Genomic DNA, 55888 nt, shown 5'->3' with positions numbered 1-55888 from the left:
GCCCCTTGAAGCGGCCATGCAGGGTCCGGGCAAGGCTGCCGGATGGTTTTTCTTCGCCATAGTCCTTTTCAAGAAAATCAAGGTTTGATGCGATCTTGGAACAGCAGAAACGCAGAGAACGCGGCATGCGCTGGTCGAGGATCATAAACTGGGCAATCTCGGATGGACCGGTGCGTTGGCCGTGGGTCATGCGATAGCCGCCGCCGGCTCCGACCGACCGAAGGATCGTGTCCCATTGGACATTGTCCAGCGAAGAACCGACCGAAAAAGAAGTCGGCAATAGGACGTAGTACTTTACGTCCAGGATTCGGCCGGTGTTGTCGGCGCGCTCGATGAAAGTGCCCAGTCGCAGGAAATCATAGATATCGTTGCGCAACATGGTGCCGTGGGTTGCTCCGCGGGCAAGGGCCGTCGATTGCCGGATCATGTCCAGCACCGCAGGCAGGTCGCGTTCATTGACTTTGCGGCCCAGCGCCTCGTCGATGCGCATCCAGCCGGCGTTGATTGCGGCCCAGACCTCGTGGGTCAGCGCGGTGCGCACAAGGCGGGCATTGTCGCGCGCCTGTTTCATCACGGCGCGCACCGAGGATGGGTTGTCGATATCGCGCAGCATCCAGTCGATGGTGGCGTCCTTTGTCACCTCGCCATGCTTGTCTGCAAAACCCGCCGCAACCCCGGCGGTCTGCATGATCGACGCCCATTCATCATTCGAGGCGTGGGACCGTGTCAGCGCGATCCGTTGCCCGGTTTCCAGCAGGCGTGTCGTGTTCTCTGCGCGTTCAAGATAACGTGCCATCCAGAACAGCCCGCCAGCGGTTTTTCCCAGCATCGCGTCAGTCCTCCAGCACCCAGGTGTCCTTGGTGCCGCCACCTTGGGACGAGTTCACCACAAGCGACCCTTTCTTCAGCGCCACACGGGTCAGGCCGCCGGGGGTGATGTTGATCCCCTCGGGCGAGACAAGCACGAAGGGACGCAGGTCCACGTGGCGCGGCGCCAACCCCTTGTTGGTGAAGATCGGCACAGTCGATAGCGCCAGCGTCGGCTGGGCGATATAGTTGCCGGGGTTTGCCTGAAGCTTCTTGCGGAAGGTCGCCAGTTCCCGTTTGGACGAGGTCGGGCCAATCAGCATACCGTATCCGCCCGAGCCATGCACCTCTTTCACAACCAACTCCGCGAGGTTGTCCAGCACGTATTTCAGCGACTCAGGATCGGAACAACGCCATGTTGGAACATTCTGAAGGATCGCTTTTTCGCCGGTATAGAATTCGACGATATCGGGCATGTAGGAATAGATCGCCTTGTCATCGGCAATCCCCGTGCCGGGTGCGTTGGCGATGGTAATGCCCCCGGCGCGATACACATCCATGATGCCCGGCACGCCAAGCGCGCTATTGGGATTGAAGTTCAGCGGGTCGAGGTATTCGTCGTCGACGCGGCGATACAGCACGTCGATCGGCTTGTAACCGCGTGTGGTGCGCATCGCGACGCGCCCGTCGACAACCCGAAGGTCATGGCCTTCGACAAGTTCCGCGCCCATCTGGTCGGCAAGGAAGGCATGTTCGTAATAGGCCGAGTTATAAATCCCCGGCGTCAGCACCGCCACGGTTGGCTCATCGGTTGTCATCGCGGGCGCGCAGGCGGCCAGTGACCGGCGCAGGTTGCGCGGATAGTCCGACACCGGCTGCACCCGCGTGGCGGTGAACAGTTCGGGGAACATCTTGAGCATGGTCTCGCGATTTTCCAGCATGTAGCTGACCCCGGATGGGGTGCGGGCGTTGTCCTCAAGCACGAAGAAATCATCCGGCCCGGTGCGCACAAGGTCGATCCCGACGATATGGGTATAGACGTGTCCTGGCGGTGTCACACCCAGCATCTGCGGAAGAAAGGCTTCGTTCTGCGAGATCATCTCCTCCGGCAGGCGGCCTGCTTTCACGATCTCGCGCCGGTTATAGATGTCGTGCAGGAAGGCGTTGATGGCGCGGACACGCTGTTCGATGCCGCGCGACAGTTTTTGCCATTCGCGATGCGAGATCACGCGGGGCACAATGTCAAAGGGGATCAGCCGTTCCTCGGCTTCCGCTTTGCCATAGACGTTGAAGGTAATCCCGGTCAGGCGAAAGACTTCTTCCGCCTCGCGCTGTTTGGCGCGCAGTCGTGAAACATCTTCGTTGCCGAACCAGCGCCCGATTTCGGCATAAGGGTCTCTGAGGGACCCGTCTTCCGTTGTCATTTCGTCAAATATCTGGGTCATAATCAGATCATGGCCGAGTCGTGACAAAAGGCAACACCTGCCGAACGCCGAGGCGTCAAACGACCGACGGTCGCCTTCGTTTTCAGCAAAAAGATTTCACAACGCAGTTGACTCAGTGTTTTCGACTTCGTAATTGTTCACGTGAACATTTTTGTGGGCGGTAATGCTTGCCGCTGCGGTGATATTCGAAAGGGCCCGGGGATGAGTGTGGCGCTCGACGAAAGATGCAAACGCCTTGTTGCGGCGCTTGGGGTGGCGCGGCCGGATGATGTGACCGAGGTCACGCCTTTGACCGGCGGGGTGGCGTCCGACATCGCGAAAGTCGACGTTGCAGGGCGCCGGATCTGTGTGAAATTCGCGTTGCCCAAGCTGAAAGTGGCCGAGGACTGGAACGCCCCGGTACATCGCAACCGCGCCGAATACGAATGGCTGCGGGTGGCATCGGAAATCGCGCCAGACAGCGCGGTTCGCCTTTATGGACGTAGCGAAGAGCAGCACGGCTTTGCCATGGAGTTCCTCGACGGCGATGCGATCTATCTTTGGAAGTCGGTGCTGCTGGACAAAGTGCCGCCCAAAGGTGAAGCGGCAGCAGTTGGCGACCTGATCGGTCGCATTCATGCAGCTTCGGCCCGGCCGGGGTTTGACTCGGCCCCGTTTCAGAACCGGGATGACTTTCGGGCGCTCAGGATTGAACCCTACCTGACCTTCACGGCGACCCGCCACGAGGGGCTAAGGGCCGCGCTGACCGGCCTGGCAGACATGTTGTATGCCGACGACAAGGTACTTGTTCACGGTGACGTCAGTCCCAAGAACATCCTGTTCCGTGGCGGTCGTCCGGTGGTTCTGGACGCCGAATGCGCAACGATGGGTGACGCGTCTTTCGACCCGGCGTTCTGCCTCAATCACCTTGTCCTGAAAGCCATCCATCTGCCTGTCATGCGCGACGCCTATCTCGAAGAGGTGCTGGCGTTCTGGGCAGCCTACGAACGGCATGTCGACTGGGAATCGGTGGCGCGTCTTGAAGCGCGGATCGCGGCGCTGTTGCCGGCTTTGATGCTGGCGCGGATCGACGGCAAATCACCGGTGGAATACCTGACTCCTCCGGGCAAGGCGCGGCTGCGGATGATCGCGCCGCCATTGATCAATTCACCCAAGAACACGCTGGCGGGTTTCGTCGAAACCGTGGCCGGACAATTGAAGGAACTGGATCGTTGAGCATTATCACCAAGGTCAAAAGCCGCCGGGTCTGGGACTCGCGCGGGAATCCGACTGTCGAGGTCGACATTTCCCTGTCTGACGGCAGCCTCGGCCGGGCAATTGCTCCCGCTGGCGCATCCCGAGGCACCCGTGAGGCGATTGACCTGCGCGATGGCGGTTCGGCCCTGAGCGGCAAGAACGTGGCGCGGGCGCTTGCGGCGGTCGATGAGGTGATTGCTCCGGCGTTGGTAGGGCGGGATGTGCGCGATCAGCAGGGCATCGACGATGCTATTCTTGCGCTTGATCCTTCGCCGCTGAAGGAAAACCTTGGCGGAAACGCGACCGTGGCAACGTCGCTGGCTGTGTTACATGCGGCTGCTTCTTCGGCCCGGCTTCCGCTCTGGCGCTATGTCGCGGAAATGGAAGGCACCACTCCCGCCATCCCCTTGCCAGAGATCCAGATTTTTGGTGGCGGCGCGCATGCCGGACGACGCGTCGATATTCAGGATTTCATGATCATGGTGCCGGGCGCATCCTCGTTTGACGAGGTTATGGAAGTCACCAACGAGGTCTATTTCGCCGCCGGTTCGATCATGGCGCAAAAGGGCAAGATGGCGGGTGTTGCTGATGAAGGTGGCTGGTGGCCGGTTTTTGACAGCAACGAAGAGGCGCTGGAAACGCTGGTGGCCGCCATCGAAAAGGCGGGGGAGACGCCCGGTGACCGTGTCGTAATCTCGCTTGACGTGGCTGCGTCGGAATTTGGCAAAGATGGTCGCTATCGTCTTGCCCTGGAAGACCGCGAGATGGACTCGGGCCAGCTGATCGACATGCTGGGTGGTTGGCTGGATGCCTATCCCATCGCCTCGATCGAAGACCCGGTGGGCGAGGATGACACAACCGGAATGGTCGAGTTCACCCGCCGCTTCGGTGAACGTGTGCAGATTATTGGGGACGATTACCTTGTCACCAACGCCGCCTTGGTCGAGCAGGCTGCAGCGTCAGGGGCCTGCAATGCAGTTCTTGTGAAAGTGAATCAGGCTGGGACAGTCAGTGAATCGCTTGCGACCTTCCGTGCGGCGCGCAAACACGGGTGGGGCGCAATCGTTTCGGCCCGGTCGGGCGAGACTGAGGACGTGTCGATCGCACATCTGGCGACGGCACTGGGCGCTGGCCAGCTCAAGGTTGGGTCGTTCACCCGGTCCGAGCGGATGGTCAAGTGGAACGAATGCCTGCGCATCCAGGATGAACCCGGATCGGGCAGCTTTGCGGGGGGCGCGGCATTGGCGCGGACCTGGTGGGGCCGGAAAAACGGAAAGGAAACAGCCGCATGAAACTTCTTCGTATTGGCGCCGAAGGTCAGGAAACCCCCTGCGTAATGGGTGCAGACGGGACCGCGCGTGATGTCAGCGGGCTGATCGCCGATTTCGGTCCCGAGACATTTGCAACGCTTATTGAGACACTTTCCGGCGTCGATTTTGCGGCGCTGCCCCCGGTCGAGACTGATGGTGCGCGCATCGGTACGCCGATGACACAGCCGCGCAATATCTATTGCATCGGGCTGAACTATTCCGACCATGCGGCCGAAGCCGGTCTGCCGATCCCCGAAGAACCGATCCTGTTCAACAAGGCGTCGGGCACCTTCTGCGCGCCCAACGATCCGCTGCTTTACAGCCCCAAAATGACCAAGCTTGACTGGGAGGTCGAGCTGGGCGTGGTGATCGGCAAGCCCGCATTGAACATCTCGAAAGAGGAAGCGCTGGATCACGTGCTGGGTTATACCTTGGTCAATGACGTGTCCGAGCGCGCATGGCAGATGGAGCGATCGGGTCAATGGGCCAAGGGCAAGAGTTTTCCCAATTTCTGCCCGACCGGTCCGTGGATCGTGACCGGGGACGAGGTTGATGATGCCAAGGCGCTGGGCATGTGGCTGGACGTAAACGGCAAGCGGATGCAGACCGGCAATACAGACACGATGATCTTCGATGTCGCCACGATTGTCAGCTACCTGAGCGAGTTTCTGCGGCTGGAACCGGGGGATCTGATTTGCACCGGCACGCCTCCGGGTGTAGGGGCAGGCATGACGCCCCCGGTCTGGCTCAATCCTGGCGATGTTGTTTCTCTTGGCATTGACGGGCTGTCAGAGCAAAGTCAGACCGTGATTTCACTCTGAGGATTCCGTAATGACCCTTCGCTCGCAAAAATGGTTCAACAACCCCGATAATCCCGGCATGACCGCGCTGTATATCGAGCGCTACCTGAACTTCGGGATCACGCGGGAAGAGTTGCAGTCGGGCAAGCCGATTATCGGGATCGCCCAGACCGGGTCAGACCTGAGCCCCTGCAACCGCCACCACATTGAGTTGGCCAAACGCGTGCGCGAAGGGATCGTTGCGGCCGGCGGCATCTGTTTCGAGTTTCCGGTGCATCCGATCCAGGAAACCGGCAAGCGGCCGACCGCGGCACTGGATCGGAACCTGGCCTATCTCGGGCTGGTGGAAAGCCTTTATGGGTACCCGATTGACGGGGTTGTCCTGACAATTGGCTGCGACAAGACCACGCCTGCGCTGCTGATGGCGGCGGCCACGGTCAATATTCCTGCTATCGCTCTGTCGGTCGGTCCGATGCTGAACGGCTGGCACAAAGGGGAGCGAGCGGGATCGGGCACCGCGATCTGGGCCGCGCGCAAGGATCACGCGGCGGGCGAGATCGACTATGACGAGTTCATGGACATTGCCGCAGCCTCTGCGCCGTCGGTGGGTTATTGCAACACGATGGGCACCGCTTCGACGATGAATTCGCTGGCCGAAGCGCTGGGCATGCAGCTGCCGGGCAGCGCCGCAATTCCCGCGCCTTATCGAGAGCGGGGTCAGATGTCCTATGAAACCGGGCGACGCATCGTCGAGATGGTGCATGAGGACCTGAAGCCGTCCGATATCATGACCCGCGAGGCGTTCGAGAACGCCATTGTCGTAAACTCGGCCATCGGCGGTTCGACCAACGCTCCGATCCATCTGAACGCGGTGGCGGCGCATTTGGGGATCGAGCTGACCAATGACGACTGGCAAGAGATCGGACACGAGATTCCGCTTCTGACAAACCTTCAACCGGCAGGCAAATACCTGGGCGAGGATTTCCATCGCGCCGGCGGCGTACCGGGCATCTTTGCCGAGTTGCTGGGCGCGTCCGCCCTGCCGCATCCCGGCGCTGTCACGGTGACCGGGCAGCCGGTGGCCACGGTCTATGCCGATGCTGCCGTCACAAACCATGACGTGATCCGGCCCTTTGGCGAGCCGTTGAAACCGGCGGCCGGGTTCCTGAACCTGAAGGGCACTTTGTTTGACAGCGCGATTATGAAGACATCGGTCATCTCCGAGAATTTCCGCAAGCGTTACCTTTCGAACCCAGATGATCCCAACGCCTTTGAAGGCCGTGCCATCGTTTTCGACGGCCCCGAAGACTACCACCACCGCATCGACGATCCATCGCTTGAGATTGACGAAACCTGCGTGCTGGTCGTGCGTGGCACCGGGCCGGTTGGCTATCCCGGCGGTGCCGAAGTGGTGAACATGCAACCACCCGCCGCACTTATCAAACGTGGCATCGACGAATTGCCCTGTATCGGTGACGGGCGGCAGTCCGGCACTTCGGGCAGCCCCTCGATCCTGAACGCCTGTCCCGAGGCGGCGGTTGGTGGAGGTCTGGCGCTGGTGCGGACCGGGGACATCCTGCGGATCGACCTCAAGACTGGGCGCGCCGACATCAAGATCTCGGATGAAGAACTGGCCGAACGCCGTGCGACATACGAGGCCGACACCGCGCCACGTTTCCCCGAGCATCAGACCCCGTGGCAGGAAATCCAACGCGGAATCGTGGACCAGTTCGACAAGGGCATGGTCCTGAAGCCGGCGGTCAAGTACCAGCGCATCGCGCAAACCAAGGGGATACCGCGTGACAACCACTGACAAAGGTCGTTTGACAGGGCAGGTCGCCGTGGTGACTGCTGCCGGTCAGGGCATCGGCCGCGCCGTGGCGGACCGCCTGCGTGCCGAGGGCGCGACGGTTTTTGCCTCGGATCTGAACGCCGAACTTCTTGCCGGTTTCGGTGGCGAAACCGCGGCGCTTGATGCTACCGATTATGACGCGGTGCAGGCCTATTTCGCCGGGTTTGAGCGGATCGATACGCTGGTTCACGCGGTTGGCTATGTTCATCAGGGCACGATCGAGGAATGCAGCCCCGCCGACTGGCGCCGGTCCTTGGCGATCACGCTGGACAGTGCCTACAACGTGGCCGCAGGCGCAGTGCCAAAGATGCGTGCCCATGGCGGCGCGCTGACCTTCATCGCCTCGGTTGCTTCGTCGTTGAAGGGATTTCCGAAGCGAGTTGCATACGGCGCAGCCAAAGGCGGTGTCATCGGTCTGACCAAAGCAATGGCAGCGGATTATGTGGCCGAGGGGCTGCGTTGCAATGCGGTCTGCCCCGGCACAGTCGACAGCCCCAGCCTGCACCAGAGGATCGAGGAACTGGCCGAGCAGTTCGGCAGTCGCGACAAGGCATGGGATTTCTTCATCAGCCGCCAGCCGTCAGGCCGTTTGGGAAAGCCCGAAGAAATCGCCGGCATCTGCGCTTTCCTTGCCAGCGAAGATGGCAGGTTCATCACTGGCCAGACACTTCAGGTAGATGGCGGCATCACCATCTGATCGGGCCGGGACTTAGTCGTCAAACAGGTGCGGCAGGTCGGCGATCCGACGAGCCCGGTCTTCACCAACTGACAGAAAATCCATCAGTGCCGCGGCGCGATCGTCGATGTCGTCGCTCTGGCGTAAACGCGCGTGGTTTTCAAAATTCGCGTCGCGGATGTGGTCGCTTTCCAGCACGATATCCTGCCGGATCGTTGGCAAAAGCCGTTCGATCGTGTCCTGCGGCGTCCGCTCCCCGGCAAGCCCGATCCGGGTCGCATGGCCGATCAGGTAGTCATCGGTGAAATCGCACTGGATCTCAAGCAGCCTGGTCTTGGAGCGATCTCCGAAAAAGTCGTGTAACAGGTCGATCGAACTGGAATCCATGCAGATCAGCAGCCGGTCAGTGGTGTAGAAGTCAAACAGCATCCGCGTCAATGCGCGGCGATGGCGGGTGCGCTTTTCCAGGGTCGACTGGATCCCGCCAAGGTCAGGCAGCGATGTGCCGTCTTCATTGAACAGGTATTCGATGGCCGGAATGCCGGTTTCCTCGTGGATGCGCCAAAGAAGGCGCTTGGCCACGTGCCATTTCTTGCAGACGATGATCAGCAGTTCTCGGTTGCGGCCCAGAGTGGATTCAGATTCCCAGAACCGCGACGCAAATCGCCTCCCGATCCGCCCCCGACCGGTCAGGAACTTGAACAGGTTCGGCCCCTCGCCGGAAATCTCGAATTTGACGCCCTTGGCGGCATAAAGCTGCCCCAACCTCTCTTTCAGCTCAAGGGCCTCGGGGCTGATCTTGCGGGCAAACAGGAAATCCTGATTCAGAAGCAGGTCGTAGTGGTCGTTGTAGAAGGTCAGCGGCATCCCGTAGTCGGTGAACATCAGGAATGTCAGTGTTCGCCTGCGAATCTCGCTTTCCGGGATCAGATGGGGCACCAAAGTCTGGAAAAAGGTTTCGTCCGGGATCCATGTGGTGCGGAAAAAGCGCATCACATCCTTGCGGCGAGCGATGAAGTCCAGGATCCACTCGATCGTCTGTCGGCGCAGGCACCACCATTGGCTGCCGATCATGACCTGAATGTCATCGGGAATCTTGCGCGTCAGTCCCAGTTTCTTCTGAAGATGGAACATCCAGTAAAACCGGCGTTTCTGGGTGCGCTCATTAAACCAGTGGCGATAGATCAGCCGCTCTTCCTTCCAGCCGGTCTTGATCCAGTCGCTGTCGAAATAGTCGAAGCTTTCGATGAAATCCGCGTCGTTTTCATCTAGGAAGTCATGCACGTATTCCGACGATTTGATTGCCATGCAGTCGCCGGACAGCATGTAGAAATGCGTGGCGCGCGGGAAGGTCTCGACAGCAACTTCGAGCGCGTTGATCGTGGCCTGGACCAGAGACCATTCCCCCCAGCCGCATTTGATCCGCTTTCTGGCAAAGGTGACGTTGGGATTGTCGTCCAGCGCGTCTCGGATCAGGGTATAGTGTTCGGGCTTTGCACTGGCGTCGAAATGGATCGCAATATAGTCGCCTGTCGCGGTCAGGCGTTGCGCTTGCAGGATGATCGACTCGGGATCCTTATGGCATAGAAGGATATATGCAATTCTTGCCATCTGGGAAACGCCGGTCCTTGTTCTGCTCGATTGTTTCCTGATTATCAGGAACGGTGATTGAATAAACCAGTATTGTTTGCTTTTTTGTTTGCAAATCAATTCGAAACCGCTGCCAAGCGGTCTGAATGCGGAGGCATCGCAATATGGGATTTCCCGGAACCTGGATGACTGAGTCCGAAAGCGTCGTTTACAGGGTCGTCCCGAAATGCGCCTGCTCGACCATCGGGCAGATCATGTATTACTCTGACCATGGCCGCTATTTCGATGGTGATATTCACGACGCCAAGGACGGGATGCACAAATGGGCGCTGGAGGACAGCCAGCCGCTGATCACCGAAAATGTGACCCAGCACAAGTCCTATGCCTTCACCTGCGTTCGCAACCCTTATACCCGTATCCTCAGCTCGTTTTTCGACAAGATTTGCGGCATTCAGCGCAACGGAAAACGCTATCGCGGAAATCTGGTGCCGATGCTGATTCAGAAATACGGGATCGAAGTCGGTGGCGATGACGGCAAGGCCGAGTTCGACCAGATTCAAAGCTTCCGCCGCTTCCTTCTGTTTGCCCGCGATACCATCCGCTGGCGCCGTCCGATGGAGCCTGACATTCATTGGTCGGCGATGTCGGGCCATGTTTCGACTTTCATTGTAAATGGCGGGCGCTACGACAAGATCTTCTGGACCGAAAGTTTCAACGACGGGATGCAGCAGGTGCTGGATGCCATCGACACGGCGCATTCCGTCGATTTGGCCAAGGTGCCGCGTTTCAATGAATCCGAAGGTCACGGACCCAAGCGCGCTCATCCCGTCGAGGACTATTTCGACGATCTGTCGATGCACTTGGTATATGAAATCTACAAACGCGATTTCGACCTGTTCAAATATGACTTCGAAGACCCGTCGAACAAGATGCCCATCGGCGAGATCGACCTTGATGAGGTCCACGCCAAGCTGGGCGACTGATCAACGGGTCTGAACGCGGTCAGAGCTTGTTCAAAAGCGCTGGGGTCGGCCACGCATCAGCGGGCAAACCCAGACGTTGCTGTTCTTTCTGAACGGCCGCGCGGGTCTTGGCGCCGAGGATGCCGTCAACCTTGCCGACATCGTGGCCGCGCGACTTCAGTTTCTGCTGCAACTGCTTCATCTGGCCACTGGACAGCCCCGGCTCGGGCGAACCCGCATCATAGACCGGTGCGCCTTCCAGTCGCGTGGCGAAATAGGCCGCTGTGGTCACGTAGACAAAGCTTTTGTTCCACTCGAAATAGACGTTGAAATTTGGATATGCCAAAAATGCCGGTCCCTTTCGGCCCTGCGGCAGCAGCAGCGACGCCGGCAGGTTCGCCAGCTTGCCATAACGCGGCTTGACACCCATCTGCGCCCATTCGCCGGTCGAAAGGGTTGTGTCCAATCCGCTTTTCGACCAGTCCAGATTGGCCGGAACGCTGACCTCTTGCAGCCACGGCTCGCCTTTGCGCCAGCCAAGATGCTGCAGCATCTTTCCACCGGACATCAGTGCGTCCGGGGCCGAGGTCTTCAGGCGAACCTTGCCGTCTCCGTCTCCATCGACGCCGTTCTCAAGGATGTCAGCCGGAAGCATCTGGACCATGCCGATCTCACCCGCCCATGCACCTGTTGTCTTTTGTGGATCGAAATCTCCACGTTCGTAGAGTTCGAGCGCGGCAAAGACCTGCGGTCGGAACAAGGCAGGGCGGCGGCAGTCATGCGACAGCGTCACGAGCGAATTCAATGTGTTGAAATCACCCTGAAAAGCACCGTAGTCGGTTTCAAACGCCCAGAACGCCAGAAGCACACCGCGCGACACGCCGTAGTTCCGCTCGATCGTGTCAAAGACGGATTTGTATTGCTGTGCTTTCTTTTGGCCGACATTGATCCGGTTCTGGCTGATCAGACGGCGTGAAAAGTCGATGAACGGCATCTGGAAAACACCCTGCGCCCGGTCTGCCTTGATCGTTTTTGGGTCGTGGCGGACGCTGGAAAAGAACTTGTCCACCGTTTTGCGGGCGTGCCCCTTGGCCAAGGCCTCGGCCTTGAGATCACCCACGAAGCCGTTGAACGAACCGCCACAGGGTGTATTGGCATGGGCAAACTGGGTGGAAAGCGCAAACAGGGCCGCTGAGAAAAACAGACGCATGGGAAATCCTCATATCAAATCGTTGGGGAAAGGTTAGCAGGTCAGCCTTTCGCTTCAAGCATCACAACAGAGTCAGGATCAGGGCGATCACCAACAGGCCACCCCAAATCGCCCACAGAACCCGGATTGCGGCATCAATATCCGTAGCCCCCAAAATGCGCTTACCTTCTGGATTAACAAACGGGAATTCGCGCAGTGCGCCATCATAGGATCGCGGGCCGGACAGCGCCACGCCAATGGCGCGGGACATTGCGGCCTCGGGCCAGCCTGCATTTGGTGAACGGTGCTGGCGCGCATCCAAGCGAATGGCGGACCACTCACCCAGAAGTCCCCAACCGACAGCGATCATGATGGCGGTCAAACGGGCTGGAATGAAATTCAACAGATCGTCCAGCCGCGCCGCCGCCTTGCCAAACTCCTCGTAACGGTCAGTGCGATAGCCGATCATGCTGTCGGCGGTGTTGATGGCCTTGTAGATCAATAGTCCGGGCAATCCGGCGACTAGGAACCAGAATGCCGGTGCGACAACGCCGTCCGAAAGGTTTTCCGCGGCGGATTCGATGGCAGAACGCGACACAGCACTTTGGTCCATGTCGGATGTGTCGCGGCTGACGATGCGCGCCACCATCAGCCGCCCGTCCCCCGTCGAAAGGCGCAGCGCGTCGGCGACCGCCTGCACATGATCGACTAGCGATCGCTGCGCCAGAAGGATCGTGGCGACAACCACGGTGACGACCCAGCCCAAAGCCGAAAGAACCGCGCCAAGAACCGCCATCCCGACAACAAGTGCAACGACAACCGCTGCGCCTTTTTCGCGCTGATTTGCGCCTTGGTTCCAATTGCGATCCGCCCAACCGATCAGCCGGCCCATCAGAACGGCCGGATGTGGCAGGCGTGACCACAGCCAGCGCGGTTCCCCAAGGGCGGCGTCCAGACACAGCGCAAGGACAAGCAGGAAAGAGGTACTCACAACGCCGCCTCCAGTTGTTCCCAGCGGTCCGGGGCGGGAAGACCAAGTCGCAGCCAGGTTTTTGAATAGGGGAAAATGCGAGACCAAACATGGGCGCGGGCAAGCCGCTCTTGCCAGGTGGCGGCGTCATCGACCGCGTACAGGCGGAACAGGCTTGTGCCACCCGCAAGTTCCGCCCCGGACTTGGCCATCAGGCGGTCAAGCCTGGTAGCGTCGCGTGTCAGACGTGCGCGTGTGGAAGTTGCCCAGTCCAGGTCAGACAATGCCCTTGCACCAATGTCTAGCGCGGGGCCTGAAACCGACCATGGCCCCGTCGCGTCCGCCATCGCGCCGATGATGTCAGGTGCCGCAATCACAAAGCCCAGCCTCAGCCCGGCCAGCCCCCAGAACTTGCCAAAGCTCTTTAGAACCAGCCCGTCCGCCGGATTCAGATGCGGCAACAGCGATTTGCCGGGCGCGACGTCGCAAAAACTCTCGTCGACGACTGTGAACGGTGCCGAGGCCTCGTCCCGACGCCACAGCCGACCATCGGGATTGTTGGGATGAACAATCACCTGAACATCGGCGTCACGCTCCGCCGGGGACCAGCGTGCCGCGTCAAAAGCGGCGGCGTGTTCGTTGTACGTCGGGGCGGGAATATGGACGTTTTGTCCTGGCAAAACGCGCGGCAGGGCGGCTATGGCGGCTGATGCACCGTGAACCGGCAGGATGTCGAACCCTTCTGGTACGTCCCAGAACTGACGTGCGGCGTCGATCAGCCGAGTCTGCGCTGCCCTGTCAGGAAGTGAAGTCCATGCGTCGGAAGGAAATTCGTACACCGGGTAGGGCAGTGGGTTGATCCCCGTCGACAGGTCCAGCCAGTCATGCCTTGCGCCTCCAAACCGCAGACAGGCGGCGTCGATCCCGCCTCCGTGATCGCGATTCCTGGTTTCAATCGGCACGTCAGTTCCCCTGCGCAATTCCTTCGGCTCACGCCATCAAACGCAATCAACGACGTTTGGCAAGCCATGGCCGATCGTCGGGCGTGTTAAGGATTCGTTAATCAATCCGTTCAATCTTGAGATAACGCCGCGATATTATGTGCGTGAACCGGGATTGCCCCCGGATCGGGGAATGATGCGAGTATTGATTGTAGTGGGTGAGCCAGCGCTCGGGACTGTCTGGATGCGGCATCTGCAACGGATGGGGGCTCAGGTCGACTTGGCAGTATCGATCGAGCAGGCCATCGACAAGCTGCGCCGCGCAGGATTCGACGTTGTCATTCTGGACCTCGACTTGCCCGGCGGCGGCGCGCTGTCAGTGGCCGACTATGCGGGATATCGCCGCCCGAAGGCGCGGGTGATCTTTGTCACCAACAGCAGTTTCTTTTCCGACGGGTCGGTGTTTTCGCATTGTGCCAATGCCTGTGCCATGGTGCGCACCGGAACCTCTGCCACGGATCTTGCTGCGCTCGTCGAACACTATGCCGACGCGGACTAGCTGTTGGCTGCAACTACCTGTTCCCGGACCGTGCCGCCTTCGTCTCGTCTGTGGGGGGCATCAAAACCCGCAAGTCTGACAAGGGGTATTGTCCTGTTCGGATTGATGCTTTCATGGCTATAATAATAGTGGCGGATGATGTGATCGAAGTTCACGGTTTCGGCGACTCCGGGCATTTGGAACAGCTCGCGCGTAAAGCCCCAAATGTTCGGGAAATCCACGATCCGGTTGCGGCTGCATTTGAAATGGATGTGATACACCGCGTCGAAACGAACCAGAGTCGTAAACAGGCGCCAATCGGCTTCCGTCAGGGTGTCACCCATCAGATAGCGCTGTGACTCCAGACGATTTTCAAGCCAGTCAAGTGTGTCAAACAGCGGGTAGATCGCGGCATCATAGGCGGACTGGCTGCGCGCAAACCCGGCTTTGTACACACCGTTGTTGAGCGTGTTATAGATACGCTCATTGACCGCCTCAATGTCGTCCCGAAGGGGGTGGGGGAAGAAATCAATCTTGTTGCCAGTGATTCCGTCAAAGGCGGAATTGAACATGCGGATGATCTCGGAACTTTCATTCGAGACAATTGTATTTCGCGTCTTGTCCCACAGGATCGGCACCGTCACGCGACCCGTGTAGTGCGGATCGGCACGGGAATAGAGTTCATGCGCGAAGCCATAGCCGAACAGATCGTCTCCGGTCGCCCCTTTGTCGTCGGTGTCAAATGTCCAGCCATGATCCAGCATGTCAGGATGAACGACAGATACCCCGATATGGTCCTCAAGACCCTTCAGTTGCCGGAAGATAAGGGTGCGGTGTGCCCAAGGGCAGGCCAGCGATACATAGAGGTGATACCGTCCGCTTTCCGCCTTGAAACCCTCTTGTCCGCTTGGACCGGCCGAGCCATCTTCTGTGATCCAGTTGCGAAACTGTGATGGTTTCCGCTTGAATGCGCCGCTCTTGGATTTGTCCAGCAGCGGCCGGATTTCCCATTTCCCATCTACAAGTTGGCCCATCGCAGAATCTCTCCGGTTGTTTTTCGGCTTCACTGCTTCTCATCTAGGTCGCGTCACCTGCGCCGAAAACGCAACACAGCGCAAATCAGTTGTGTGCTGGCGCACAGGTTTCACAAGTTCTTCATGGGAATGCTTGACGGAATCACCCGTACGGCCTCGAATGTAGGCTGGGATGGAGAAACCGCGATGACCACCTTTCTGCCAAAAGAGGTCCAGGCGGGGCTGGATGCCGCGCGCAAGAAAGACCTGAAAAAGAAAAGCCGCCTGCGCGTCGAAGCCGGGGGAGAGATGTTCAGGGTCCTGAAATTCCGCAGCGATGGCTTTACGCTTGATATTCAGGACGCACCGCATTTGCGCGGTTTCGTCGATCTGTACGACGGTGCGCGCCACATCTACCAATGCCTGATCGTCGCGTCCGAGGCCGAAGGTGACTTGATGCATTACGAGTTCAAGCGCTCGACTGCGGCATCCGACTCGGCGCCGCTGGATTTCTATCGCGACGAACACACGCCCGTCGCGCTTTTGACAAACGAAAGCTAACTGCTTCTAGCGGCTGCGGGTCAAGTCGAGGAACACATCCTCAAGGTCTGCCTGCTCGGTCTTTACGTCGCGAATCGTGATCCCGGCGTCGCGCACCGCGCGCAGCACGTCTTCGGCGCTGGTCTGGCGGGCGTGATAACTGAGCGCGATGGTGCCGTCGTCGCGCAGGGTTACGTCGATCCCGTCTGCTTGCGGCAAAATCTTGGCTGGGGATGCAGGGTCGATGACCATGGTCTTGGCATCGATCTGGCCCAGCAGGTCCGATGTCGCGGCCTGCGTGATCTTCTGGCCTTGATGGACAATCGCGATTTCGTCGCACATTTCCTCGGCTTCTTCGAGATAATGTGTTGTCAGGATGATGGTCATGCCGCGCTCGCGGTTCAGTTTTCGGACGTTCTGCCACAACATCTGGCGCAGCTCGATGTCGACCCCGGCGGTGGGCTCGTCCAGAACCAGAACCTGCGGGAAATGCACCAGCGCCTTGGCCAAGAGCAACCGCCGACGCATGCCGCCCGACAGGGTGCGGGCATAGGCTTCGGCCTTGTCGGACAGGCCGACCATTTCCAATATCTCGTCTGAACGCCGCTGCGATTTTGGCACCCCGTAAAGCCCGGCCTGAACCTCAAGCGCGCCGCGCGGGGTAAAAAACGGGTCCAGGTTCAGCTCTTGTGGCATGACCCCGATCGCGGCGCGGGCCTGGCGCGGGTTCTGGTCCTGGTCGAAGCCCCAAATGCGAACCGACCCCGCCGTTTTGGTCACAAGCCCGGCCATGATGTTGATCATCGTCGACTTGCCGGCGCCGTTTGGCCCCAAAAGGCCGAATATCGAGCCTGCAGGAATATCAAGATCGACACCCTTCAGCGCCTGTTTTGCCGGTTCGTGGCGTCCGCCCCGATAGGTCTTTTGCAACCCGCGAATTTCAATGGCGTTCTGCGTCATGCGTGCACTTGCCCCCGCGTCCCTGTTCGCTCATATTCGCGCATAGCCAAACAGACCGCCAACGACAACCAGAAGGACATCGCGGAATGACCATCCAAGCGCCGGAAACCAAGATCGTGGACAGCTACAAGGTTGCCTGTGACGGCGGCGTGGGCGCCCTGGGCCATCCCCGCGTCTGGCTGCAGATCCCGAATGAACACGGTTGGGTCGAGTGCCCCTATTGCGACTGCAAGTTCGTTCACAAGGACCACGCGGACGCTGCCTGATCCTGCCGGATAGACTCTGAAAACTCTCGCAACACAAAAAGGGGCGAATCCGCGCCCCTAAAGATGTGTCTGTGCGTGGTGCCTGTCGGGTTGCTCAAGGTGCGGTGTGGCGTTGAACTGCGCCAGCATCGGGCGGTCACCGACCAGGTGCAGTCGGTGGACCGACGTGTTCTGGATCGCCAGCGCCATCTGTGACCATCCCATCAAGTCCAGCCCCAGCACCCTGCGCATGACCAGACTGATTACTCCGCCTGAGGTGACGACGACCGCGCGGCCGTGACCGGCGGCGATGTCATCCAGCGCATCCGTCACGCGTTTCTCGAAATCTGCATAGCGTTCCGGCACGTCCGCGATTTCGTCCCGCATCCAGGCGCCGAACACCTTTGGAAGATGGGCGACATATCCCTCGCGTGTGTCGGGCAGTGGGATACCCTGCTGATCGTCCAGAAGCTGGGCCATGGTGAAATAGGACAGCTCGTTCAGGCGGGGATCCTGCACGATCTCGACCGCGTCGCCCATCATCCCACGCGCCGTATCGACCTGCCGGTTCAGTGTGCCGGCATAGATGCGCTGAAAGTGATCGCCCGTGGCGCGCATGTGGTCGCCCAGCCAGCGTGCCTGTGTCCAGCCAAGATCGGACAGCTGGTCATAGCTGGTTTCATCCTTCGCGGCCGAATTCGCCTGGCCGTGGCGGACAAGGGTGATGTTGGGCATGATCCGGTCCTTTGCTCTTGCCACCCTTTGCTAGGTCCAATGACGCCTAAAGGGAAGGGCGGTTTCCTATGCGCTGTCCTTTCGTCCTGTCGGAACATCCGGTGGCGCAAATACAGGCCGGGATGTCGGAATGGGGGTCTCGTTTCCCTTTGCGGATGAACTAGACTGTCCCAAGCAAGGAGGCGCGGGAAATGAGCGAAAGAATCCGTTTCATTCTGGATGGCAATGAGGTTGAGGCCGAGGCAGGTCAGACGATCTGGGAAGTCGCGCATGGCCGTGGCCTGGTGATCCCTCATCTGTGCCACAAACCCGCGCCGGGGTATCGGCCCGACGGCAATTGCCGCGCCTGCATGGTCGAGATCGACGGCGAGCGCACTCTGGCGGCATCCTGTATTCGCGAGCCGTCCGAGGGGATAGTGGTCACCACCAACTCGGCCCGCGCGGAAGGTGCGCGCAAGATGGTGGTCGAGATGCTACTGGCAGATCAGCCCGCGCGCGACGCAGCGCATGACAAATCCAGCCACCTTTGGGAGATGGCTGATCTGAACGGCGTCAGCGACAGCCGCTTCCCGAAGCTGGAAGAGGGGCGGATCCCGCTGCTGGACGACAGCCACGTCGCCATGCGAGTCAATCTGGATGCCTGTATCCAATGCGGATTGTGCGTGCGTGCCTGCCGCGAGGTGCAGGTCAATGACGTGATCGGTATGGCGGGGCGGGGGCACGATGCCTATCCCACATTCGACATCGCCGACCCGATGGGCGCATCGACCTGCGTCGCCTGCGGGGAATGTGTGCAGGCCTGCCCGACCGGGGCGCTGATGCCAGCGACGGTACTGGACGATACCCAAGTCGGTGACAGCGCCGATTTCGACAGCGAAACCGAAAGCGTCTGCCCGTTCTGCGGCGTGGGGTGCAAGGTGTCGCTCAAGGTAAAAGACGGCAAAGTCAAATTTGTTGAGGGGCTGAATGGTCCCGCCAACGAAGGCCGTCTGTGCGTCAAGGGCCGGTTCGGTTTTGACTATATCCACCATCCACACCGCCTGACCAAGCCGCTGATCCGGCGCGCGGATGCGCCCGCGAAAGGTTTGAATGTCGATCCCGGCAACCTGCTGACCCATTTCCGCGAAGCGACGTGGGACGAGGCGCTGGACCTGGCCGCAAAGCGGTTGGTCGACCTGCGAAAGAGCGACGGCGGTGAGGCGGTTGCCGGGTTTGGTTCGGCCAAATGCACCAACGAAGAAGCCTATCTTTTTCAGAAGCTGATCCGTCAGGGATTTGGTCACAACAACGTCGACCACTGCACGCGGCTGTGCCATGCCTCGTCCGTGGCGGCGCTGATCGAGAATGTCGGTTCGGGGGCGGTGACGGCCACATTCAACGAGATCGAAAATGCAGATGTCGCCATCGTGATCGGGGCCAATCCGATCGAGAACCACCCCGTCGCGGCGACCTATTTCAAACAGTTCACAAAGCGCGGCGGCAAGCTGATCGTGATGGACCCGCGCGGGGTCGGCCTGCGGCGGTTTGCCACCGAAATGGTACAGTTCCGCCCCGGCGCAGACGTGTCGATGCTCAATGCCATCATGCACGTGATCGTCGAGGAGGGCCTATACGACGAGGCCTATATCGACCGTTTCACCGAGAATTGGGAAGCCGAGAAGGAACACCTTAAGGCCTTTTCGCCTGAGGCGATGTCCGAGATCTGCGGCGTGTCACCAGAACAGCTGCGACGGGTGGCGCGGACATTCGCTGGTGGCAAGGCGGGGCTGATCTTCTGGGGCATGGGTGTCAGCCAGCATATTCACGGCACCGACAATTCGCGCTGCCTGATTGCGCTGGCGCTGATGACCGGCAATGTCGGCAAGCCGGGCGCGGGGCTGCACCCCTTGCGCGGGCAGAACAACGTGCAGGGGGCGTCGGACGCGGGTCTGATCCCGATGTTCCTGCCCGATTATCAGACCGTGACCAGCGCCAAGATTCGCAAATCGTTCACCGATGTCTGGGGCAGCGGGGATTTCTCGGACCAGAAGGGCCTGACCGTGACCGAGATCATGGACGCGGTGCATGAAGGCCAGATCCGGGGAATGTATATTCTGGGTGAAAATCCGGCCATGTCGGACCCGGATGTCGACCATGCCCGCGATGCGCTGGCCAAGCTCGATCATCTGGTCGTGCAGGACATTTTCCTGACCGAGACGGCAAACTATGCCGACGTGATCCTGCCGGCTTCGGCGCTTTATGAAAAGGACGGGACCGTGTCCAATACCAACCGGCAGGTCCAGCGCGTGCGCGCGGCCGTGCCTCCGCCCGGCGACGCGCGGGTGGATTGGGAAATCACCGTCGACCTGGCCCAGCGGATCGGATTGCCCTGGAACTATGCGGATGTGTCAGACGTATTTGCCGAGATGAAGCTGAACATGAAGTCGCTCGATAACATCACCTGGGAGCGGCTTGAGACGCAGTCGATCACTTATCCGTCGCTGTCACCCGAGGACCCCGGTCAGGCAATTGTCTTTGGCGATGGTTTCCCGCGCGACGACGGGCGCGCACGGTTTGCTCCGGCCAATGTGATCGCGCCGGATGAAGCGCCGGATGCCGAATACCCGATGATCCTGACCACAGGACGTCAGCTTGAGCATTGGCACACCGGGTCGATGACACGGCGGTCCAAGGTACTGGATGCGGTTGAGCCAGAGGCAAATTGCTCGCTTAATCCCAAAACGCTGCGGCGGATGGGGGTCGAACCCGGTGACTTGGTGCGTCTGACCACCCGGCGTGGGTCAATCGATGTCATGGCCCGGGCGGACCGGGCGGTGGCCGAGGACATGGTGTTCTTTCCCTTCGCCTATGTCGAAGCGGCAGCCAACATCCTGACCAATCCTGCCCTTGACCCTTTCGGCAAAATCCCCGAATTCAAGTTCTCGGCTGTGCGGGTGGAAAAAATCACCGTCGCCGCCGAGTAAATGGATATGGGGGTCGCCCCCATGCCGCCCGGGGTATTTTCGGCAAGAGGAAGCAGCTCTATGGACGTGAATGCGGAACGGTTCCTGAAGGATTTGCATGACTTGCGTAGCTTTGGCGCGTCCGGCGTCGTCAAGGGCGTGGTGCGTCCGGCCTATTCCGACGCGGACATCGCGGCGCGGCAATGGTTGGCGGGCCGAATGGAAGAGGCCGGTTTGACCGTGCGGATTGATCCGGTCGGCTCTGTCTGGGGGTTGGCTGAGGGGCCGTCCATCCTGTTGGGATCACATTCTGACAGTCAGCCCGAAGGCGGCTGGCTGGACGGAGCGCTTGGTGTGATTGCGGCGTTGGAAATCGCGCGCGCGGCGCAAGAGGCGGGTGGCCCGGCAGTGTCGGTCGTGTCGTTCCAGGACGAAGAAGGGCGGTTTGGCGTCACCACTGGCAGCGCGGTCTGGGGCGGAAACCTGGAGCTTGCCAAGGCCGATGGGCTGATGGACCGGGACGGGATCACTTTTGGTGCGGCACGAGCGAAGATGGCTGACCTTGCCGGGGAATTTGTCGACCCAACTCGGTTTACCGGTTTCATCGAAATGCATATCGAACAGGGCCCGTGGCTGGATCAGGCGGGTCAAGCGGTGGGCGTGGTCACCGATATCGTCGGTATCCGCGATATGAAAATCACCTTCCGGGGCGAGCAGAATCATGCCGGCACCACGCCGATGCACCTGCGGCGCGACGCGTTTCAGGGGCTGAATGCCTTTGCCACCCGCATCAACGAGGATTTTCGCAACGTTGTTACGCCGCAGACGGTCTGGACCATTGGACATGTCTCGCTGCATCCCAATGCCTCGTCCATCGTGCCGGGGCGGGTGACGTTCTCGATGCAGTGGCGGGACGGGGACGCGGACCGGCTGGCGCGGATGGAGGCGATCATTCGAACCGCAGCGCAAGAGATTGCCGATTCACGCGGACTGGAGGTTGAATTCGGCCCGATGCTTGGACTGGAGCCGGTGGCGATGGACAACGTGTTGCGGGCGGCGTTGGCCAAAAGTGCCGCAACGGTTGCACCCGGCAAATGGCGCGAGATGCCGTCGGGTGCTTTGCATGATGCAACCAACGTGGCGCGGCACTTGCCGGTAGCCATGCTGTTCGTGCCGTCGATCAACGGCATCAGCCACGATTTCGCCGAAGATACCGATGAGGCGGATCTGGTGACCGGACTGAAGGTGCTGGCCGGGGCGGTCGCTTCGCTTAGGCCGTAATCCGCGCATAGCCGCGGCTCTGCGCCCGTTTGCGGTGGCGATCGGCAGCGGTCGAGGCATCGCGAAGATTTGCATAGATATTGACGATGGCGCGACCCTTGCCGCCGGAGATGCCCCATTCACGCAGCACCGAAACCTCGTCAAACAGGTTCATCGCCAGCTCAACGCGGTAATAACGCGGGCGGCGTTTTTCGGCGTGGCGGTATAGGATGCAGACAGCCATAAGCCAATGGTATTGCACCCCGAATCGGGGTGCAATGGTTTTGACACTCAGGTGAGCAGCACGATATCCGACGCGCCTGCCCCGCGCCGCAGCGCATGGACTTCCGCAAGCTCGGGGTCGTTGATCCAGGCTCGGGCGGCGTCGGCATCAGGAAAGGACATGATGGCTGCGACGTCAGGAAGGTCAGGTGTGCCATCAATGGCGGTCGCTGTGGCCGATGCCTGTTCGACCTTTCCCCCGTGTCGCGCCAGCGCCGAGCCCGCCTTGTCGCGGTATTCGGCCAGCTTTTCGGGGTTCGAAATTGTCAGCTTTGCGTAGGCGTAAATCATCGTGATTTCCTTTCAGATTTTGTCTTTGCGTAACGTAGTCGGCCGCATGAATTGCGAAAACGCGTGAGTTTGCACTCTAGGCATGCAAATGTGCATGGATGGAGCATTGGGATGACTTGAAAACCGCATTGCATCTGTTGCGGGGCGGCACCCTGGCTGCGGCGGCGCAATCGCTGGGGGTGAATTACACGACCGTCGCGCGACGCATCGCGCGTCTTGAACAGGCGGTGGGTGAGACATTGTTCGAGCGGCTGGCCGACGGTTACCAACCCACCGAAGCCGCTCGGCTAGTTGGTGAATACGTCGCGCGTATGGAAGATGCACAGCTGTCGCTTGACCGTCGGTTGAAGGGGCGGGATCAGCGTCTGAGCGGGTCTTTGGTCATCACCGCGCCGCAGCTTTTGATCGTCACCCATCTGGCTGAGGTGATCGAGGCCTTTTGTGCTGCCCACCCCGAAGTTGACCTACAGGTGCGCGCCACCAATGACTTGCTTGATCTCAATCGGCGCGAGGCGGATCTGGCGATCAGGATCAGCGAAACGCCGGGGGATGCGCTGATGGGGGTGCGGCTGACCGAGCAGGCCAGCGCAAGCTTCGCCAATGCAGATTGGGCTGAGCGGATCAGAACGCGACCCGCCGACCGGATCGACTGGGCTGTCTACACCGGATTGGGTGCAGTTCCCAAGGCGTCTCTAAAGGCCTATCCCAACGCGGCGGTGAAAGTTCAATTCGACGATATGGTTGCGCTTGTTGGCGCGGCGCAGCGTGGTCTGGGTGTGGTGCGGATGCCCATGTTCCTGGGCCGCGCAACGCCGGGATTGGTGCAGGTGCCGGTGCTTGAACCACAACCCTATCCGTCGATCTGGGTCGTCGGCCACAAGGATGTCTGGCCCTCCGCCAAAGTGACTGCGTTTCGCAACATCCTTGTCCCGTTTTTTCGTGGTCGACGCGCGGAATTCGTGGCCTGATCCTAGATCACGCCAAAGACCCGCAGGCCAAGCGCCACCGTCGACAGTGACGCCAGCAGGAAGGCGAGGGTTCGGATCACCACTATGCCCAGTGTATAGACCACGTAATGGATGATGGTTCCGATAAAGAAAAACATAGCCAATGTGCCGGCATAGGTATCCACCGGCAGCCGCATCATCGCGATGCCGGCAAGCGGGGCGAAAGCGACGAACAGTTCGACTGACACTTTGTGGGCCGCTTTGGCGCGTTCGGCCCAAGCCGATTGCGGCGCAAGATCGGGGGACGGGTTGGCCATTGCCCCCATAATCCCTCGAACGGCCATACGGTCCAGTATGTATGGTGCCCAAGCCACCGCGATCCAAAGCGCGCTGGCTGCTGTCCAGAATTCCAAGTCTGACATTTCCGTATCCTCCCAAACACGTGGGGAAAGCATACTCGAAAATGCCAGGAATTTCTATATCTCGTGGATTGCGACTTCATCGTCGCAGAATGTGGTGGGATTACTCCCAGGTCACGTCACCGAGAAAGATATAGCCCGCCCCATAGATCGTCTTGATCAGGCGCGGGTTCTTGGGGTCTTCGCGCAGCTTGGTGCGCAGTCGGGATATGCGCACGTCCATCGCCCTGTCAAAACTTTCCCCGGCCGCGCCGCCCAGACTTTCCTGCATGTGGGCGCGGCTGATCAGGCGCTTCGGGCTGTCGAGAAACAGGCGCAAAACTTCGCCCTCGGCGTGGCTGAATGTGGTTTCCTCGCCCTTGTCGTCTTCCAGGACATATCGGTCGAAATAGGCGGTCCATCCATTGAACCGGGCGGTGTTTGACGCGGCGCGGGTGGCCGGCTTTTCCTTGCGCAGGCGAGCGCGCACGCGGGCGACGACCTCGGCCGGGTCGAAGGGTTTGATGATATAGTCGTCGGCCCCAAGCTCCAACCCGGTGACCCGGTCCTGCACCTGTGCCCGCCCCGAGATGATGATAACGGCGGCCCCCTGTTCCAGCGCCAACCGGTGGACAAGTGTCAGCCCGTCGCGGTCGGGCAGGCCAAGGTCGACAAGGCAGACGTCCGGCGCTGTCTTTTTCAGCGCGGCTTCGAATTCGGTCGCACGGGCAAACCTCATGGTGCGGAAACCGGCATCGCTGAGCGCGTCGGCCAGCATGTTCCTGATCTCGGGCTCATCGTCGAGAATGGTCACAAGCGGAGCTGTCATGATGTCACCTTGGATTGCAGAAAGGCCGACAGCTGATCGGCGGTGAATGGTTTGCGAAGAAGCGGCGCACGCGCGGCGCCCTCGATATAGAGCGGGTGAGATTGCGGCAAGGATGTCATCAGGAACGATGGCACCCCGTCGGTGGGCAGGGCGCGGATCAGGTCGACACCGGTCTCTTCACCCTCTAGCGAGATGTCGGACAACAGAAGCGTAATGCCCGGCACCTGGTCCAAAAGAGTGCGGGCCTCATCCACCGCGGTGGCTTCGATCACGGTATGTCCTGCGGTCGTCAGCATGTCGCGGATTGAACTGCGCAGATCGGCGTTGTCCTCGACCAGAAGAACAAGGCCGGGGGTGTCGGTCGGCCGGGGTCGGCGCAATGGCAACTGGATCGTCACCCGACCGCCGACGTCGGTGTTGTCCAGCGTGATGCGCCCGCCGGCCAGCTTTGTCATGTCATAGACCATGGCAAGCCCCAGCCCCGAACCCTCGCCGCCCTTGGTGGTAAAGAACGGGTCAAGCGCATGGGTCAGCGCCTCGTCGGAAAAACCCGTCCCGGTGTCACTGACGGCGAAGTTGACCCATGTGTCTTTGATCAGTTCGGCCTCAAGTGTGATCCGGCCCGCGCCACCACAGGCATCACGGGCGTTCAGGATCAGGTTCAGCAGTGAATCCTGCACCATGCCGGGGTCGACCAGGATTGGCCCGCCGGTGATCTGGTTGCGAATTTGCAGCTCTATCCCTTCAGGCAAGGTTGGTCCGGCAAGGGTCTGAAGATCGTTCAGGAACACGGTCATATCAGTTGGCTGCAACTGCGGCGCGCGATGACCGGTCATGTCGGCGATCCGGTTCAGCAGCGTTCCGCCACGCCGCGCCGCGCCAAGTGTGGCTTCAATCAACTCGCTGGCTTCGGACGGCAACCCCATGCGCCCCAGTTTACTTTGCAGGCCAAGGATGATGGTCAACAGGTTCGAGAAGTCATGCGCCAGTCCACTTGTCATCTGCGCCGCCAGTTCCCTCCGGCGGGTCTGTTGCAGGGCCGCTCGGGTCTGGGTTTCCTCGGTGATGTCCATTGACAGAATATAGACTCCGCGTCGCGGGGCAGGCTCGGCATCCGGGGTGAATGCGACGCGAATGCGGCGGCTAGAGATCAGGTCGTTGAACTCAAATACCGAGGGCGTGCCTTCGAAAGCCGTCTCAAGATGCGGACGGATCTCGCGAAATGCAGCCTCACCCAAGGCGTGGCGAATGTGGCTGCCGACGATTTCTGACGACCGCCCAGGCATCACGGCGGACAAGCGGCGGTTGGAATAGGTATAGCGCCGGTCGGGGCCGACATGGGCGATATGCGCCGGCATCATCTCGGTCGTCAGTCGGGTGCGGGCCTCGGAATCCGTCAGCTGACGCTTGGCCTCTTCCAGCGCGGTGACCGTGGATTCGAGTTGACGGTTGGTGGCGGAAAGTTCTTCGGCATATTGCAGCAGCTGATCCGACAGTTCCTCGGACCGGGCGCGCAGCAGCGCCTCTTGCCGTTTGGCCGCGGTAATGTCGGTATAGACCGCAACCCAGCCGCCCTCGGGCAGCGGCGAGCCTTCGACACTCACCCAGCGGCCATTGTTGCGTTGACGTTCGAAATAATGCGCTTCAAAGGCCAGCGCCCGCTCGACCCGCTCTCGTACAAAAGCATCTTTTTCCCCATCGGGAACTTCGCCGTATTCACCCCGCTCGACCAGAAAGGCTATGGTTTCGGCAAAATCCGCGCCCGGACTTGTCAGGTGGTCAGGGATCGAAAACATCTCGCGGAAGCGTTCATTGGCAACCACCAGTTTCAGGTCACTGTCATAAATCGAAAGAGCCTGCTGAATCAGGTTCAGTCCGGCAATCGTCATCGCCTGGGTGGTGGTGGAATTGGACTCCATATGCCCTCCTCTGCCTTCATGGCTAGCACCACGAATCAAGGCGGAAAAGCAGGAATCGTGTGCCGTTACAATTCGTAAGGATTGAGAAAACATCAGGAAAAAGTTGACGCACAGTCTCAAAGTCGCACCTTTGAGGAAGGAGGAATCGCTTCGGCGGTTCGGCCCGTGGGAGCGGGCGAGAGGGAGGAATACAATTTGGCACAGTCGTCACAGGCGACCGGAGGACTGTCGTCCATTCCGGCGCTTCTGCAGCGTAACGCCACCCAGTTCGCGGATAAGACCGCTTACCGGGAAAAGGAATTCGGCATCTGGCAAACCTGGACCTGGGCCGAGGCGGAGAAAGAGATCGAGGCGCTTGCGCTTGGTCTGATCAACCTTGGTGTGAATGAGGGTGATTTCATCGCCATCATCGGGCGCAATCGCCCTTATTTCTATTGGTCAATGGTTGCCGCACAGTCGGTCGGCGCCGTGCCTGTCCCGGTTTATCAGGACTCGGCAGCGGAAGAGATGGGCTATGTCCTGGGGCACTGTGGCGCACGCTTCGTCATCGCCGAAGACCAGGAGCAGGTCGACAAGGTCATCGACATTCAGGACCAGCTGCACCAGTTCGAGCATATGATCTATCTCGATCAGCGTGGTATGCGAAAGTATGACCACCACACGCTGCACCGGTTCGTCGATATCCAGGAACAGGGTCGCGCCGCCTACTATGAGTGGATCGAGGACCTGAACGCCCGTCGCGCCAAGCTGAACTATGACAGCACCTGCGTGATGCTCTATACCTCAGGCACCACCGGAAAGCCCAAGGGGGTGGTGCTGTCGAACCGCAACATCATCGAAAGCGCCAAGAATTCCTGCGAATTTGACAACTTGACCCAGAAAGAGGAAATCCTTGCCTATCTGCCGATGGCTTGGGTCGGCGACTTCATCTTCTCGCTGGGGCAGGCGATGTGGGCGGGCTTCTGCGTGAACTGTCCAGAGTCGCCCGACACGATGATGACTGACCTTCGCGAAATCGGTCCGACCTATTACTTCGCTCCGCCGCGCGTCTTCGAGACCCAGCTGACAAGTGTCATGATCCGAATGGAAGACGCGGGCCGCTTCAAGCGGCGCATGTTCCATTACTTCATGGATCACGCCAGAAAAGTCGGCGGCAAGATCCTGGACGGCAAGCCGGTCGGTTTTGGGGACCGGCTGAAATACCGTCTGGGCGATCTGATGTGCTATGGTCCGCTGAAGGACACGTTGGGGTTCGGTCGTGTGCGCGTCGGTTACACGGCCGGCGAAGCGATCGGGCCCGAGATCTTTGATTTCTATCGTTCGCTCGGCATTAACCTGAAACAGCTTTATGGTCAGACCGAGGCATCTGTTTTCATCACCGTTCAACCCGATGGGGAAGTGCGTGCCGATACGGTTGGCGTTCCCGCACCGGATGTCGAAATTCGCATCGATGACAACGGAGAGATCTTCTATCGTTCGCCTGGCGTCTTCGTCGAGTATTTCAACAACCCCGATTCCACCGCATCAACCAAGGATTCCGAGGGCTGGGTTGCCACGGGTGACGCGGGCTTTTTCGAGGAGGGCACCGGCCACCTGCGGATCATCGACCGTGCCAAGGATGTCGGCAAGATGGCCGATGGTAGCATGTTTGCGCCGAAGTATGTCGAGAACAAACTCAAGTTCTACCCCGACATCCTTGAGGCCGTGCTGTTCGGCAATGGAAAGGACCGCTGTGTCGCCTTCATCAATATCGACCTGACCGCCGTTGGGAACTGGGCTGAGCGCAACAACATCGCTTATGCGTCGTATCAGGAATTGGCCGGTCACCCACGGGTTCTGGACACAATCCAGGAACATGTCGAAACGGTGAACAAGTCTGTCGCCGCCGACCCGATGCTGTCAGGTTGTCAGATCCACCGCTTCCTTGTCCTGCACAAGGAACTGGACGCAGACGACGGCGAGATGACCCGCACCCGCAAAGTGCGCCGCGTCGTGGTTGCCGACAAGTTTAATGACCTTGTCGAGGCACTATACGACGGGTCCGAGACGGTCTCGACCGTGACGGAAGTCACCTATGAGGACGGCCGCAAAGGGGCGATCAAGGCGACGTTGCAACTGCGCGATGCCAAGGTCTTTCCCACCCAATCCGCAAAGGTAGCCGCAGAATGAGCACTCAGGAAAGCTATGTCACCGCGGATGGGCGTACCATTGGCCCGACCGTGATGGAGATGAAGAACATCACGCTGCGCTTCGGCGGGGTGAAGGCGATCACCGATATTTCCTTCGATATCCGCGAAGGCGAGATCCGCGCTATCATCGGGCCGAACGGCGCCGGCAAATCGTCGATGCTGAACGTGATCTCGGGGTTCTACATCCCGCAAGAGGGTGAGGTCTGGTACAAGGGTCACAAACGCCCGCCGATGAAACCCTATGAGGTCGCGCAGCAAGGCATCGCCCGGACTTTCCAGAACATCGCGCTGTTCGAGGGCATGACCGTTCTGGACAACGTCATGACCGGCCGTCTGAACCATATGAAGACGGGCATGCTGGCGCAGGCGATCTGGAAAGGCAAAGCTGAGGCGGAAGAGGTTGAGAACCGAGAAAAGGTCGAGAAAATCATCGACTTTCTGGAAATCCAGCACATCCGCAAGACCCCGGTGGCGCGTCTGCCTTATGGACTGAAGAAACGGGTCGAACTGGCCCGCGCATTGGCCGCCGAGCCGTCGATCCTGCTGCTGGACGAACCGATGGCAGGAATGAACGTCGAGGAAAAAGAGGACATGAGCCGCTTTATCCTGGACGTGAACGACGAATTTGGCACCACCATTGCCTTGATCGAACATGACATGGGAGTGGTCATGGACCTGTCGGACCGCGTCGTGGTGATGGATTACGGCAAGAAGATCGGTGACGGCACCCCCGATGAGGTGCGCAACAACCAGGACGTCATCGACGCCTATCTGGGGGTGGCTCATGACTGATATCTGCCAAGAAATCAACAAGATGACCGGAGGCGCGCACGATGCCTGATCAACTTCTCTTCGGGATGGAGGTCTTCCTCAACGGCCTCATGGCAGGGGTTCTGTATGCCCTTGTCGCGCTGGGTTTTGTCCTGATCTACAAGGCGTCCGGCATCTTCAACTATGCACAGGGCGTGATGGCGCTGTTTGCAGCGATGACGCTGGTCGGGATCATGAACGGGCAGGTGCCGTTCGCCCATCTGATCAACGCGGTGTTCGGCCTGCATGTCACAAATTTCGGCTGGACCGTTCCGGCGCTTCTGGCGATTGCCCTGACAGTCGTGGTGATGATCGGTCTGGCCTGGATGGTGCAGCATTTCGTTATGCGCCATCTGGTCGGGCAGGAACCTATTATCCTGTTCATGGCGACGATCGGCCTTGCCTATTTCCTGGAAGGTGTCGCTGACCTGATGTGGGGGTCCGAGATCAAGACGCTGGATGTCGGTCTTCCACAGGGGATCAACGAAACCATCGACCGGGTGACCTTTGACGCCTTTGGCTATGGGTTCTTCATCGACAATCTCGATATCGTCGCAACCGTCATCGCCGCGCTTCTGGTGATCGCGCTGGTGCTGTTCAGCCAGTACACCAAGCAGGGCCGCGCCATGCGCGCCGTGGCCGATGACCATCAGGCCGCGCTGTCGGTCGGGATCAGCCTTGATTTCATCTGGGTTCTTGTCTGGTCGGTTGCCGGGTTCGTGGCGTTGGTCGCGGGCATCATGTGGGGCGCGAAATCTGGCGTGCAGTTCTCGCTATCGCTGATCGCACTGAAGGCGCTGCCGGTTCTGATGCTGGGCGGTTTCACCTCGATCCCCGGCGCAATTGTCGGCGGGCTGATCATCGGGGTCGGCGAAAAGATGTTCGAGTTCCTCGTCGGCCCGATGGTCGGCGGCGCGACCGAGAACTGGTTTGCCTATGTGCTGGCGCTCTTGTTCCTCGTCTTTAGGCCGCAGGGACTGTTTGGCGAGAAGATCATCGAAAGGGTGTGACGTGAAACAGCTGATTGCCATTGTCAACGTGATCTCTTGGTCGGGCTTCTGGGCCTTCGGGTTCCTTGCCCTGACCGCGGATAGCCTTTCGCAGGAACAGATCATGGCTGCGGGCCTCATTGCCGCCATCGCCTTTCTGATCGGGGTCGCGGCCTATCTCAAACTGTCCAAGGGACAGCGCATAAATAACCGTGCCATGGCCTTCCGCCATGGCGAGATCGACACGCAGGAAGGGTAACAAACGATGTTTTACCGTGAAGCCGGCGACTTCAAGACGACCTATGCCGCCGACAGCCAGACCTTTCCGATCAAATTCGACAGGATCGGCTATTACATTGCGCTGATCGTGGCCTTCTGCGTTCTGCCCTTCATGATGAACGACTACCTTGTGAACGCGATTTTCCTGCCGTTCCTGATCTATGCGATCGCCGCAATCGGGTTGAACATCCTGGTTGGTTATTGCGGACAGGTCAGCCTTGGTACGGGCGGGTTCATGGCAGTGGGGGCCTATGCCTGCTACAAGCTGATGACCTCGTTCCCGGAAGTGAATATCTTTATTCACATTGTCCTTGCCGGAGGCGTGACCGCGCTTGTCGGCGTTTTGTTCGGCCTGCCGTCACTGCGCATCAAGGGCTTTTACCTGGCAGTGGCGACACTGGCGGCCCAGTTCTTCTTGGTCTGGCTGTTCAACCGGGTGCCATGGTTTTATAACTACTCGGCCTCGGGCCAGATCTCGGCGCCCGAACGTACCCTGTTTGGCATTGCCATAACCGGTCCGAATACACAGCCATGGGCGGTTTACCTGTTCTGCCTCGTGTTCCTTGTCATCAGCGCATTGATCGCGCGGAACCTGACGCGCGGCTCGGTGGGGCGCAAATGGATGGCGATCCGCGACATGGATATCGCCGCCGAGATCATCGGGGTTGATCCGCTGAAAGCGAAACTGTCGGCCTTTGCTGTGTCATCCTTCTTTGTCGGCATCTCGGGCGCGCTGTTCTTTGCGGTCTATCTTGGTGCTGTCGAGGTGGGCGAGGCGTTTGGCATCCAGAAATCGTTCCTCGTGTTGTTCATGGTCATCATCGGTGGCCTGGGTTCGATCTTCGGTTCATTCGCGGGCGCGGCCTTCCTGGTCCTGCTGCCAGTGGTGCTGAAGCTGGTCGGCGTCGACATGCTGGGCTGGCCCACGGATATCGTTGCGCATTTCCAGCTGGTTATCGTCGGCGCGCTGATCATCGTATTCCTGATCCTTGAACCACATGGGTTGGCCCAGTTGTGGCGGATCACGAAAGAAAAACTGCGGTTGTGGCCCTTCCCGCATTAACGGCGGGGCCATGACCTGCTCCGGTCACGGGGCGAATTCGAAACATCGGAATAACCAAGGGAGGAGAAACCCGATGAAACTGAAACTTGCAACAATGGCACTCGGCGCGATCATGGCCGCAGCGCCGGCGATGGCGGACCTGGTGTTCCCGTCGCTGTCCTACCGCACTGGCCCTTATGCAGCAGGCGGTATCCCCTTCGCAGACGGCTATGCTGACTATTTCACCCTTCTGAATGAACGCGACGGCGGCATCGGTGGGGTTCCGGTCAAGCTGCTGGAGTGTGAAACCGGCTATAACACCGAGAAAGGCGTGGAGTGCTACGAATCGACCAAGGGCGAAGGCGCTCTGGTCTATCAGCCGCTCTCGACCGGGATTACCTATCAGCTGATCCCCAAGGCAACCGCGGATGACATTCCGATTCACTCGATGGGCTATGGTCGGACTTCGGCAGCAAACGGTGACGTTTTCAGCCACGTGTTCAACTATCCGGGCAACTACTGGAACGGTGCGTCGGGCGCGATCAACTACTTGCTGGAAATCAATGGTGGCGACATCAAGGGCAAGAAAGTGGCCCTGGTCTATCACAACTCCGCCTACGGCAAGGAACCGATCCGCACGCTGGAAGAACTGTCGAAGAAGCACGGTTATGAACTGAGTGCGCTGCCCGTGGATCACCCGGGGCAGGAGCAAAAGTCGCAGTGGTTGCAAATTCGCCGCGACCGTCCTGATTATGTCCTGATGTGGGGCTGGGGCGTGATGAACCAGGTTGCCATCCAGGAAGCCGCGAACATCCGGTTCCCGATGGAAAACTTCATCGGTATCTGGTGGTCGGGCGCAGAACATGACGTGCTGCCGGCCGGCGATGCGGCCAATGGCTACAAGGCGCTGACCTTCCACAACGTCGGCCGTGACTTCCCGGTCTTTGACGACATCCAGAAGTACGTCGTGGATGCAGGCAAGGCCGCCGGTGCAGGCGACCAGATCGGCAACGTTCTTTATAACCGTGGCATGTATGCAGCGATGCTGGCAGCGGAAGCCGCCAAAACCGCGCAGGAAATCCACGGCACCAAGGACATCACCGCAGCCATGATGCGCGACGGCATGGAAGCCCTGTCAATCGACGAGGCCAAAATGGTTGAGCTTGGCATGCCGAATTTCGGCCCGGCCTTCAACGTCTCGTGCGAGAACCACGGTGGCCCCGGCCTGGTGGGTGTGACCCAGTGGGATGCCTCCAGCAAGACCTGGTCGCTGATCTCGGACTTCAAACCGACCGACACGGAAGTGATTGGTGCGCTGATCGCCGAAGACTCGGCGGCTTATGCGGCTGAGAACAGTATCGAGTCAAACTGCAAGTAATGACCTGAAATCCCCGGTCGCGGCAGCCGTCGCGACCGGGCCAAACAACCGAACTCCTGTCAGAGAGAGACCCCCATGCTGGATGCGGCTCCGACCAAAGAGACCCTGCTAGAGGTCAACAATATCGAGGTGATCTACAACCACGTGATCCTCGTCCTGAAAGGCGTCAGCCTGTCAGTGCCCAAGGGCGGTATCACCGCGCTTCTGGGTGGCAACGGCGCGGGCAAGACGACGACGCTGAAGGCGATCTCGAACCTGTTGCATTCCGAACGGGGCGAGGTGACCAAAGGGTCGATCGTCTATCGGGGCGACCGGATTCAGGACCTTGAACCCGCCGAACTGGTCAAGCGCGGCGTGATCCAGGTGATGGAAGGACGGCATTGTTTCGAACACCTGACCGTCGAAGAGAACCTTCTGACCGGGGCTTATACCCGCTCGGGTGCGGCTGACATCGCCGCTGACCTTGAGATGGTTTACACTTATTTCCCGCGCCTGAAAGAGCGGCGCAAATCGCAGGCCGGCTACACGTCGGGCGGCGAGCAGCAGATGGTTGCCATTGGCCGTGCCCTGATGAGCCGACCGGAGTGCATCCTTCTTGATGAACCATCCATGGGCCTTGCGCCGCAGTTGGTGGAAGAGATTTTCCAGATTGTGAAAGATCTGAACGAGAAGGAAGGCGCGACCTTCCTTCTGGCCGAACAGAACACCAACGTCGCGCTGCGCTTTGCCCATTATGGATACATCCTGGAATCGGGCCGTGTGGTGATGGACGGCCCTGCGCAGGAACTGCGAGAGAATCCGGACGTGAAGGAATTTTATCTCGGCATGTCAGAGGAAGGGCGCAAATCCTATCGGGACGTGCGGTCCTATCGCCGCCGCAAACGCTGGCTTAGTTGAGATGCGGCTGGGCGGCCAGGATTTCGGCGCGCATTTCCTCGATGCGCTCAAGAGCCTCGGCCCGGGTGTTGCGAATATTGGGGCGGAACCCCTGGCTTTCGGCACGCAGGCGGATATCGGCCTCGGTCTCGGACCCGGCGGCATATCGGACGGACCCCAGCGACCCGGCTTCATTCAGCCGCTTGCCGCGAAAGGCATATCGAACCCAGGCCGCCGGCATAATCTGGCAGCCATTGTAGTCAACAAGGAAGAACCATCGCCGGTCGGATTCGATGATGCGCTCTTCCAGATAGTCATAGAAGTCGTCCACATCGCGAGAGTGGTAAAAGGTAAAGTGGGAAAAATCGACGTCCATAATCACCGTTTCAGGGTCAAAGCGAACCCTGCGCACGAAATCGGCCTGACAGTAATTCGGGTCGTGGCTGATGCGGGTTCGGCGCTGGCTTGGAAGCTCGGCGATGCGCTCAAGCGCGTGGTCGCGGTCCGCAAAAAGGTTCGCGTCGAAGTTTTCGGTATTGGCGTCTCGTTCGATCTGGGCACGGGTTTCGTCGGATGCATCAAATCTTACGCTTCCTTGGCTATGGGCAAGGTTCAGTGCCTTGCCGCGCCGCGAATAGGCGATCCAGGCTTCGGGATCGATCCGGCAGGCAGAATAGTTGATCAGGAAAAACCATCTTTCCTCACCCGTCTCGGCAATGCGTTCCTCGATGTGATCATAGACTGTGTTCACGGTTTCCGACGTATCGAAGTGAAAGCCCGAGAAATCGACCTCCATGCATTGCAGTGCGTTGTGAAACGAAACCCGGTCGGCAATCGGGCGCATGTTGTCAGCCATATGAAAACCCTTCTGAAAAACCTTGGGCCGCGGAACGGTTGGACGTTTCTGCCAAATCCGCAGGGCCGGGATCAATTCCACAAACCGTCGCGGGTGTGGGCATGAAAAGGACATCTCGATGAGCCGCTATTTCGATGATCTGGAAACCCGTTCGACCGACCAGCGTGCGGCCGACCTTGCCCGCGATCTGGCGGCACAGATCGCCCGCGCCAAGGTATTACCAGGCTATCGCGACAGCCTTGCCGATGTGGAACCCGCCACGATAACAACACCGGAGGCACTGGCCGCGCTGCCCGTGCTGCGCAAATCCGAACTGGGCAAGGCGCAGACGGCTTTTGCACCGCTGGGTGGGTTCGCGGACATGTCTAATCCGGGCATCACTCATCTGTTTCAGTCGCCGGGCCCGATCTATGAGCCGGGAAGCAACGGCAATGACTGGTTCCGATTTGGGCGCGTGTTGCACGCGGTCGGGATTGGGGTAAACGACATCGTGCAGAACTGTTTTTCATATCACCTGACCCCAGCCGGGATCATGTTTGAAAGCGGTGCCAAGGCGGTGGGCGCCAAAGTCCTGCCTGCGGGGATCGGCCAGACCGAATTGCAGGTCCGTGCCGCTGTCGACATCGGCACCACGGCTTATGCCGGAACGCCGGATTACCTGAAGGTCATTCTGGACAAGGCTGACGAGATGGGTGAGCAGCTGAAAATCACCAAGGCCACAGTCGGCGGCGGGGCGTTGTTCCCGTCCTTGCGTGCCGAATATGCCGATCGCGGCATCACCTGCCTGCAGGGGTATGGAACTGCCGATTTGGGCTCGATCGCCTATGAATCCGAAGCGATGGAAGGCATGATCGTGGACGAGGGTGTGATCGTCGAGATTGTAACCCCCGGTACCGGCACCCCGGTCGCGCCTGGCGAAGTGGGTGAGGTTGTGGTCACCACTCTCAATCCTGACTATCCGCTGATCCGCTTCGCCACTGGCGACATGTCAGCAGTCATGGCAGGTGAAAGCCCGTGTGGGCGGACCAATATGCGCATCAAGGGCTGGATGGGTCGCGCTGACCAGACCACCAAGATCAAGGGCATGTTCGTGCGGCCCGAGCAGGTCGCGGCGCTGGTTGCCAAACATGCCGAGATCGCAAAGGCCCGCGTCATTGCCACCCGAGATGGGGAAATGGACTCGATGACTGTCCGGATCGAAGCCTCCGGCGGCGACGCAGATGCCTACGCCAAATCGGTCAGCGAGACCCTGAAACTGCGTGGCAAGATTGAGATTGTTGCGCCGGGATCCCTTCCCAAGGACGGATTGGTGATCGAGGATCAGCGCAGCTACGACTGACGGGTATGAAATACGGCTCCGTTCTGCAGGGCCGGTGAGAAAGGGGCGGTTATCCCTTGGAACCGCCCCTTTTTCGCGTGTGCTATTCAATAACAGTCGCATATTGACCACATTGGAACAGCAGGCGACCGCTTGCCGTTGTAGGATGAAGGAGTTTGAGCGGTGAAAGTTTCAATGGCCATGGCTGCGTTCTTGTTGGCAGCCACGCCAATCATGTCTGAGGCTGCGCATGATCAGCAACGATGGAGTCGGTCGGTTCCGGTTCCGGAGGGGCAGGCATGGCAAGCCCAGTCCAACTATTCCAGATCACGGGATCGCGCGGCATGGAACGAAGCCACGTACGAGGACAGCCTGCTGTCCTACATCAAGTATCGGAAACAGTTTCCAAACGGGTTGTTTGTCAAAGAGGCCAAGGCGCGCATACGGGCGTTCGAGAGGCTGCGTGACAATCGTGATCGTTATCAGCAGATGTTGATCGAAGACCGGGTGCTGTCCAAGAACAAGCCCGCTGCGCTGGACGTCGAGCGGCGCCTTTCGCGGCTGGGGTTCGATCCCGGCCCAATTGATGGCAAGTTCGACCAGGACACGCAACGCGCTGTCAGACAGTTTCAAAGGTCACGAGGGCTGCCGGTGACCGGCTTTGTCACCAAGGAAACGCGTCGTGTGCTGACACGACTTTGATCGGGTCGATTGGCCTTGTCGATGGCCCCCACGAACGCCATTTCAAAAAGAAAAAGGCCGCCCCGATTGGGCGGCCTTTTGCCTGTTCGCAATAACGCGTTCTTAGCCTTGGCGGGCTTTGAAGCGGCGCTGCGTCTTGTTGATCACGTAGACGCGGCCCTTGCGGCGCACAACGCGACAATCGCGGTGCCGGTTCTTCAGCGACCGGAGCGAGTTCTTGACCTTCATGGCCTTCTCCTCATTTCGCGGCGCGGCGTGCGCCAGGTTATCGGGCACCCCAGGCTGGGGCGGTGAATTCATGGTGGGCGATACAAGGATCGAACTTGTGACCCCTTCGATGTCAACGAAGTGCTCTACCGCTGAGCTAATCGCCCACTCTGATCCGGCACAAATCCTTGCCCTTAACAAAAAGGAGCGCGGAAAACCGCGCCGGTGGAGGGGTCTATAGAAGGAGTCGCAGGAAGGATCAAGGGCTTTTGACCGGGTATTTTTTCGGTCTAATATTTTTCTGAGGAGAATCCATGCCGAACACCGCCTATTTCCTGTCTGAACCCGCCCGCCGTCTGTCGCCGGTGGTGTTTGCGTCGCCGCACAGCGGCTGCGACTACCCGGAGTGGTTCGTGCGGCGCACGTTGCTGAACGCGCATACGATCCGAAGTTCCGAGGATGCGTTCGTGGACAGGCTTTTTGAGGCCGCGCCAAGGTTCGGCGCACCATTCCTGAAAGCGGCGGCGCCGCGTGCACTGATCGATCTGAATCGCGCCGCAGAGGAGCTGGACCCCGCCCTGATCGACGGAATTCGCAAACGTCCGCACAATCCACGTATCGCTTCTGGGCTTGGTGTGATTCCCCGTGTCGTCGCGCAGGGGCGGCAGATCTATAGCGGCAAGCTTGCGCTGGACGAGGCCAACCGTCGGATCGATACTTATTGGCGACCTTACCATGAGAAGTTGCAGGCATTGCTGGCCGAATCGCGACAGGCATTCGGACGCGCCATTCTGATTGACTGCCATTCGATGCCGCACGAAGCGCTTGATGGCGTCGCGCGGGCCGGACGCAGGCCGGATGTCGTGCTGGGCGACCGGTTCGGTGCCTCTGCCGCGTCCGAGATTGTCGAGGCGGTCGAGGCGGCTTTTGTGCGTGAAGGATTTGCCGTATCGCGCAACACGCCTTTTGCCGGGGCCTATGTCACCCAGCATTACGGCCGTCCAGCAAAGAACCAGCACGTGATCCAGGTCGAGATCGACCGTTCGCTCTATATGGACGAGGCGCGGATTGAACCGCGCGCGGATTTCGCTGAGTTCCAGCAACGCCTGACACGGGTGATTGCAGAAGTAGCGGCAATTGGGCGCCCGCAGGAACGGTTGGCGGCCGAGTGACGCCAAAGGGTCATCGCATAGCGCGCCCTTTGAGGATTGCCTCGGATCCGAAACGCTTTCGGATCTCGTCCGTGGCGCGTTCGGCCTTGCGGCGCTGGGCCGCCCTTGGGTCCAGCAGGTCGCCCGACAGGTCTGCCGCCTCTGCCGCCACAAGGTCTGAAATCCCGACCCCCAAAAGCCGATAGGGGCCCTGCGCCCCAACCTGGTCGAACAGGCCCCGCGCGGTGGCATAGATCGTGTCCGCCATCTGCGTTGCATCACGAAGCGCCAGTCGGCGTGAGATCAACGAGTGATCGGCGCGTTTCAGCTTCAGTGTGACCACACGTCCCGCCAGATCCTTGGCCTTGGCACGGTCCGACACTTTCTCGGACATACGCCAAAGGTGGCCGTCCAGGATGTCAGGGTTCCCGGTATCCTCAAAAAACGTGGTTTCGTTCGAGATCGACTTCATTGGCGCGTGTGCCGTGACCCTGCGCTTATCCTGCCCGCGTGCGAGGTGCCACAGGCGGTATCCCATCGACCCGAACCGGGCGCTGAGGTCCTGCTGATCCCAACGCAACAGGTCGGCGAAGGTGCGTATTCCAGCCTTTTCCAGGCTGGCCTGAGCCGCCGGTCCGATGCCCCAGATCAGGCGCACAGGTTTGTCGTGCAAGAAGGTGTCGGTTTCCGCTTTGCCAATCACCGAGAATCCGTGTGGTTTGTCCAGGTCCGAGGCAACCTTGGCGAGAAACTTGTTGTGGCTCAGTCCGATCGACCCAGTCAGACCCAGTTCCGTCCGCATCCTCCGCACCAACCGCGCTAGCATCACCGCAGGGGCCGCGCCGTGCAGTCGCATCGTGCCGCCAAGGTCCATGAACGCCTCGTCCAGCGACAGGGGTTCAATGTCGGGCGTCAACTCGTCCATCATAGTGCGGATCTGGCGCGAGACCTCGGCATAAACCTGCATACGGGGGCGCACCACAACCGCGTCCGGACAAAGTTCAAGTGCTTTGAACATCGGCATGGCGGATTTCACACCGCGTATGCGGGCAACATAGCAGGCGGTCGACACCACGCCACGCTTGCCGCCGCCAATGATGACGGGCTTGTTCGCCAATGCGGGATTGTCGCGCTTCTCGACACTGGCGTAGAATGCATCGCAGTCCATATGCGCGATGGTCAGGTCAAACAGTTCAGGATGGCTGACAACGCGGGCGCTGCCACAGGATGGGCAGCGCCGTCCGGTCTCGAACTGGGTCAGGCAATCGCGGCAGAGGGCTGGCATCGGCTTACAAGGGTCGGAGGTAATCAGGATGACCCCGAGTCTAGCATTTCAGCGCGGCCAGCACAGCCAGTTTCGTGGCGCGAAGATGGCGTTGTTCATTGGACCGCATCTGGTGACGATCCTTCGGGACGAGGTCGACACGATTCCCTGGCCCGGCCACTGGGACCTTGTCGGCGGCGGGCGCGAGGGGCTTGAAAGCGCTGCCGATTGTGCAATCCGCGAATGTCACGAGGAAATGGGTCTTGTGCTGGACCCCGGTGATCTGACCTGGGCGCGGCGGTATGAAAGGACAGGCCGTTTCTTCTGGTTCTTTGCCGCCCATCTGCCGCAGGAAAGGCAGGACGACATCCGTTTCGGGGACGAAGGGCAACGCTTTGAACTGGTGACAGCAGAGGCGTATCTGACCAATCCGGGTGCGATTCCGCGATTCCAGTCACGGCTTTCCGATTACCTTGATGGAAAAGCCTCGCATCTTTGAATTATGGCGCGGATCGGAAAACTCTTTCCCGTCGAGTGGAAAAACAAGAAATTTTCCCCGTGCATGCGGCTATTTGCATCCCCACGTCATAGCTGCGGGCATTTGCATTTCGGACAAGCAGCCCTTAATGCCCATTGCCCAAGGTAGGTGAGGAGCTATCCGTTGCTTGATTTGACGACCGTGCGCGCGGAACTGGGCGCGCAATACGATCTGACCCCATCCCAGGAAACGGCGGACCGACTGGGCGATCTTTATTCCCGGATGGACCGCGTTGTGCCGCCCTCGGACTGGGCGATCTATGCGCCTTACGTCGAGGCGATCAATCGGCTGAAGGTGGAAAAGAACGCCGTCATCCTGGCGCACAACTACATGACGCCCGAGATTTATCACGGCGTCAGCGACTTTGTTGGCGACTCACTGCAGCTTGCGATCAAGGCGACTGAGGTCGAACATGACGTGATCGTGCAGTGCGGCGTGCATTTCATGGCCGAGACGTCGAAGGTTTTGAACCCGGCGAAAACCGTGTTGATCCCGGATATGTCGGCGGGTTGCTCGCTGGCCGAGTCGATCACCGCCGAGGGCATCGCCGAGATGCGCGCCAAGTATCCCGGTGCACCGGTCGTGTCCTATGTGAACACCACCGCCGAGGTGAAAGCGGCATCGGATATCTGCTGCACCTCGTCCAACGCGGTTCAGATCGTCGATGCGCTGGACGCCGATACCGTCATCATGACACCGGACCAGTATCTGGCGCAGAACGTCGCCAACCTGTCGAAAAAGAAGGTCGTGTTCTGGAAGGGATCCTGCATCGTGCATGAGCTTTACACAGCCGAGGACCTGCGCGCCTATCGCGAGTATGATCCCGAGACCAAGATCATCGCGCACCCGGAATGCACGCCTGAAGTGGTGGCCGAGGCCGATTTCACCGGCTCCACCAGCGGAATTGTTGACTGGGTTCACCAGCACAAACCGAAAAAGGCGATGCTGGTCACGGAATGCTCGATGGCTTCCAATATTTCGGATGAGCTGCCCGAGGTCGAGTTCGCCAAGCCCTGCAACATGTGCCCCTACATGAAGAAAATCACGCTGGAGAAGATCCTGTGGTCACTGCACACGGGCCAGGAAGAAGTGATTGTCCCGGACGCGGTTGCGGGCAAGGCGCGTCAGGCAGTGCAGCGGATGATCGATCTCAGCCGCGAACTGGGCATCTGAACCAACATGGTCGCGGAGCGGACCATTTTCACCAGCCGGATCGTGATTGTCGGCGCGGGCATGGGGGCGCTTTACGCCGCGCTTGAACTGGCGCCGCGCCCGGTTCTGATGATCTCGCCTGATGCGCTGGGGACCGGCGCGTCATCAGCGTGGGCGCAGGGCGGCGTGGCCGCAGCGATGGGTGAGGGGGACAGCCCCGCAGCCCATGCCAGCGACACGGTGAAGGCCGGTGCAGGCACGGTGGACGCCGCAATTGCCGCCCTCGTGACCGAAGATGCACGCACCCATATCCTTGATCTGACCGAGTTGGGCACGCCTTTTGACCGGACGGAAAACGGTGACTATGTCATGTCGCGTGAGGCCGCCCATTCGACCGCCCGCGTGGTGCGGGTAAAGGGCGATCAGGCCGGCAAGCAGATCATGGAGACACTGATCGCGGCCGTGCGCCAGACTCCATCGGTTCAGGTCCTCGAAGGGGTGATGGCAACCGGGTTGGTGACCCAAGGCCATGATGTGACCGGCGTCCATATCGTTACTTCTGACGAATCGCGTTCGGCCCCGGTGTTGATCCGCGCCCCGGCGGTCCTTCTGGCAGGTGGCGGTTCCGGTGGGCTTTACAAACTGACCACCAACCCGGCCCGGATCAGGGGGCAAGTGATCGGCATGGCGGCGCGGGCCGGGGCGAGGATTGCCGATCCTGAGTTCGTTCAATTCCATCCGACTGCCATCGACATGGGCGAAGACCCCGCGCCGCTGGCAACCGAAGCGCTGCGCGGTGAAGGGGCAGTTTTGATCAACCGCGATGGCGACCGGTTCATGACCGAGATCCACCCGGATGCAGAACTTGCCCCGCGCGACATCGTCGCCCGCGCGATTTTCGCACAGACCCAAGCCGGGAACCATCCGGCTTTGGACACGCGCGAGGCGCTGGGCGCGCGCATCGTGACGGACTTTCCTTCTGTTGCGGAATACTGCGCTCGGGCGGGTATCGACCCGGTGACCCAGCCGATACCGGTTGCGGCGGCAGCGCATTACCACATGGGCGGCGTCGAGGTGACAGCACAGGGGCGCGCCAGCCTTGGCAATCTTTGGGTCTGCGGCGAGGCCGGGGCGTCGGGGCTTCACGGGGCCAATCGGCTGGCGTCGAACGGCTTGCTTGAGGCGTTGGTCTTTGCTCGCAGCTGCGCCCGCGACATCTCGGAAGCTGTGCCCGTGGCGCGCGACGCGGACGAGGTGGTGCTGGATTTCATCCCCGGTGGACATGCGCCCGACCCGGACGCGGTTGACCTGTTGCGCCGGACCATGACCAACCATGTCGGTGTGGTGCGCGATGCGGCGGGTTTGAAACTGGCACTCAAGACCATCGCGGGGTTGGAAGAGGCGCAGTCGGCAAGCCCGTCTTTTATGAACATGGCGGCGACCGCCACGTTGATCGCGGCGGCGGCATTGTTGCGGGAAGAATCCCGCGGCGGCCATTTCCGCAGCGACTTTCCGCAGGAAAACCCCGACTTCGCGCATCGCACGCGCATCACCTTGCAAGACGCGCTGGATTTGCGGCGCACCATCACGGAAGACCAACCATGATTCGGATCGTTCCACCATTGCCCGACATTGTTCTTGAGCCGATGCTGCGCATCGCCCTGGCCGAGGACCTGGGGCAATATGGCGATATCACCACCCGCAGCGTGATCGACGCGGGCGTGACCTATCAGGCGCGGATCAATGCGCGCGAGGCGGGCATCGTGTCAGGCATGCAACTGGCGCAGATTGCCTTCCGGCTTGTGGACCCTGCTCTTCAGGTTCGGGTGCAGATGAAGGACGGCGCGGCCTGCGAGCCCGGTCAGACGTTGATGGAGATCAATGGGTCTGCCGCCTCGATCCTGACAGGCGAACGCGTGGCGCTGAACTTTGCCGGGCGGATGAGTGGGATTGCCACCATGACGGCGGGTTTTGTCGCCGAAACCAAAGGCACCCGGACCCGCATCACCTGCACGCGGAAGACCACGCCGGGGCTGCGCATTGCCGAGAAACAGGCGGTGCTGCACGGTGGTGGGTTCAACCACCGTTTCAGCCTGTCCGACGCAATTCTGATCAAGGACAACCACATCGCCGCCGCCGGTGGTGTCGCGGCCGTTCTGGATGCGGTGAAGGCCAGCGCCAGCCACATGATGCGGGTTGAAATCGAGGTCGACACGCTGGACCAACTGTCCGAGGTACTAAAGGTGGGCGGCGCCGACGTTGTGCTGTTGGACAACATGGATACGGCGACGCTGCGCGAGGCCGTGGCGTTGGTTGATGGCCGCCTGATTACCGAGGCGTCCGGCAACATGACTCTGCCACGGATTGCCGAGGTTGCAGCGACCGGAGTTGATTACATCAGTTCTGGCGCGCTGACTCATTCGGCACGGACACTGGACCTCGGGCTGGACTTCTGATCGCCGGGTCCACGCCGCATCGGGCGTCGGTTTCAAGAAACACAGGACTTTTGAAGGTTTGTGGTCAGAGCTCGGCAAGCTCGGCGACAATGGCCTCGGCTGCGGCGCGCGGGCTTTCCGCTTGCCAGACCGGGCGTCCGACGACGATGTGGTCGGCTCCGTCGGCAATGGCGTTGGCGGGGGTGGCGACGCGCTTCTGATCACCCAGTGCGGCACCCGCCGGCCTCACGCCCGGGGTGACAATGAGGCGGCCTTCGGCCTGTGGCAACGCGCGGATCATCGCAGCTTCTTGCGGCGAGGCGATGACGCCGTCGGCCCCTGCTTCGAACGCACGGGCGGCGCGCTCCTGTACAAGGTCGCGGATATCGCCGGGTTTTATGAGGCTGGCATCCAGATCTTCGCGGTCAAGCGAGGTCAGGATCGTGACGCCAAGTATCTTCAGGTCCTTGCCCGCTGCGCCTTCTTTGGCGGCGCGCACGACGTGGGGGTCGCCATGCACGGTGAGGAAGTCGAGGTCGAACTGGGCCAGTCCGCGCACGGCGGCCTCGACCGTGGCGCCGATGTCAAACAGTTTCATGTCTAGGAAGATGCGCTTGCCGTGTTCCTGTTTCAATTCATTGGCCACGGCCAGCCCGCCACCAGTCAGCATACCAAGACCGATCTTGTAGAAGGACACCGTGTCGCCAATCGTTTCGGTCAGCTTCAGTGCGGCAAGAGCGTTGGGAACGTCCAGCGCTACGATCAGGCGGTCATCGGCCATGAAAAATGTCCCTTCGATGCTGTGTGGCGGTCGAAGGGGCCATACGCGGTAAACCGGTCCGGGTCAAATCTGCGCCTTCAGGCGGCACGCAGTTTTCGTGGGGACAATGCGTCGGGGGCAAACCGCAGGCTTTGCTTGCCGGTCAGGTACTCTGGCATGCGCCCGATCTGGCGGATCGCGTCGCTGACCAAGGCGGCATATTGCGACACTTCGGATTCGCCTTCGTGGACTGGCGCTTTGCATGACAATTGAAGGATCCCGCTTTCGGCGTGAAACAGAACTACGGCGACCACGGCGTTGCCTTTGTTCACAAGCTTCTTACCAGCAAACTCGACACTCGTTACCAACATCATTGATACCTTCTGCACTGGTTGACTGAGGCTCAGGTAATCAGAAATTTTGTGTCTTCAACCGGGGAAAATCGGTGCGTCGGCATCATTTCGCGCGTGGTGTCACGTGGCTGGCCAAGGCCGAAACAGGGCGTGATCAACGAGTGCCATAGATCCACTCCATGTCCGGTTTTTCGGTGCAATACATGTGAACCCAGATGAAGGCGTGTTGGAACAGGGCAAGGACAAGCGCGTTCCAAGAGCCAAACAACAGGGCTATTCCCCAGAGCCCGAGAAATACAATGCAGTACATGGCGTTCGACGTGTATTTGAAGGCGCCCTGCTGAACCAGCGGCATCGCGGCAAAAGAATCTCGGAAATGGTCGCCACCCAATGCACGGGGGATGGTGAAGTATTTCAGGACCGAATGCATCCCCCAGATGGCAATTGCCAGCAGGACGGCACCCGACACGATTTCAGCGCTGCGCCAGTCGGTGATGGGAACCGGGTCCGCCCATCCCGTCAGAATCACGGTGATTGGCCGGGCGATAAGCAGTGGCATGAACACAAGGCGCCAGACTGTCATGTCCCGGTCTGCAAACAGACGGGTCATCATGTTGCGGTGTAATTGAAGGCGGAAGACGACCGCGACCACCATTTGATGCAAGACCGCAAGTGTGATCGAGACATTCGCCCAGCCCGTCGCCGTCAGTCCAAGCAGGCGGGGCGCAGATTCCGGGCGAACGAGCAGCGCATCGGCCCCGATCCACATCAGGGCCGCGATCGCTGCGTGTTGCGGCATTCCTTCGATTATGTCGCGCCAAGTGCTGCGGCGTCTGATCCGGTCAAGATGTCCTGTCGCGGGCTTTGTCATGCCCGTAGTCTAGCCATGCTGAGTGGATCAGGCCAGAAACAGCTGCTGATCGCCCAGTTCCGGGGCAAAAGTGATTTCTTCCGTGCCGCGGCGGAATTCGGGCATGCGGCGCACCTGACGCAGAGCGTCTCGAATGAAGGCCAGACGAGACCCGGTCCCTGCCTCGTCCTCGTGAATGGCGCAATCCATCTGGACCTGGCGGCGATCCGACTGAAGCCGGACATGGGCACGCCGGTGCAATTCTCCGCTGCGCGCTGGGTATTCCGAAACCTCGATCTGAGTGATGTACATGACTGCTCTCCTCTTGGGGTCGACCATTGGGCCCGGCAGTTAAGAAATCACCGAAATGGGGCGAAACTTGGGAGCAATTGTAAGGATTTCCTGAAGCGCCAAGGGTTGAACACGCGGTCGTTAGTTCACACATTCTTGATGAGGCCCAGCATGGGGTGTGCCGCAGACGGGCACCTCGATTTCGGGCGCTTGATAGAAGGAGAATACCTATGGACTTTTCCAAGTTCACCGAGCGGTCGCGCGGATTTGTGCAGGCGGCTCAGACGATTGCGATGCGGGAAAACCACCAGCGCTTGCTACCCGAACATCTGCTAAAAGCACTCATGGATGATGAACAGGGGTTGGCGTCCAACCTGATCAAACGCGCCGGCGGTGCGCCCGGTCGTGTGGTCGAGGCTGTCGACCTTGCGGTCAGTAAGATCGCGCGCGTCAGTGGCGACACCGGCCAGCCCTATCTGGATAACTCCACCGCCAAAGTTCTGGACGAGGCCGAGAAGCTGGCCAAGAAAGCTGGCGACAGCTTTGTCCCGGTCGAGCGTATCCTGATGGCGCTTGTCATGGTGAAATCGAAAGCCAAAGACGCGCTTGAGGCGGGGGCGGTCAACGCCCAGTCGCTGAATGCGGCGATCAATGACATTCGCAAGGGTCGGACCGCCGACAGCGCGTCTGCCGAAGAAGGGTACGATGCGCTCAAGAAATACGCCCGAGACCTGACCGAGGCCGCACGCGAAGGCAAGATCGACCCGATTATCGGGCGGGATGACGAGATTCGCCGCTCGATGCAGGTTCTCAGCCGTCGGACCAAGAACAACCCGGTCCTGATTGGGGAACCTGGCGTGGGTAAGACCGCGATTGCCGAAGGCATGGCTCTGCGGATCGTCAACGGGGACGTGCCCGAAAGTTTGCGCGACAAAAAACTGTTGGCGCTCGACATGGGCGCGCTGATCGCCGGCGCGAAATACCGTGGAGAGTTTGAGGAACGCCTGAAGGCGGTTCTGACCGAAGTGACCGAGGCAGCAGGTGAAATCATCCTGTTCATCGATGAGATGCACACGCTGGTTGGCGCGGGCAAAACCGATGGCGCGATGGATGCCGCAAACCTGATCAAGCCTGCGCTTGCACGGGGTGAATTGCATTGTGTCGGCGCGACGACGCTGGATGAGTACCGCAAATACGTCGAGAAGGACGCAGCGCTTGCCCGCCGTTTCCAGCCGGTGATGATCGAGGAACCGACCGTCGAGGATACGATCTCGATCCTGCGCGGCATCAAGGAGAAGTACGAGCTTCACCACGGCGTTCGGATCTCGGATTCCGCGTTGGTGTCGGCAGCGACCCTGTCCCATCGTTACATCACCGACCGTTTCCTGCCCGACAAGGCCATCGACCTTGTGGATGAGGCCGCATCGCGGCTGCGTATGGAAGTGGACAGCAAGCCCGAAGAACTGGACGCACTCGACCGCCAGATTTTGCAGATGCAGATCGAAGAAGAGGCGTTGAAGCTGGAAGACGATCAGGCGTCGAAGGACCGGCTTGAGAAACTGCAGAAAGACCTGGCTGACCTTCAGGACAAGTCCGCCGAGATGACTGCCCAGTGGCAGGCCGGTCGGGACAAGCTGGCCTCGGCCCGCGATCTGAAGGAAAAGCTGGACCATGCCCGCGCGGAACTGGATATCGCCAAGCGCGAAGGCAATCTGGCCAAGGCCGGAGAGCTGTCTTACGGCGTGATTCCGCAGCTTGAAAAGCAGTTGTCTGAGGCAGAGGAAGCCGACAGCGACATGATGGTTGAAGAGGCTGTCCGCCCGGAACAGATCGCCCAGGTGGTCGAGCGCTGGACAGGTATCCCGACCTCGAAGATGCTGGAAGGCGAGCGTGAAAAACTGTTGCGCATGGAAGATGACCTGCATCGTCGGGTTATCGGCCAGAACAGTGCAGTCACCGCTGTCGCCAACGCCGTGCGCCGTGCGCGTGCCGGGCTTAACGATGAAAACCGTCCTCTGGGGTCATTCCTGTTCCTCGGGCCGACCGGTGTCGGCAAAACCGAACTGACCAAGGCCGTGGCCGAGTTCCTGTTCGACGATGACAACGCCATGGTCCGTATCGACATGTCCGAATTCATGGAGAAACACTCGGTCGCCCGCCTGATCGGGGCGCCTCCGGGCTATGTCGGCTATGACGAGGGTGGCGTGCTGACCGAAGCAGTGCGGCGGCGTCCCTATCAGGTTGTGCTGTTCGACGAGGTCGAGAAGGCGCACCAGGATGTGTTCAACGTGCTGTTGCAGGTGCTTGACGACGGGGTTCTGACCGATGGTCAGGGTCGGACGGTTGATTTCAAGCAGACGCTGATCATCCTGACCTCGAACCTTGGGGCGCAGGCGCTCAGCCAGCTGCCCGACGGCGCGGACGCGTCCGATGCCAAGCGCGACGTGATGGACGCGGTGCGGGCACATTTCCGTCCCGAGTTCCTGAACCGTCTGGATGAAACCATCATCTTCGACCGGCTTCAGCGCGCGGATATGGACGGGATCGTCGATATTCAGCTGGCGCGCCTGCAAAAACGTCTGGCTGGCCGCAAGATCGCGATCGAATTGGACGAGGGCGCACGGACGTGGCTCGCGGATGAGGGCTATGATCCGGTCTTTGGTGCGCGTCCGTTGAAGCGGGTGATCCAGCGCGCGTTGCAGAACCCGCTGGCCGAGGCGCTTCTGGCCGGAGAGATCAAGGACGGCGACACTGTCCCGGTCTCTGCCGGGGCCGACGGCCTGATTATCGGGGATCGGCTGGGCACGACCGACCGGCCACGACCCGACGACGCTGTGGTGCATTAAGCGCGCCGCAAGCTTCCCCGGAAGCAGAAACAAAAAACGCCGCCCGTCATTGGGCGGCGTTTCGTTTTCGCGCGTCGAGGGGTCAGTGCCCGCCACCTCCGCCAAGGCCGACGCCGGTCAGGATCGCGCCAAAGACCTTGAGACGCAGGCCAACAGCCTTGATCATGCCGGTCGCGGCGATGATATGGCCGCCGACGCCACTGAGATTGTCAGTGTAGGTCTGAACGATACAGCCCGACCCGTCCAAGAGCATCGCCTCGTGCTCGGGATATTCCAGTTCGAGCATGGCCAAAACCGAACCACGCTGCAACCTTTGGGCCACATCGACGATGTCCTCTTTCGGGATGATCTGGCCAGAGGCCACCGCCGGTTGGATCGAGTGGACGCGGGCGGGCATCACCGTGTTGCGGAAGGAAAGGCTGGCGTTGCTGTCGCAGGCGATCTCGGCGGGCATACCCGGATAAAGTTGCCCGCGCGCAACCTGATTGAACCCGGCGGCGACGCGGACCGGCACGTCCTCGGGCCGGTCGGGGATGATTACCATGGCCGGACGCAGAACGATGGTCGTGGCGGGGCTGCCGGGCCAAAGCGACAATTGTGTGATCGTGCCGTCGGTGAAAGCGTGGACCTCGGTGAACCCAAGCGCCACCTGCGCCTTGTCGACGGCCGTCTGTGCGGCTTTGATCTGGGCGGGCAACGTCTGTTCGACATCGATGCGCGCCAGATCAAGCTGGGCCTCTGCCGCGTTGAGTTCAGCCTCGGTCGACGCGACCAGCGCGCGAAGGCGGACCACCTCGTCGGCGCGACCGACCCCGCGGCTGACCAGGGTTTCGGCATCCTTCAGGTCATCCTTGTGGCGCAGCAATTGTGCGTTAACGGAATCGACCGATGCCTGGGCGACGATTACGGCATCCTGCGCCTTTTTCTCGGATGCCTTGATCAGGTCAAGCTGGGCCTTGGCCTCCGCAAGGGCGGCGGTCTGGGCGCTGTTCTCGATCCGAAACAGAAGATCGCCCTTCTGCACGTGCTGGCCATTCTCGACATAGAGATCGGTCACCGGGCCAGCCGTCTGCGCCACCACGGACACGGTGCGGAACGGCACCACCCCTGCATAGGTTTTGGGGTGAAAATAGAAGATCAGCAGGAACAGGCTGAAGGCGAGGATTGCCCATGTGAAAACGGCGGTCTTCATGGTCCAGACCGTGATCGGCAGCCCGCGCTTCTTCAGGTAAAGGTAACGAAGGACAGCCGGGAAAGATGTAAAGAGAAGCTCAAACATTGGGCGCGGGCTCCTCTTTTGGGGTGGCATCGTCGGCGCCCGTGTCGTTTGCGGTGTTGTCATGTGGGGTCGAATGCACCCCCAGATGGAACCGGGACCAATCCGCCATCAGCGCAATCAGGATGGCGCTGAGGGGCAGAAACACGCTGAAATGGTCCAGCGGGAAAATTTCGTAAAGCAGCGCAATGGCCAGCATCGTCGGGATCGTCTTGGCCAATGGGGTGCCCTGGGACTGATGCTCGGCCCAGCGATCGAAAGCGGCGTAAAGCACCACGATCAGGTAGAGGGCGCCAATCATGAAGACCAAAGCCACCACCGCGTAGAAATCCCCTTCGCCCGGTGGCACAAACCAATTTGGCGCGCTGTGTCCAGCGCCTTGTTCTGCACTCATGTCAAAGTCCGTCCCTGTTAATATGCTATTGGCACCGCACGAGGCGGCGCACCGATCAATCTGAAGTATTCTTAGAGCGATCACGCTCACCCGTCCACGGTGATGTCCGCAAGCAAAGGATCGGTTTAGCGGAGTGGGGCGGTCTTCCACAGCTTCACGCGCAACCCGCCGTGGGCGACGGGTGGACCGGGTGGCAGGAACGGAAGCTGGGTAGCTTTTGCCAGCGATGGTTCGCTGGTCACGATGCCGACACGCCAACCGGAAAACCGCTCGGTCAAGGTTTTCCCCAGGGTTCCATAAAGCGCGTACAGCAGTTTCTTGTTGCCGATACGCGCGCCATAGGGAGGGTTGACGATTACCAAGCCCGGTGGCCCATCGGGTGGGGACAGATCGGAAATCGGCTGCATGGCAAAGGTCGAAATGTTTGAAACCCCAGCGGCTTCAGCGTTCTTGCGCGACGACGCGATGGCGCCGTCGTTGCGGTCAAATCCGTAGAACATGGCAGGTGGGCTGCGCTGGTCTTTGGTCTTCAGTGCGCCAAATGCACCGCTGTCGAACGTGGCCAGGTTTTCGAACGCGAAACGCCTGCTACGGCCCGGTTGAAGTCCCGCTGCGATTTCGGCTGCCTCGATCACAAATGTCCCCGAACCGCACATCGGGTCAACCAGCGGTTCGGATCCGTCGAAACCGCAGTCGCGCAGGAACAGCGCTGCCAGCGTTTCGCGCATCGGCGCTTTGCCTACGGCGGGTTTGTGGCCGCGCTTGTGCAGTGACTCGCCCGACGTGTCGATCGAGAAAGTGCAGAGGTCGTCTTCGATCCGGGCCTTCACCACGATTTCTGCTTCTGAAGAAACGGGTGCCCCAAGTGTTTCCGCGATTGCGCGTTCGATACGCTGGGTCGCTGCCTTGGCGTGATAGATCTTGGACTTGCGGCAGGTCGCCTCGACCCGAAATGGCAGGTCGGGCCGAAGCACATCGGCCCACGGAAACTTGCGCGATCGCTTGTCGAGCTGAGCCAGGTGAAAGACACGGAATGATCCGATCCGCGCCAGCACGCGTGTCGCGCCTCGGAGTGTCAGGTTGGCGCGCCAGACTTCGGTCCAATCGCCGCGCACGGTGACGCCGCCGGGGATCACTTCGGTCACATCGAACCCGCCGTCACGCGCTTCTTCGGCCAGAGCGTTTTCCAACCCCGGCGCGACGACCAGAAAGATGTCCATGTCTTGTGTGTTGTTCATGTCGTTCGGTTTAGCGTCAAAGTCAGGCGGGTTCGACAGAAATCACTATTGTACGGGGGTGTCATTGCCGGAGGGTAATCGACAAGACCTGGCAATCCTTCTCTAGAATGCGGTAACCCGCCGGTTTCTTTTCTTGCCGCCATGTTAGAGTGGGCGCACAGTCGGCACACACCCGTCGCAGCGGGATGCGGAATCCGTAAGGCGTCCGCAGATTGAACAATTGGATTGATGGACAGATTGCCATGATGGAACAAGCCTTTGACATAGTCGAATTCCTTGCCCTGATCTTTGTTGTGATCTTTGGACTGATTGCGCTGGGCGTGCTGGTGATGTTCGTCGCCGATCGGCTTCAGACCGGTGATGCAATTCGGCGAAACTATCCGGTGATCGGGCGGTTCCGGCACATCTTTACGGCGCTGGGAGAGTTCTTTCGGCAGTACTTCTTTGCCATGGACCGCGAGGAACTGCCGTTCAACCGCGCTCAACGGGACTGGGTCAATCGAGCCAGCGCCGGGAAATCGAACACCATCGCCTTCGGGTCTACCCGCAGCCTTGAAGTTGTGGGCACGCCGATATTCGTAAATGACCCGTTCCCGCCGCTGGATGACGAGTTCGCATCGACCGAACCGATGCTGATCGGACCCGGTGCCCGCCATCCCTATCTTGCGCCTTCCTTCTTCAACATCTCGGGCATGTCTTTTGGGGCGATCTCGAAGCCGGCGGTGATTGCGCTCAGCCGGGGGGCTGCGCAGGCCGGGATCTGGCTGAACACGGGTGAGGGCGGGCTGTCCCCCTTTCACCTGGAAGGGGGCTGTGACCTTGTCTATCAGATTGGCACCGCGAAGTTCGGGGTGCGGGATGCCAACGGTGAATTGAGCGACGAAAAGCTGCGCGAAGTGGCTGCGATCAAAGCCGTGCGCATGTTCGAGATCAAGATGAGTCAGGGCGCAAAGCCAGGCAAGGGCGGCATCCTCCCGGGCTCCAAGGTAAACGCCGAGATCGCGGCGATCCGTGGGCTTGAGGTCGGGCAGGACGGGATATCGCCAAACCGCCACAAGGAGATCGAGAACTATGACGATCTTCTGGACATGATTGCCCGTATCCGCGAGGTCACTGGCAAGCCTGTCGGAATCAAGACCGTCGTGGGAACCGAAGAGACATTCCGAGAGTTCTTTGAAACCATTGCGCGCAGGGGCCGGGACTCGGCCCCCGATTTTATCACGATCGATGGCGGCGAAGGCGGCACCGGCGCGGCGCCTATGCCGTTGATGGATCTCGTCGGCATGCCCGTGCGCGAGGCGTTGCCGCTGGTGGTGAACCTTCGGGACGAGTTCGGGTTGAAAGAACGTATCCGCATGATCGCAGGGGCCAAGCTGGTCAATCCCGGCGACGTGGCCTGGGCGCTGGCAGCAGGGGCGGATTTTGTCGTATCGGCGCGCGGCTTCATGTTCGCGCTGGGCTGCATACAGGCGCTGAAGTGCAACAAGAACACATGTCCTACCGGGATCACCACACATGACCCGTCCCTGCAAAAGGGGTTGGTTGCCAGCGTCAAGGAAAAGCGCGTCGCCAATTACGCCAAGGCCATTATCAAAGAGGTCGAGACCATCGCCCATTCGGTCGGCGTCAGCGAACCCCGTCAGATGCGCCGCCGCCACGTGCGACTGGTGCAGCCCAACGGCCGCTCGGTTCCGATGAACAAGATCCATCCGTCCTATAACGCGCCCCCGTAATGGTGGAACCGTCGGTTGTTTCAAGTCCGGCACAGGAACGTGACTTCCTGTTAATTGCAAGACAGGCTGAACTGGCCGAGAAACAAGACAGGATTTGCCTGCCGGTTTGAGGAGTGACCATGGCCTTTCGTTGGAAGAACACGCTGACACATGACGATGTGACACCCGAGGCACATTGGCTGAACCGCCGCCAGTTAGTGGCTGGCATGGCTGGCGCAGGGCTGGCGACGATGGCCGGGGGCGCCAGCGCGGATTCTCCCAAGCCAGACAGTTGGGAGGTCATCACCTCTTACAACAACTTCTATGAATTCGGGACCGGCAAGGGCGACCCGGTCAAACACGCCCACCGGCTGACGACCGACCCGTGGTCGGTGCGGATCGACGGCATGGTGGATCGTCCGGGCGACTATGCCTTCAAGGACATCATGGCGAAGATGCAGATCGAGGAGCGAATTTATCGTTTCCGCTGTGTCGAGGCATGGTCCATGGTCATTCCCTGGAACGGTTTTGAACTGAAAGACCTGCTGGATCTCGCCGGGGTTCAGTCCGGCGCGAAATACGTCGCCTTCGAAACTCTTTACCGTCCCGAGGAAATGATCGGTCAGAAGTATGCCGTTCTGGACTGGCCCTATGTCGAAGGGCTGCGGCTGGATGAGGCGCAGCACCCGCTGACACTCATGGCGACGGGTATCTATGGCAAGGCAATCCCGAACCAGAACGGTGCGCCGCTGCGTCTGGTGGTGCCGTGGAAATACGGCTTCAAGTCGATCAAGTCGGTGGTCAGGATCACGCTGACCGACAAAGAGCCGCCAACCAGCTGGAACAAGGCCAATGGCCGCGAATATGGATTTTATTCCAACGTGAACCCGAATGTGGATCATCCGCGCTGGAGCCAGGCCTCAGAGCGTGTGATCGGTGGCGGCCTTCTGGCCAAGCGTCAGCCGACGTTGATGTTCAATGGCTACGGGCCAGAGGTCATGGCGCTTTATGAAGGCATGGATTTGAAGAAGTACTATTGAGCGCGCCCATCCTCATATCCACCCTGACCTGCCCACGGTGCGGGCACACGGACCGCCACGAGATGCCGACAGACATGTGCATGTTCTTTCACACATGTGCGGATTGCGGCCATCTGATGCGTCCGGCGCCGGGTGACTGTTGTGTGTTCTGCTCTTTTGGCGACGTGCCATGCCCGCCTGTTCAGTTGGGGCAATGCTGTGGCTGACATGGTCGACGCGCTGAACCGCACCCTGCGCCGCTTTCCCGTCTGGCCGATCTATGCTGTGGCTGCGCTTTGGCCGGCGTGGTTGTTGTGGCAGGGGCTGAATGGTGCGCTTGGCGTCGACCCAGTCAAGGTGATGGAACATGCGCTGGGCGAGAAGGGGCTGCAGATGCTGATCCTTGGTCTCGCCATCACGCCAATGCGACGGTATCTTGGGCTGAACCTGCTGAAGTTCCGCCGCGCGATCGGACTTGTGACCTTCTGGTTCATCTTCCTTCACCTCTGTGTCTGGCTGATCCTCGACGTTCAGATCGTGGCTCAGATCTGGGGGGACATCCTGAAGCGCCCCTATATCACTCTTGGAATGACAGGCCTCGTCCTGATGGTTCCGCTGGCGGCCACTTCGAACAACTGGTCGGTGCGCCGCCTTGGAAGCTCGTGGCGCCGGTTGCACAGGCTCGTCTATCTCGTCGCGATTCTGGGCGGGGTGCATTTCCTGATGCTGGTGAAGGGATTTCAGTGGGAACCGATCCTGTACCTTGCCGTGATTTTGGGATTGCTTGGACTTCGACTAGCCCCAAAACGCCGAGTGCGACTGACCTGAGGACCACTTTCACAAGGATTCCTGGGGTGCCCTAGCGTGACTTGGGGAGAGTCCCGGTCATTGCGTTTCAAACCACCCCCGATTCCGCGAAAGAAAATTGCGCTAAGCTTGACCATGGTCACGCCGGCAATAGCTTATCCATTGAATTTAAACGAAAAATCAAAAAAATCGAAGAAAGTGAAAGTTTTTTGAAAAAAGCCCTTGCGGGTCCCGGCGGCAATCCGTAAATACCCCCTCACCGGCGGCGCTGAGGCGCTAACGGGACGCCAGACGGAACGACGAAGCGGACGCTTCGAAGGGAAGCGAGGCAACAACTACTGTGGTAACTGACGCGGGTTGCGCCAAACAAGACTAGGGCGCTTCCGGTTGATTTTGTCTCAACGCTTTTTGACATTGTTGAATATCTGAAGAGATATGTGGGCGGTTTGGTTTCGTTTTTCGACGGATCGACGTTTGCA

General features: G+C 59.9%; 55 protein-coding genes and 1 tRNA gene (1 of these 56 cut by a window edge). 31 read left to right on the top strand and 25 right to left on the bottom strand.

Annotation, left to right across the window (positions count from 1 at the left end):
• Nucleotides 1–829 carry the 5' portion of an alpha-E domain-containing protein gene (locus JQ863_RS00275; protein WP_204112339.1) on the bottom strand. 113 nt of this gene lie to the left of the window's left edge, so 829 of the gene's 942 nt are visible here — the first part of the coding sequence; it begins with the start codon at nucleotides 827–829; its stop codon lies beyond the left edge, outside the window.
• A gap of 4 nt (nucleotides 830–833) precedes the next feature.
• The gene (locus JQ863_RS00270; protein WP_204112338.1) at nucleotides 834–2252 is read right to left on the bottom strand and encodes a circularly permuted type 2 ATP-grasp protein; all 1419 of its coding nucleotides are present in this window, start codon (nucleotides 2250–2252) and stop codon (nucleotides 834–836) included.
• Between the two features lie 201 nt (nucleotides 2253–2453).
• Between JQ863_RS00270 and JQ863_RS00265 the strand changes: the two genes are divergently transcribed.
• Genes JQ863_RS00265 through JQ863_RS00245 form a run of 5 tightly spaced genes read left to right on the top strand, consistent with a single transcriptional unit; the run spans nucleotide 2454 to nucleotide 8147 of the window.
• Nucleotides 2454–3467, top strand: coding sequence for a phosphotransferase family protein (locus JQ863_RS00265; RefSeq protein WP_204112337.1), 1014 nt, complete (start codon nucleotides 2454–2456; stop codon nucleotides 3465–3467).
• The gene (gene eno, locus JQ863_RS00260; protein WP_204112336.1) at nucleotides 3464–4780 is read left to right on the top strand and encodes a phosphopyruvate hydratase; all 1317 of its coding nucleotides are present in this window, start codon (nucleotides 3464–3466) and stop codon (nucleotides 4778–4780) included. The genes JQ863_RS00265 and eno overlap by 4 nt, the downstream gene beginning before the upstream one ends.
• On the top strand, nucleotides 4777–5619 hold the full coding sequence (locus JQ863_RS00255) for a fumarylacetoacetate hydrolase family protein (protein WP_204112335.1): 843 nt from the start codon (nucleotides 4777–4779) through the stop codon (nucleotides 5617–5619). Before eno ends, JQ863_RS00255 begins: the two co-directional genes overlap by 4 nt.
• A gap of 10 nt (nucleotides 5620–5629) precedes the next feature.
• The gene (locus JQ863_RS00250; RefSeq protein WP_204112334.1) at nucleotides 5630–7411 is read left to right on the top strand and encodes an IlvD/Edd family dehydratase; all 1782 of its coding nucleotides are present in this window, start codon (nucleotides 5630–5632) and stop codon (nucleotides 7409–7411) included.
• Nucleotides 7398–8147, top strand: coding sequence for an SDR family oxidoreductase (locus JQ863_RS00245; RefSeq protein ID WP_204112333.1), 750 nt, complete (start codon nucleotides 7398–7400; stop codon nucleotides 8145–8147). The genes JQ863_RS00250 and JQ863_RS00245 overlap by 14 nt, the downstream gene beginning before the upstream one ends.
• Nucleotides 8148–8159: 12 nt before the next feature.
• Here the strand turns inward: JQ863_RS00245 and JQ863_RS00240 are convergent, their stop codons facing one another.
• Nucleotides 8160–9737, bottom strand: a complete 1578-nt coding sequence (locus tag JQ863_RS00240) for a DUF5928 domain-containing protein (protein WP_204112332.1) — start codon at nucleotides 9735–9737, stop codon at nucleotides 8160–8162.
• A gap of 143 nt (nucleotides 9738–9880) precedes the next feature.
• Between JQ863_RS00240 and JQ863_RS00235 the strand changes: the two genes are divergently transcribed.
• On the top strand, nucleotides 9881–10699 hold the full coding sequence (locus JQ863_RS00235) for a sulfotransferase family protein (RefSeq protein ID WP_204112331.1): 819 nt from the start codon (nucleotides 9881–9883) through the stop codon (nucleotides 10697–10699).
• 19 nt (nucleotides 10700–10718) lie between these two features.
• Here the strand turns inward: JQ863_RS00235 and JQ863_RS00230 are convergent, their stop codons facing one another.
• The 3 genes from JQ863_RS00230 to JQ863_RS00220 all read right to left on the bottom strand — a co-directional run bounded on the left by JQ863_RS00230 (nucleotide 10719) and on the right by JQ863_RS00220 (nucleotide 13793).
• Nucleotides 10719–11888 (bottom strand): lytic murein transglycosylase, encoded by a 1170-nt coding sequence (locus JQ863_RS00230; protein WP_204112330.1) that lies wholly within the window; start codon nucleotides 11886–11888, stop codon nucleotides 10719–10721.
• A 61-nt stretch (nucleotides 11889–11949) separates the two neighbouring features.
• Nucleotides 11950–12858, bottom strand: coding sequence for an adenosylcobinamide-phosphate synthase CbiB (gene cbiB / locus JQ863_RS00225; protein WP_204112329.1), 909 nt, complete (start codon nucleotides 12856–12858; stop codon nucleotides 11950–11952).
• Nucleotides 12855–13793 carry an aminotransferase class I/II-fold pyridoxal phosphate-dependent enzyme gene (locus JQ863_RS00220; protein WP_204115005.1) on the bottom strand — a complete coding sequence of 313 codons (939 nt, stop codon included), beginning with the start codon at nucleotides 13791–13793 and terminating at the stop codon, nucleotides 12855–12857. The genes cbiB and JQ863_RS00220 overlap by 4 nt, the downstream gene beginning before the upstream one ends.
• Before the next feature lie 178 nt (nucleotides 13794–13971).
• Between JQ863_RS00220 and JQ863_RS00215 the strand changes: the two genes are divergently transcribed.
• On the top strand, nucleotides 13972–14337 hold the full coding sequence (locus JQ863_RS00215) for a response regulator (RefSeq protein WP_338055451.1): 366 nt from the start codon (nucleotides 13972–13974) through the stop codon (nucleotides 14335–14337).
• On the opposite strand, the gene JQ863_RS00210 is transcribed toward JQ863_RS00215, so the two are convergent.
• Entirely contained in the window at nucleotides 14334–15350 is a 1017-nt protein-coding gene (locus tag JQ863_RS00210) for a glutathione S-transferase family protein (protein ID WP_204115003.1), read from the bottom strand. The two genes, JQ863_RS00215 and JQ863_RS00210, sit on opposite strands and share 4 nt — an antisense overlap.
• Before the next feature lie 186 nt (nucleotides 15351–15536).
• Between JQ863_RS00210 and JQ863_RS00205 the strand changes: the two genes are divergently transcribed.
• Nucleotides 15537–15890, top strand: a complete 354-nt coding sequence (locus JQ863_RS00205) for a hypothetical protein (protein WP_204115002.1) — start codon at nucleotides 15537–15539, stop codon at nucleotides 15888–15890.
• 6 nt (nucleotides 15891–15896) lie between these two features.
• On the opposite strand, the gene JQ863_RS00200 is transcribed toward JQ863_RS00205, so the two are convergent.
• On the bottom strand, nucleotides 15897–16829 hold the full coding sequence (locus JQ863_RS00200) for an ABC transporter ATP-binding protein (RefSeq protein WP_204112328.1): 933 nt from the start codon (nucleotides 16827–16829) through the stop codon (nucleotides 15897–15899).
• 86 nt (nucleotides 16830–16915) lie between these two features.
• Between JQ863_RS00200 and JQ863_RS00195 the strand changes: the two genes are divergently transcribed.
• The gene (locus JQ863_RS00195; protein ID WP_204112327.1) at nucleotides 16916–17095 is read left to right on the top strand and encodes a zinc-finger domain-containing protein; all 180 of its coding nucleotides are present in this window, start codon (nucleotides 16916–16918) and stop codon (nucleotides 17093–17095) included.
• Nucleotides 17096–17152: 57 nt separating this feature from the next.
• Here the strand turns inward: JQ863_RS00195 and JQ863_RS00190 are convergent, their stop codons facing one another.
• On the bottom strand, nucleotides 17153–17809 hold the full coding sequence (locus JQ863_RS00190; protein WP_204112326.1) for a histidine phosphatase family protein: 657 nt from the start codon (nucleotides 17807–17809) through the stop codon (nucleotides 17153–17155).
• 191 nt (nucleotides 17810–18000) lie between these two features.
• Between JQ863_RS00190 and fdhF the strand changes: the two genes are divergently transcribed.
• Entirely contained in the window at nucleotides 18001–20772 is a 2772-nt protein-coding gene (gene fdhF / locus JQ863_RS00185; RefSeq protein ID WP_204112325.1) for a formate dehydrogenase subunit alpha, read from the top strand.
• A 60-nt stretch (nucleotides 20773–20832) separates the two neighbouring features.
• A complete protein-coding gene (locus JQ863_RS00180) occupies nucleotides 20833–22032 on the top strand; it encodes a Zn-dependent hydrolase (RefSeq protein WP_204112324.1) in 1200 nt (399 codons plus the stop codon).
• Here the strand turns inward: JQ863_RS00180 and JQ863_RS00175 are convergent.
• On the bottom strand, nucleotides 22022–22255 hold the full coding sequence (locus tag JQ863_RS00175; protein WP_204112323.1) for a WGR domain-containing protein: 234 nt from the start codon (nucleotides 22253–22255) through the stop codon (nucleotides 22022–22024). The two genes, JQ863_RS00180 and JQ863_RS00175, sit on opposite strands and share 11 nt — an antisense overlap.
• A gap of 47 nt (nucleotides 22256–22302) precedes the next feature.
• The gene (locus JQ863_RS00170) at nucleotides 22303–22584 is read right to left on the bottom strand and encodes a DUF1330 domain-containing protein (RefSeq protein ID WP_204112322.1); all 282 of its coding nucleotides are present in this window, start codon (nucleotides 22582–22584) and stop codon (nucleotides 22303–22305) included.
• Nucleotides 22585–22700: 116 nt separating this feature from the next.
• On the opposite strand from JQ863_RS00170, the gene JQ863_RS00165 reads away from it, so the two are divergent.
• A complete protein-coding gene (locus JQ863_RS00165; RefSeq protein WP_239113179.1) occupies nucleotides 22701–23552 on the top strand; it encodes a LysR family transcriptional regulator in 852 nt (283 codons plus the stop codon).
• Nucleotides 23553–23554: 2 nt separating this feature from the next.
• On the opposite strand, the gene JQ863_RS00160 is transcribed toward JQ863_RS00165, so the two are convergent.
• From JQ863_RS00160 to JQ863_RS00150, 3 genes are all read right to left on the bottom strand, one after another.
• On the bottom strand, nucleotides 23555–23953 hold the full coding sequence (locus JQ863_RS00160; RefSeq protein WP_204112320.1) for an MAPEG family protein: 399 nt from the start codon (nucleotides 23951–23953) through the stop codon (nucleotides 23555–23557).
• Between the two features lie 100 nt (nucleotides 23954–24053).
• Complete coding sequence (locus JQ863_RS00155) at nucleotides 24054–24758, bottom strand: response regulator transcription factor (RefSeq protein WP_204112319.1); 705 nt, start codon at nucleotides 24756–24758, stop codon at nucleotides 24054–24056.
• Nucleotides 24755–26677 carry a hybrid sensor histidine kinase/response regulator gene (locus tag JQ863_RS00150; protein ID WP_239113178.1) on the bottom strand — a complete coding sequence of 641 codons (1923 nt, stop codon included), beginning with the start codon at nucleotides 26675–26677 and terminating at the stop codon, nucleotides 24755–24757. The genes JQ863_RS00155 and JQ863_RS00150 overlap by 4 nt, the downstream gene beginning before the upstream one ends.
• Nucleotides 26678–26902: 225 nt before the next feature.
• On the opposite strand from JQ863_RS00150, the gene JQ863_RS00145 reads away from it, so the two are divergent.
• The 7 genes from JQ863_RS00145 to JQ863_RS00115 all read left to right on the top strand — a co-directional run bounded on the left by JQ863_RS00145 (nucleotide 26903) and on the right by JQ863_RS00115 (nucleotide 34261).
• On the top strand, nucleotides 26903–28846 hold the full coding sequence (locus JQ863_RS00145; RefSeq protein ID WP_204115000.1) for an AMP-binding protein: 1944 nt from the start codon (nucleotides 26903–26905) through the stop codon (nucleotides 28844–28846).
• Nucleotides 28843–29658, top strand: coding sequence for an ABC transporter ATP-binding protein (locus tag JQ863_RS00140; protein WP_204112318.1), 816 nt, complete (start codon nucleotides 28843–28845; stop codon nucleotides 29656–29658). The genes JQ863_RS00145 and JQ863_RS00140 overlap by 4 nt, the downstream gene beginning before the upstream one ends.
• Nucleotides 29659–29699: 41 nt before the next feature.
• Entirely contained in the window at nucleotides 29700–30686 is a 987-nt protein-coding gene (locus tag JQ863_RS00135) for a branched-chain amino acid ABC transporter permease (RefSeq protein ID WP_204112317.1), read from the top strand.
• Between the two features lies 1 nt (nucleotide 30687).
• On the top strand, nucleotides 30688–30924 hold the full coding sequence (locus JQ863_RS00130; RefSeq protein ID WP_204112316.1) for a hypothetical protein: 237 nt from the start codon (nucleotides 30688–30690) through the stop codon (nucleotides 30922–30924).
• A 6-nt stretch (nucleotides 30925–30930) separates the two neighbouring features.
• Complete coding sequence (locus JQ863_RS00125; RefSeq protein WP_204112315.1) at nucleotides 30931–32007, top strand: branched-chain amino acid ABC transporter permease; 1077 nt, start codon at nucleotides 30931–30933, stop codon at nucleotides 32005–32007.
• A 73-nt stretch (nucleotides 32008–32080) separates the two neighbouring features.
• On the top strand, nucleotides 32081–33364 hold the full coding sequence (locus JQ863_RS00120) for an ABC transporter substrate-binding protein (RefSeq protein WP_204112314.1): 1284 nt from the start codon (nucleotides 32081–32083) through the stop codon (nucleotides 33362–33364).
• A 75-nt stretch (nucleotides 33365–33439) separates the two neighbouring features.
• Complete coding sequence (locus JQ863_RS00115) at nucleotides 33440–34261, top strand: ABC transporter ATP-binding protein (protein WP_204112313.1); 822 nt, start codon at nucleotides 33440–33442, stop codon at nucleotides 34259–34261.
• Here the strand turns inward: JQ863_RS00115 and JQ863_RS00110 are convergent.
• On the bottom strand, nucleotides 34254–35096 hold the full coding sequence (locus JQ863_RS00110) for a hypothetical protein (RefSeq protein ID WP_204112312.1): 843 nt from the start codon (nucleotides 35094–35096) through the stop codon (nucleotides 34254–34256). The genes JQ863_RS00115 and JQ863_RS00110 overlap by 8 nt on opposite strands.
• A 118-nt stretch (nucleotides 35097–35214) precedes the next feature.
• Here JQ863_RS00110 and JQ863_RS00105 point away from each other — a divergent pair, with 118 nt between their 5' ends.
• Both JQ863_RS00105 and JQ863_RS00100 read left to right on the top strand, forming a co-directional pair.
• Entirely contained in the window at nucleotides 35215–36435 is a 1221-nt protein-coding gene (locus tag JQ863_RS00105) for a phenylacetate--CoA ligase family protein (protein ID WP_204112311.1), read from the top strand.
• A 213-nt stretch (nucleotides 36436–36648) separates the two neighbouring features.
• Nucleotides 36649–37116: a peptidoglycan-binding domain-containing protein gene (locus JQ863_RS00100; protein WP_204112310.1), complete on the top strand. Its 468-nt coding sequence runs from the start codon at nucleotides 36649–36651 to the stop codon at nucleotides 37114–37116.
• A 102-nt stretch (nucleotides 37117–37218) separates the two neighbouring features.
• Here JQ863_RS00100 and ykgO read toward each other — a convergent pair whose 3' ends face one another.
• Nucleotides 37219–37344, bottom strand: a complete 126-nt coding sequence (ykgO, locus tag JQ863_RS00095; RefSeq protein WP_008562923.1) for a type B 50S ribosomal protein L36 — start codon at nucleotides 37342–37344, stop codon at nucleotides 37219–37221.
• A 71-nt stretch (nucleotides 37345–37415) separates the two neighbouring features.
• A tRNA-Val gene (locus JQ863_RS00090) sits at nucleotides 37416–37490 on the bottom strand.
• Nucleotides 37491–37637: 147 nt separating this feature from the next.
• Between JQ863_RS00090 and JQ863_RS00085 the strand changes: the two genes are divergently transcribed.
• On the top strand, nucleotides 37638–38495 hold the full coding sequence (locus JQ863_RS00085) for an N-formylglutamate amidohydrolase (protein WP_204112309.1): 858 nt from the start codon (nucleotides 37638–37640) through the stop codon (nucleotides 38493–38495).
• Between the two features lie 10 nt (nucleotides 38496–38505).
• Here the strand turns inward: JQ863_RS00085 and JQ863_RS00080 are convergent, their stop codons facing one another.
• On the bottom strand, nucleotides 38506–39759 hold the full coding sequence (locus JQ863_RS00080) for a DNA polymerase IV (protein ID WP_204112308.1): 1254 nt from the start codon (nucleotides 39757–39759) through the stop codon (nucleotides 38506–38508).
• A gap of 28 nt (nucleotides 39760–39787) precedes the next feature.
• On the opposite strand from JQ863_RS00080, the gene JQ863_RS00075 reads away from it, so the two are divergent.
• The 4 genes from JQ863_RS00075 (at nucleotide 39788) to nadC (ending at nucleotide 43884) form a co-directional block, all read left to right on the top strand.
• A complete protein-coding gene (locus JQ863_RS00075) occupies nucleotides 39788–40237 on the top strand; it encodes an NUDIX hydrolase (RefSeq protein WP_204112307.1) in 450 nt (149 codons plus the stop codon).
• Between the two features lie 162 nt (nucleotides 40238–40399).
• A complete protein-coding gene (nadA, locus tag JQ863_RS00070; RefSeq protein ID WP_204112306.1) occupies nucleotides 40400–41449 on the top strand; it encodes a quinolinate synthase NadA in 1050 nt (349 codons plus the stop codon).
• A gap of 6 nt (nucleotides 41450–41455) precedes the next feature.
• The gene (locus JQ863_RS00065) at nucleotides 41456–43033 is read left to right on the top strand and encodes an L-aspartate oxidase (protein WP_204112305.1); all 1578 of its coding nucleotides are present in this window, start codon (nucleotides 41456–41458) and stop codon (nucleotides 43031–43033) included.
• Nucleotides 43030–43884, top strand: a complete 855-nt coding sequence (nadC, locus tag JQ863_RS00060) for a carboxylating nicotinate-nucleotide diphosphorylase (protein ID WP_204112304.1) — start codon at nucleotides 43030–43032, stop codon at nucleotides 43882–43884. Before JQ863_RS00065 ends, nadC begins: the two co-directional genes overlap by 4 nt.
• 64 nt (nucleotides 43885–43948) lie before the next feature.
• Here the strand turns inward: nadC and pyrF are convergent, their stop codons facing one another.
• From pyrF to JQ863_RS00040, 4 genes are all read right to left on the bottom strand, one after another.
• Nucleotides 43949–44644 (bottom strand): orotidine-5'-phosphate decarboxylase, encoded by a 696-nt coding sequence (gene pyrF, locus JQ863_RS00055; RefSeq protein ID WP_204112303.1) that lies wholly within the window; start codon nucleotides 44642–44644, stop codon nucleotides 43949–43951.
• Between the two features lie 77 nt (nucleotides 44645–44721).
• Entirely contained in the window at nucleotides 44722–44997 is a 276-nt protein-coding gene (locus tag JQ863_RS00050) for a hypothetical protein (protein ID WP_204112302.1), read from the bottom strand.
• Nucleotides 44998–45130: 133 nt separating this feature from the next.
• Nucleotides 45131–45847 carry a methyltransferase gene (locus tag JQ863_RS00045; RefSeq protein WP_204112301.1) on the bottom strand — a complete coding sequence of 239 codons (717 nt, stop codon included), beginning with the start codon at nucleotides 45845–45847 and terminating at the stop codon, nucleotides 45131–45133.
• A 27-nt stretch (nucleotides 45848–45874) separates the two neighbouring features.
• A complete protein-coding gene (locus JQ863_RS00040; RefSeq protein ID WP_204112300.1) occupies nucleotides 45875–46138 on the bottom strand; it encodes a hypothetical protein in 264 nt (87 codons plus the stop codon).
• A 209-nt stretch (nucleotides 46139–46347) separates the two neighbouring features.
• Here JQ863_RS00040 and clpB point away from each other — a divergent pair, with 209 nt between their 5' ends.
• Entirely contained in the window at nucleotides 46348–48963 is a 2616-nt protein-coding gene (gene clpB, locus JQ863_RS00035) for an ATP-dependent chaperone ClpB (protein WP_204112299.1), read from the top strand.
• 82 nt (nucleotides 48964–49045) lie between these two features.
• Here the strand turns inward: clpB and JQ863_RS00030 are convergent, their stop codons facing one another.
• The 3 genes from JQ863_RS00030 to JQ863_RS00020 all read right to left on the bottom strand — a co-directional run bounded on the left by JQ863_RS00030 (nucleotide 49046) and on the right by JQ863_RS00020 (nucleotide 51871).
• Nucleotides 49046–50242, bottom strand: a complete 1197-nt coding sequence (locus JQ863_RS00030) for an HlyD family secretion protein (RefSeq protein WP_204112298.1) — start codon at nucleotides 50240–50242, stop codon at nucleotides 49046–49048.
• Nucleotides 50235–50633: a hypothetical protein gene (locus JQ863_RS00025; protein ID WP_204112297.1), complete on the bottom strand. Its 399-nt coding sequence runs from the start codon at nucleotides 50631–50633 to the stop codon at nucleotides 50235–50237. The genes JQ863_RS00030 and JQ863_RS00025 overlap by 8 nt, the downstream gene beginning before the upstream one ends.
• Before the next feature lie 125 nt (nucleotides 50634–50758).
• The gene (locus tag JQ863_RS00020; RefSeq protein WP_204112296.1) at nucleotides 50759–51871 is read right to left on the bottom strand and encodes a THUMP domain-containing class I SAM-dependent RNA methyltransferase; all 1113 of its coding nucleotides are present in this window, start codon (nucleotides 51869–51871) and stop codon (nucleotides 50759–50761) included.
• Between the two features lie 245 nt (nucleotides 51872–52116).
• Between JQ863_RS00020 and JQ863_RS00015 the strand changes: the two genes are divergently transcribed.
• The 4 genes from JQ863_RS00015 to msrQ all read left to right on the top strand — a co-directional run bounded on the left by JQ863_RS00015 (nucleotide 52117) and on the right by msrQ (nucleotide 55430).
• The gene (locus JQ863_RS00015) at nucleotides 52117–53604 is read left to right on the top strand and encodes an FMN-binding glutamate synthase family protein (protein ID WP_204114999.1); all 1488 of its coding nucleotides are present in this window, start codon (nucleotides 52117–52119) and stop codon (nucleotides 53602–53604) included.
• Between the two features lie 119 nt (nucleotides 53605–53723).
• Entirely contained in the window at nucleotides 53724–54623 is a 900-nt protein-coding gene (gene msrP / locus JQ863_RS00010; RefSeq protein ID WP_204112295.1) for a protein-methionine-sulfoxide reductase catalytic subunit MsrP, read from the top strand.
• Complete coding sequence (locus JQ863_RS19405; protein WP_239113177.1) at nucleotides 54620–54829, top strand: GDCCVxC domain-containing (seleno)protein; 210 nt, start codon at nucleotides 54620–54622, stop codon at nucleotides 54827–54829. Before msrP ends, JQ863_RS19405 begins: the two co-directional genes overlap by 4 nt.
• Before the next feature lies 1 nt (nucleotide 54830).
• Entirely contained in the window at nucleotides 54831–55430 is a 600-nt protein-coding gene (gene msrQ / locus JQ863_RS00005; RefSeq protein WP_204114998.1) for a protein-methionine-sulfoxide reductase heme-binding subunit MsrQ, read from the top strand.
• Nucleotides 55431–55888 lie beyond the last annotated feature (458 nt).

The sequence above is a fragment of the Shimia biformata genome (assembly GCF_016888515.1).
GTDB classification, from domain to species: domain Bacteria; phylum Pseudomonadota; class Alphaproteobacteria; order Rhodobacterales; family Rhodobacteraceae; genus Shimia_A; species Shimia_A biformata.
This window is presented reverse-complemented; position numbering and strand designations above follow the sequence as displayed.

What these genes read in the sequence shown, in the direction of transcription:
- JQ863_RS00040 (WP_204112300.1), bottom strand. Translation starts at nt 46,138, where the DNA reads ATGTACATCACTCAGATCGAGGTTTCGGAATACCCAGCGCGCAGCGGA.
- JQ863_RS00065 (WP_204112305.1), top strand. Translation starts at nt 41,456, where the DNA reads ATGGTCGCGGAGCGGACCATTTTCACCAGCCGGATCGTGATTGTCGGC.
- ykgO (WP_008562923.1), bottom strand. Translation starts at nt 37,344, where the DNA reads ATGAAGGTCAAGAACTCGCTCCGGTCGCTGAAGAACCGGCACCGCGAT.
- JQ863_RS00105 (WP_204112311.1), top strand. Translation starts at nt 35,215, where the DNA reads ATGAGCCGCTATTTCGATGATCTGGAAACCCGTTCGACCGACCAGCGT.
- JQ863_RS00240 (WP_204112332.1), bottom strand. Translation starts at nt 9,737, where the DNA reads ATGGCAAGAATTGCATATATCCTTCTATGCCATAAGGATCCCGAGTCG.
- JQ863_RS00120 (WP_204112314.1), top strand. Translation starts at nt 32,081, where the DNA reads ATGAAACTGAAACTTGCAACAATGGCACTCGGCGCGATCATGGCCGCA.
- JQ863_RS00195 (WP_204112327.1), top strand. Translation starts at nt 16,916, where the DNA reads ATGACCATCCAAGCGCCGGAAACCAAGATCGTGGACAGCTACAAGGTT.
- JQ863_RS00115 (WP_204112313.1), top strand. Translation starts at nt 33,440, where the DNA reads ATGCTGGATGCGGCTCCGACCAAAGAGACCCTGCTAGAGGTCAACAAT.
- JQ863_RS00045 (WP_204112301.1), bottom strand. Translation starts at nt 45,847, where the DNA reads ATGACAAAGCCCGCGACAGGACATCTTGACCGGATCAGACGCCGCAGC.
- JQ863_RS00235 (WP_204112331.1), top strand. Translation starts at nt 9,881, where the DNA reads ATGGGATTTCCCGGAACCTGGATGACTGAGTCCGAAAGCGTCGTTTAC.
- msrP (WP_204112295.1), top strand. Translation starts at nt 53,724, where the DNA reads ATGGCCTTTCGTTGGAAGAACACGCTGACACATGACGATGTGACACCC.
- JQ863_RS00020 (WP_204112296.1), bottom strand. Translation starts at nt 51,871, where the DNA reads ATGAACAACACACAAGACATGGACATCTTTCTGGTCGTCGCGCCGGGG.
- nadC (WP_204112304.1), top strand. Translation starts at nt 43,030, where the DNA reads ATGATTCGGATCGTTCCACCATTGCCCGACATTGTTCTTGAGCCGATG.
- JQ863_RS00140 (WP_204112318.1), top strand. Translation starts at nt 28,843, where the DNA reads ATGAGCACTCAGGAAAGCTATGTCACCGCGGATGGGCGTACCATTGGC.
- JQ863_RS00265 (WP_204112337.1), top strand. Translation starts at nt 2,454, where the DNA reads ATGAGTGTGGCGCTCGACGAAAGATGCAAACGCCTTGTTGCGGCGCTT.
- JQ863_RS00025 (WP_204112297.1), bottom strand. Translation starts at nt 50,633, where the DNA reads ATGAGTGCAGAACAAGGCGCTGGACACAGCGCGCCAAATTGGTTTGTG.
- JQ863_RS00180 (WP_204112324.1), top strand. Translation starts at nt 20,833, where the DNA reads ATGGACGTGAATGCGGAACGGTTCCTGAAGGATTTGCATGACTTGCGT.
- JQ863_RS00050 (WP_204112302.1), bottom strand. Translation starts at nt 44,997, where the DNA reads ATGATGTTGGTAACGAGTGTCGAGTTTGCTGGTAAGAAGCTTGTGAAC.
- JQ863_RS00030 (WP_204112298.1), bottom strand. Translation starts at nt 50,242, where the DNA reads ATGTTTGAGCTTCTCTTTACATCTTTCCCGGCTGTCCTTCGTTACCTT.
- JQ863_RS00075 (WP_204112307.1), top strand. Translation starts at nt 39,788, where the DNA reads ATGACCCCGAGTCTAGCATTTCAGCGCGGCCAGCACAGCCAGTTTCGT.
- JQ863_RS00085 (WP_204112309.1), top strand. Translation starts at nt 37,638, where the DNA reads ATGCCGAACACCGCCTATTTCCTGTCTGAACCCGCCCGCCGTCTGTCG.
- JQ863_RS00100 (WP_204112310.1), top strand. Translation starts at nt 36,649, where the DNA reads ATGTCTGAGGCTGCGCATGATCAGCAACGATGGAGTCGGTCGGTTCCG.
- JQ863_RS00270 (WP_204112338.1), bottom strand. Translation starts at nt 2,252, where the DNA reads ATGACCCAGATATTTGACGAAATGACAACGGAAGACGGGTCCCTCAGA.
- JQ863_RS00250 (WP_204112334.1), top strand. Translation starts at nt 5,630, where the DNA reads ATGACCCTTCGCTCGCAAAAATGGTTCAACAACCCCGATAATCCCGGC.
- JQ863_RS00080 (WP_204112308.1), bottom strand. Translation starts at nt 39,759, where the DNA reads ATGCCAGCCCTCTGCCGCGATTGCCTGACCCAGTTCGAGACCGGACGG.
- JQ863_RS00155 (WP_204112319.1), bottom strand. Translation starts at nt 24,758, where the DNA reads ATGACAGCTCCGCTTGTGACCATTCTCGACGATGAGCCCGAGATCAGG.
- JQ863_RS00230 (WP_204112330.1), bottom strand. Translation starts at nt 11,888, where the DNA reads ATGCGTCTGTTTTTCTCAGCGGCCCTGTTTGCGCTTTCCACCCAGTTT.
- JQ863_RS00170 (WP_204112322.1), bottom strand. Translation starts at nt 22,584, where the DNA reads ATGATTTACGCCTACGCAAAGCTGACAATTTCGAACCCCGAAAAGCTG.
- JQ863_RS00125 (WP_204112315.1), top strand. Translation starts at nt 30,931, where the DNA reads ATGTTTTACCGTGAAGCCGGCGACTTCAAGACGACCTATGCCGCCGAC.
- JQ863_RS00150 (WP_239113178.1), bottom strand. Translation starts at nt 26,677, where the DNA reads ATGGAGTCCAATTCCACCACCACCCAGGCGATGACGATTGCCGGACTG.
- JQ863_RS00015 (WP_204114999.1), top strand. Translation starts at nt 52,117, where the DNA reads ATGGAACAAGCCTTTGACATAGTCGAATTCCTTGCCCTGATCTTTGTT.
- JQ863_RS00210 (WP_204115003.1), bottom strand. Translation starts at nt 15,350, where the DNA reads ATGGGCCAACTTGTAGATGGGAAATGGGAAATCCGGCCGCTGCTGGAC.
- clpB (WP_204112299.1), top strand. Translation starts at nt 46,348, where the DNA reads ATGGACTTTTCCAAGTTCACCGAGCGGTCGCGCGGATTTGTGCAGGCG.
- msrQ (WP_204114998.1), top strand. Translation starts at nt 54,831, where the DNA reads ATGGTCGACGCGCTGAACCGCACCCTGCGCCGCTTTCCCGTCTGGCCG.
- fdhF (WP_204112325.1), top strand. Translation starts at nt 18,001, where the DNA reads ATGAGCGAAAGAATCCGTTTCATTCTGGATGGCAATGAGGTTGAGGCC.
- JQ863_RS00215 (WP_338055451.1), top strand. Translation starts at nt 13,972, where the DNA reads ATGATGCGAGTATTGATTGTAGTGGGTGAGCCAGCGCTCGGGACTGTC.
- JQ863_RS00190 (WP_204112326.1), bottom strand. Translation starts at nt 17,809, where the DNA reads ATGCCCAACATCACCCTTGTCCGCCACGGCCAGGCGAATTCGGCCGCG.
- pyrF (WP_204112303.1), bottom strand. Translation starts at nt 44,644, where the DNA reads ATGGCCGATGACCGCCTGATCGTAGCGCTGGACGTTCCCAACGCTCTT.
- JQ863_RS00110 (WP_204112312.1), bottom strand. Translation starts at nt 35,096, where the DNA reads ATGGCTGACAACATGCGCCCGATTGCCGACCGGGTTTCGTTTCACAAC.
- JQ863_RS00160 (WP_204112320.1), bottom strand. Translation starts at nt 23,953, where the DNA reads ATGTCAGACTTGGAATTCTGGACAGCAGCCAGCGCGCTTTGGATCGCG.
- JQ863_RS00205 (WP_204115002.1), top strand. Translation starts at nt 15,537, where the DNA reads ATGACCACCTTTCTGCCAAAAGAGGTCCAGGCGGGGCTGGATGCCGCG.
- JQ863_RS00255 (WP_204112335.1), top strand. Translation starts at nt 4,777, where the DNA reads ATGAAACTTCTTCGTATTGGCGCCGAAGGTCAGGAAACCCCCTGCGTA.
- JQ863_RS00200 (WP_204112328.1), bottom strand. Translation starts at nt 16,829, where the DNA reads ATGACGCAGAACGCCATTGAAATTCGCGGGTTGCAAAAGACCTATCGG.
- JQ863_RS00135 (WP_204112317.1), top strand. Translation starts at nt 29,700, where the DNA reads ATGCCTGATCAACTTCTCTTCGGGATGGAGGTCTTCCTCAACGGCCTC.
- JQ863_RS00175 (WP_204112323.1), bottom strand. Translation starts at nt 22,255, where the DNA reads ATGGCTGTCTGCATCCTATACCGCCACGCCGAAAAACGCCGCCCGCGT.